The organism is Phenylobacterium sp. SCN 70-31 (genome assembly GCF_001724605.1).
GTDB lineage: Bacteria > Pseudomonadota > Alphaproteobacteria > Caulobacterales > Caulobacteraceae > Phenylobacterium.
The window spans coordinates 113172-166852 of record NZ_MEEX01000006.1 but is presented as its reverse complement, the minus strand read 5'-3'; the positions used below and the strand labels follow the sequence as shown (position 1 = coordinate 166852).

General features: G+C 69.9%; 59 protein-coding genes and 2 pseudogenes (1 of these 61 only partly in view). 24 read left to right on the top strand and 37 right to left on the bottom strand.

The genetic code is table 11. The annotated features are described in order from the left end of the window. Together ABS78_RS06185 and ABS78_RS06180 are read left to right on the top strand one after the other, a co-directional pair. Positions 1-63, top strand: partial view of a DUF3617 family protein gene (locus tag ABS78_RS06185; protein ID WP_293376118.1) — the end only. 546 nt of this gene lie to the left of the window's left edge; only the last 63 of its 609 coding nucleotides appear in the window; its start codon lies beyond the left edge, outside the window; the stop codon is at positions 61-63. Between the two features lie 72 nt (positions 64-135). After that, positions 136-624, top strand: a complete 489-nt coding sequence (locus ABS78_RS06180) for an SRPBCC family protein (RefSeq protein WP_293376116.1) — start codon at positions 136-138, stop codon at positions 622-624. Positions 625-643: 19 nt separating this feature from the next. On the opposite strand, the gene ABS78_RS06175 is transcribed toward ABS78_RS06180, so the two are convergent. The 6 genes from ABS78_RS06175 to ABS78_RS06150 form a co-directional block, all read right to left on the bottom strand. Then, complete coding sequence (locus ABS78_RS06175; protein ID WP_293376114.1) at positions 644-1834, bottom strand: acetyl-CoA C-acyltransferase; 1191 nt, start codon at positions 1832-1834, stop codon at positions 644-646. A 41-nt stretch (positions 1835-1875) separates the two neighbouring features. Next, a complete protein-coding gene (locus tag ABS78_RS06170) occupies positions 1876-2073 on the bottom strand; it encodes a hypothetical protein (RefSeq protein WP_293376112.1) in 198 nt (65 codons plus the stop codon). 42 nt (positions 2074-2115) lie between these two features. Next, on the bottom strand, positions 2116-3219 hold the full coding sequence (gene mnmA / locus ABS78_RS06165) for a tRNA 2-thiouridine(34) synthase MnmA (RefSeq protein WP_293376339.1): 1104 nt from the start codon (positions 3217-3219) through the stop codon (positions 2116-2118). A gap of 148 nt (positions 3220-3367) precedes the next feature. Then, positions 3368-4297 carry a flagellin gene (locus tag ABS78_RS06160; RefSeq protein ID WP_293376110.1) on the bottom strand — a complete coding sequence of 310 codons (930 nt, stop codon included), beginning with the start codon at positions 4295-4297 and terminating at the stop codon, positions 3368-3370. Positions 4298-4307: 10 nt separating this feature from the next. Continuing rightward, the gene (flgK, locus tag ABS78_RS06155; RefSeq protein WP_293376108.1) at positions 4308-6404 is read right to left on the bottom strand and encodes a flagellar hook-associated protein FlgK; all 2097 of its coding nucleotides are present in this window, start codon (positions 6402-6404) and stop codon (positions 4308-4310) included. Between the two features lie 272 nt (positions 6405-6676). Beyond that, positions 6677-7252, bottom strand: a complete 576-nt coding sequence (locus ABS78_RS06150; protein ID WP_293376106.1) for a TIGR00730 family Rossman fold protein — start codon at positions 7250-7252, stop codon at positions 6677-6679. A gap of 184 nt (positions 7253-7436) precedes the next feature. Between ABS78_RS06150 and ABS78_RS06145 the strand changes: the two are divergent. The 3 genes and pseudogenes from ABS78_RS06145 to ABS78_RS06135 form a co-directional block, all read left to right on the top strand. Beyond that, positions 7437-7577: pseudogene (locus ABS78_RS06145) on the top strand (cold-shock protein); the annotation flags it as partial. 246 nt (positions 7578-7823) lie between these two features. Beyond that, positions 7824-8042 carry a cold-shock protein gene (locus ABS78_RS06140; protein ID WP_293376337.1) on the top strand — a complete coding sequence of 73 codons (219 nt, stop codon included), beginning with the start codon at positions 7824-7826 and terminating at the stop codon, positions 8040-8042. A gap of 143 nt (positions 8043-8185) precedes the next feature. Then, positions 8186-8755 carry a hypothetical protein gene (locus tag ABS78_RS06135; RefSeq protein ID WP_293376104.1) on the top strand — a complete coding sequence of 190 codons (570 nt, stop codon included), beginning with the start codon at positions 8186-8188 and terminating at the stop codon, positions 8753-8755. Between the two features lie 3 nt (positions 8756-8758). Here the strand turns inward: ABS78_RS06135 and ABS78_RS06130 are convergent, their stop codons facing one another. Then, positions 8759-9247, bottom strand: coding sequence for an NUDIX domain-containing protein (locus ABS78_RS06130; protein WP_293376102.1), 489 nt, complete (start codon positions 9245-9247; stop codon positions 8759-8761). An 81-nt stretch (positions 9248-9328) separates the two neighbouring features. Here ABS78_RS06130 and ABS78_RS06125 point away from each other — a divergent pair, with 81 nt between their 5' ends. From ABS78_RS06125 to ABS78_RS06115, 3 genes are all read left to right on the top strand, one after another. Next, a complete protein-coding gene (locus ABS78_RS06125; RefSeq protein WP_293376100.1) occupies positions 9329-9589 on the top strand; it encodes a hypothetical protein in 261 nt (86 codons plus the stop codon). 174 nt (positions 9590-9763) lie between these two features. Then, on the top strand, positions 9764-11779 hold the full coding sequence (locus tag ABS78_RS06120) for an elongation factor G (RefSeq protein ID WP_293376098.1): 2016 nt from the start codon (positions 9764-9766) through the stop codon (positions 11777-11779). 39 nt (positions 11780-11818) lie between these two features. Beyond that, complete coding sequence (locus tag ABS78_RS06115) at positions 11819-12199, top strand: VOC family protein (protein WP_293376335.1); 381 nt, start codon at positions 11819-11821, stop codon at positions 12197-12199. On the opposite strand, the gene ABS78_RS06110 is transcribed toward ABS78_RS06115, so the two are convergent. From ABS78_RS06110 to ABS78_RS06100, 3 genes are all read right to left on the bottom strand, one after another. Then, positions 12196-12837: a glutathione S-transferase family protein gene (locus ABS78_RS06110; protein WP_293376096.1), complete on the bottom strand. Its 642-nt coding sequence runs from the start codon at positions 12835-12837 to the stop codon at positions 12196-12198. The genes ABS78_RS06115 and ABS78_RS06110 overlap by 4 nt on opposite strands. 80 nt (positions 12838-12917) lie before the next feature. Continuing rightward, positions 12918-13697: an alpha/beta fold hydrolase gene (locus ABS78_RS06105; RefSeq protein WP_293376094.1), complete on the bottom strand. Its 780-nt coding sequence runs from the start codon at positions 13695-13697 to the stop codon at positions 12918-12920. A 62-nt stretch (positions 13698-13759) separates the two neighbouring features. Continuing rightward, positions 13760-15565 (bottom strand): DUF885 family protein, encoded by a 1806-nt coding sequence (locus tag ABS78_RS06100; RefSeq protein WP_363082756.1) that lies wholly within the window; start codon positions 15563-15565, stop codon positions 13760-13762. 167 nt (positions 15566-15732) lie between these two features. On the opposite strand from ABS78_RS06100, the gene ABS78_RS06095 reads away from it, so the two are divergent. Beyond that, positions 15733-17037, top strand: a complete 1305-nt coding sequence (locus tag ABS78_RS06095) for a M20/M25/M40 family metallo-hydrolase (RefSeq protein WP_293376092.1) — start codon at positions 15733-15735, stop codon at positions 17035-17037. 4 nt (positions 17038-17041) lie between these two features. Continuing rightward, on the top strand, positions 17042-18268 hold the full coding sequence (locus ABS78_RS06090; protein ID WP_293376090.1) for a TIGR03862 family flavoprotein: 1227 nt from the start codon (positions 17042-17044) through the stop codon (positions 18266-18268). Here the strand turns inward: ABS78_RS06090 and ABS78_RS06085 are convergent. The 9 genes from ABS78_RS06085 to fliQ form a co-directional block, all read right to left on the bottom strand. Then, complete coding sequence (locus tag ABS78_RS06085) at positions 18222-19082, bottom strand: TauD/TfdA family dioxygenase (RefSeq protein WP_293376088.1); 861 nt, start codon at positions 19080-19082, stop codon at positions 18222-18224. The two genes, ABS78_RS06090 and ABS78_RS06085, sit on opposite strands and share 47 nt — an antisense overlap. 114 nt (positions 19083-19196) lie before the next feature. Further along, positions 19197-19934 (bottom strand): dienelactone hydrolase family protein, encoded by a 738-nt coding sequence (locus ABS78_RS06080; RefSeq protein ID WP_293376086.1) that lies wholly within the window; start codon positions 19932-19934, stop codon positions 19197-19199. 4 nt (positions 19935-19938) lie between these two features. Beyond that, entirely contained in the window at positions 19939-20751 is an 813-nt protein-coding gene (locus ABS78_RS06075) for an SDR family NAD(P)-dependent oxidoreductase (protein ID WP_293376084.1), read from the bottom strand. Positions 20752-20838: 87 nt separating this feature from the next. Beyond that, positions 20839-21084: a hypothetical protein gene (locus ABS78_RS06070; protein WP_293376082.1), complete on the bottom strand. Its 246-nt coding sequence runs from the start codon at positions 21082-21084 to the stop codon at positions 20839-20841. An 11-nt stretch (positions 21085-21095) separates the two neighbouring features. Continuing rightward, complete coding sequence (locus tag ABS78_RS06065) at positions 21096-22178, bottom strand: tetratricopeptide repeat-containing glycosyltransferase family protein (RefSeq protein WP_293376080.1); 1083 nt, start codon at positions 22176-22178, stop codon at positions 21096-21098. A gap of 95 nt (positions 22179-22273) precedes the next feature. Beyond that, entirely contained in the window at positions 22274-24370 is a 2097-nt protein-coding gene (gene cckA / locus ABS78_RS06060; RefSeq protein ID WP_293376078.1) for a cell cycle histidine kinase CckA, read from the bottom strand. Between the two features lie 56 nt (positions 24371-24426). Continuing rightward, a complete protein-coding gene (gene flhB / locus ABS78_RS06055) occupies positions 24427-25521 on the bottom strand; it encodes a flagellar biosynthesis protein FlhB (RefSeq protein WP_293376076.1) in 1095 nt (364 codons plus the stop codon). Continuing rightward, on the bottom strand, positions 25518-26279 hold the full coding sequence (gene fliR / locus ABS78_RS06050) for a flagellar biosynthetic protein FliR (protein WP_293376074.1): 762 nt from the start codon (positions 26277-26279) through the stop codon (positions 25518-25520). The genes flhB and fliR overlap by 4 nt, the downstream gene beginning before the upstream one ends. A 15-nt stretch (positions 26280-26294) precedes the next feature. Continuing rightward, on the bottom strand, positions 26295-26558 hold the full coding sequence (gene fliQ, locus ABS78_RS06045; RefSeq protein WP_293376072.1) for a flagellar biosynthesis protein FliQ: 264 nt from the start codon (positions 26556-26558) through the stop codon (positions 26295-26297). Between the two features lie 161 nt (positions 26559-26719). Between fliQ and ABS78_RS06040 the strand changes: the two genes are divergently transcribed. Beyond that, a complete protein-coding gene (locus tag ABS78_RS06040) occupies positions 26720-27376 on the top strand; it encodes a hypothetical protein (RefSeq protein ID WP_293376070.1) in 657 nt (218 codons plus the stop codon). A 102-nt stretch (positions 27377-27478) separates the two neighbouring features. Here ABS78_RS06040 and ABS78_RS06035 read toward each other — a convergent pair whose 3' ends face one another. After that, the gene (locus tag ABS78_RS06035) at positions 27479-29029 is read right to left on the bottom strand and encodes an ABC transporter permease/substrate-binding protein (protein ID WP_293376068.1); all 1551 of its coding nucleotides are present in this window, start codon (positions 29027-29029) and stop codon (positions 27479-27481) included. After that, positions 29026-29793, bottom strand: coding sequence for an ATP-binding cassette domain-containing protein (locus ABS78_RS06030; protein ID WP_293376066.1), 768 nt, complete (start codon positions 29791-29793; stop codon positions 29026-29028). Before ABS78_RS06030 ends, ABS78_RS06035 begins: the two co-directional genes overlap by 4 nt. Before the next feature lie 85 nt (positions 29794-29878). Between ABS78_RS06030 and ABS78_RS06025 the strand changes: the two genes are divergently transcribed. Continuing rightward, positions 29879-30370, top strand: coding sequence for a superoxide dismutase family protein (locus ABS78_RS06025; RefSeq protein WP_293376064.1), 492 nt, complete (start codon positions 29879-29881; stop codon positions 30368-30370). A 27-nt stretch (positions 30371-30397) separates the two neighbouring features. On the opposite strand, the gene fliE is transcribed toward ABS78_RS06025, so the two are convergent. The 3 genes from fliE to flgB are packed head-to-tail and all read right to left on the bottom strand — an operon-like array spanning position 30398 to position 31591. Then, a complete protein-coding gene (gene fliE, locus ABS78_RS06020) occupies positions 30398-30718 on the bottom strand; it encodes a flagellar hook-basal body complex protein FliE (RefSeq protein WP_293376062.1) in 321 nt (106 codons plus the stop codon). An 11-nt stretch (positions 30719-30729) separates the two neighbouring features. Beyond that, on the bottom strand, positions 30730-31149 hold the full coding sequence (gene flgC, locus ABS78_RS06015) for a flagellar basal body rod protein FlgC (protein WP_293376060.1): 420 nt from the start codon (positions 31147-31149) through the stop codon (positions 30730-30732). Between the two features lie 13 nt (positions 31150-31162). Then, positions 31163-31591, bottom strand: coding sequence for a flagellar basal body rod protein FlgB (gene flgB, locus ABS78_RS06010; protein WP_293376058.1), 429 nt, complete (start codon positions 31589-31591; stop codon positions 31163-31165). A gap of 85 nt (positions 31592-31676) precedes the next feature. On the opposite strand from flgB, the gene ABS78_RS06005 reads away from it, so the two are divergent. Both ABS78_RS06005 and fliP read left to right on the top strand, forming a co-directional pair. Continuing rightward, positions 31677-31949, top strand: a complete 273-nt coding sequence (locus ABS78_RS06005; RefSeq protein WP_293376056.1) for a flagellar biosynthetic protein FliO — start codon at positions 31677-31679, stop codon at positions 31947-31949. Then, a complete protein-coding gene (gene fliP / locus ABS78_RS06000) occupies positions 31949-32746 on the top strand; it encodes a flagellar type III secretion system pore protein FliP (RefSeq protein ID WP_293376054.1) in 798 nt (265 codons plus the stop codon). The genes ABS78_RS06005 and fliP overlap by 1 nt, the downstream gene beginning before the upstream one ends. Positions 32747-32819: 73 nt before the next feature. Here the strand turns inward: fliP and ABS78_RS05995 are convergent, their stop codons facing one another. The 5 genes and pseudogenes from ABS78_RS05995 to ABS78_RS05975 form a co-directional block, all read right to left on the bottom strand. Beyond that, on the bottom strand, positions 32820-35744 hold the full coding sequence (locus tag ABS78_RS05995; protein ID WP_293376052.1) for an endoglucanase: 2925 nt from the start codon (positions 35742-35744) through the stop codon (positions 32820-32822). 3 nt (positions 35745-35747) lie between these two features. After that, positions 35748-36647, bottom strand: a complete 900-nt coding sequence (locus ABS78_RS05990; RefSeq protein WP_293376050.1) for a hypothetical protein — start codon at positions 36645-36647, stop codon at positions 35748-35750. Then, positions 36644-37216, bottom strand: a complete 573-nt coding sequence (locus ABS78_RS05985) for a DUF6468 domain-containing protein (RefSeq protein ID WP_293376048.1) — start codon at positions 37214-37216, stop codon at positions 36644-36646. The genes ABS78_RS05990 and ABS78_RS05985 overlap by 4 nt, the downstream gene beginning before the upstream one ends. Continuing rightward, positions 37213-38315: pseudogene (fliM, locus tag ABS78_RS05980) on the bottom strand (flagellar motor switch protein FliM). Before fliM ends, ABS78_RS05985 begins: the two are co-directional and overlap by 4 nt. Before the next feature lie 11 nt (positions 38316-38326). Then, positions 38327-38935 (bottom strand): flagellar basal body-associated FliL family protein, encoded by a 609-nt coding sequence (locus ABS78_RS05975; RefSeq protein WP_293376046.1) that lies wholly within the window; start codon positions 38933-38935, stop codon positions 38327-38329. A gap of 236 nt (positions 38936-39171) precedes the next feature. On the opposite strand from ABS78_RS05975, the gene flgF reads away from it, so the two are divergent. The 7 genes from flgF (at position 39172) to ABS78_RS05940 (ending at position 43494) form a co-directional block, all read left to right on the top strand. After that, a complete protein-coding gene (gene flgF / locus ABS78_RS05970; protein WP_293376044.1) occupies positions 39172-39909 on the top strand; it encodes a flagellar basal-body rod protein FlgF in 738 nt (245 codons plus the stop codon). Positions 39910-39923: 14 nt separating this feature from the next. Continuing rightward, on the top strand, positions 39924-40712 hold the full coding sequence (gene flgG, locus ABS78_RS05965) for a flagellar basal-body rod protein FlgG (protein ID WP_293376042.1): 789 nt from the start codon (positions 39924-39926) through the stop codon (positions 40710-40712). Between the two features lie 3 nt (positions 40713-40715). Then, complete coding sequence (gene flgA / locus ABS78_RS05960) at positions 40716-41477, top strand: flagellar basal body P-ring formation chaperone FlgA (RefSeq protein ID WP_293376040.1); 762 nt, start codon at positions 40716-40718, stop codon at positions 41475-41477. 14 nt (positions 41478-41491) lie between these two features. After that, entirely contained in the window at positions 41492-42229 is a 738-nt protein-coding gene (flgH, locus tag ABS78_RS05955) for a flagellar basal body L-ring protein FlgH (RefSeq protein WP_293376038.1), read from the top strand. Positions 42230-42289: 60 nt separating this feature from the next. Next, positions 42290-42754 (top strand): hypothetical protein, encoded by a 465-nt coding sequence (locus tag ABS78_RS05950; protein WP_293376036.1) that lies wholly within the window; start codon positions 42290-42292, stop codon positions 42752-42754. 72 nt (positions 42755-42826) lie between these two features. Further along, positions 42827-43075: a type II toxin-antitoxin system prevent-host-death family antitoxin gene (locus ABS78_RS05945; RefSeq protein ID WP_293376034.1), complete on the top strand. Its 249-nt coding sequence runs from the start codon at positions 42827-42829 to the stop codon at positions 43073-43075. Then, positions 43072-43494 (top strand): type II toxin-antitoxin system VapC family toxin, encoded by a 423-nt coding sequence (locus tag ABS78_RS05940; protein ID WP_293376032.1) that lies wholly within the window; start codon positions 43072-43074, stop codon positions 43492-43494. Before ABS78_RS05945 ends, ABS78_RS05940 begins: the two co-directional genes overlap by 4 nt. 39 nt (positions 43495-43533) lie before the next feature. Here ABS78_RS05940 and ABS78_RS05935 read toward each other — a convergent pair whose 3' ends face one another. The 7 genes from ABS78_RS05935 to ABS78_RS05905 form a co-directional block, all read right to left on the bottom strand. Further along, positions 43534-43920 (bottom strand): cytochrome c, encoded by a 387-nt coding sequence (locus tag ABS78_RS05935; protein ID WP_293376030.1) that lies wholly within the window; start codon positions 43918-43920, stop codon positions 43534-43536. A gap of 2 nt (positions 43921-43922) precedes the next feature. Continuing rightward, positions 43923-45515: a flavin monoamine oxidase family protein gene (locus ABS78_RS05930; RefSeq protein WP_293376028.1), complete on the bottom strand. Its 1593-nt coding sequence runs from the start codon at positions 45513-45515 to the stop codon at positions 43923-43925. A gap of 163 nt (positions 45516-45678) precedes the next feature. Then, positions 45679-47592 (bottom strand): 1-deoxy-D-xylulose-5-phosphate synthase, encoded by a 1914-nt coding sequence (dxs, locus tag ABS78_RS05925; RefSeq protein WP_293376026.1) that lies wholly within the window; start codon positions 47590-47592, stop codon positions 45679-45681. Positions 47593-47680: 88 nt separating this feature from the next. Next, positions 47681-48562: a polyprenyl synthetase family protein gene (locus ABS78_RS05920; protein WP_293376024.1), complete on the bottom strand. Its 882-nt coding sequence runs from the start codon at positions 48560-48562 to the stop codon at positions 47681-47683. After that, the gene (locus ABS78_RS05915) at positions 48559-48801 is read right to left on the bottom strand and encodes an exodeoxyribonuclease VII small subunit (protein ID WP_293376022.1); all 243 of its coding nucleotides are present in this window, start codon (positions 48799-48801) and stop codon (positions 48559-48561) included. Before ABS78_RS05915 ends, ABS78_RS05920 begins: the two co-directional genes overlap by 4 nt. Before the next feature lie 64 nt (positions 48802-48865). Then, positions 48866-49483 carry a histidine phosphatase family protein gene (locus ABS78_RS05910; RefSeq protein ID WP_293376020.1) on the bottom strand — a complete coding sequence of 206 codons (618 nt, stop codon included), beginning with the start codon at positions 49481-49483 and terminating at the stop codon, positions 48866-48868. 31 nt (positions 49484-49514) lie between these two features. Further along, complete coding sequence (locus tag ABS78_RS05905; protein ID WP_293376018.1) at positions 49515-50438, bottom strand: histone deacetylase family protein; 924 nt, start codon at positions 50436-50438, stop codon at positions 49515-49517. Here ABS78_RS05905 and ABS78_RS05900 point away from each other — a divergent pair. Both ABS78_RS05900 and ABS78_RS05895 read left to right on the top strand, forming a co-directional pair. Continuing rightward, positions 50437-51054: a GNAT family N-acetyltransferase gene (locus ABS78_RS05900; RefSeq protein WP_293376016.1), complete on the top strand. Its 618-nt coding sequence runs from the start codon at positions 50437-50439 to the stop codon at positions 51052-51054. The two genes, ABS78_RS05905 and ABS78_RS05900, sit on opposite strands and share 2 nt — an antisense overlap. A 116-nt stretch (positions 51055-51170) precedes the next feature. After that, complete coding sequence (locus tag ABS78_RS05895) at positions 51171-51659, top strand: recombinase family protein (protein WP_293376014.1); 489 nt, start codon at positions 51171-51173, stop codon at positions 51657-51659. A 6-nt stretch (positions 51660-51665) separates the two neighbouring features. On the opposite strand, the gene ABS78_RS05890 is transcribed toward ABS78_RS05895, so the two are convergent. Continuing rightward, positions 51666-52562 (bottom strand): LysR family transcriptional regulator, encoded by an 897-nt coding sequence (locus ABS78_RS05890; protein ID WP_293376012.1) that lies wholly within the window; start codon positions 52560-52562, stop codon positions 51666-51668. Positions 52563-52657: 95 nt separating this feature from the next. On the opposite strand from ABS78_RS05890, the gene ABS78_RS05885 reads away from it, so the two are divergent. Then, positions 52658-53650 carry an aldo/keto reductase gene (locus ABS78_RS05885; RefSeq protein ID WP_293376010.1) on the top strand — a complete coding sequence of 331 codons (993 nt, stop codon included), beginning with the start codon at positions 52658-52660 and terminating at the stop codon, positions 53648-53650. Positions 53651-53681 lie beyond the last annotated feature (31 nt).

Here is a 53681-nt window from a genome sequence, read left to right as displayed (position 1 = left end):
GGCGACATGACCCTGCCCGGCGGCATCACCATGAATCTCAACTCGATCCCGACCGGGAAGTGACGATTCTCCACGCGGGGCTGTCGGAGCCCGACAGCCCCGCGCGTCCTCGGGTCACAGGCAAGGAGACAACAGATGGCCCAGAAGATCGACATCGCCCCGAACAACGATCGCGAACTGGTCCTGGCGCGGATCATGGACGCCACGCCCGAACAACTCTTCAAGGTCTGGACGACGCCCGAGCGGTTTCCCGAATGGTTCTGTCCGCAGCCCTGGCGCGCCGAAGTGACGAAGATGGAGCTGAAGCCCGGCGGCGCCAGCAACAACACCATGTACGGACCGGACGGCGAGGTGTTCGAGAACAAGGGCGTCTATCTCGAGATCGCGCCCAACGAGAAGATCGTCTTCACCGACGCCTTCACCGAAGGCTGGGTGCCGGCCGAGGACGGCGGAATGATGACGTGCGTCCTCACCTTCGAACCCCGGCCCGACGGCAGGACGCTCTATGTCGCGCGCTGCGGCCATCCCACGGTCGAGAAGCTGAAGCAGCACGAGCAGATGGGATTCCACGAAGGGTGGGGTATCGTCGCCGAACAGTGCGAGGCGATCGCCAGAACCCTCTGACGGTTCCGTACGAGCGGGCCTACGCCAGTTCCACCGCCATGGCCGTGGCCTCGCCGCCGCCGATGCACAGGCTGGCCACGCCTCGCCTGCCGCCCCGGGCTTCCAGGGCGCTGAGCAGGGTGGCCAGGATGCGGGCGCCGCTGGCCCCGATAGGGTGGCCGAGCGCGCAGGCGCCGCCGTTGACGTTCAGCTTCGCCCGATCGATCCCCAGTTCGCGCTCGGCGATCATGGCCACGACGGCGAAGGCCTCGTTCACCTCGAACAGGTCGACGTCGTCCACGCTCCAGCCGGCGCGCGCCAGGGCCTTCCGCATGGCCGGGACCGGCGCGGTCGTGAAGAGGCCCGGCTCGTGGGCGTGGGCCGCGTGGCCGGCGACGCGCGCCAAGACCTTGATCCCCAGCCTGCGGGCCACGCTCTCGCGGGTCATCACCAGGGCCGCCGCCCCGTCGCTGATCGAACTGGCGTTGGCCGCCGTGATGGTGCCGTCACGGGCGAAGGCGGGCCTGAGCGTGGGGATCTTGGCCGGGTCGGCCTTCAGCGGCTGCTCGTCGTGTTCGACCACCGTCTGGCCCTTGCGGTCGCTGACGGTCACGGGGACGATCTCGCGGGCGAACGCGCCACTTTCCGTGGCCGCCCTCGCCTTGCTCAGGCTGGCGATGGCGTAGTCGTCCTGGGCCTCGCGGGTGAACTGGTAGGTTCGGGCCGTCTCCTCGGCGAACGACCCCATCAGCCGGCCCGGCTCGTAGGCGTCCTCCAGGCCGTCCAGGTACATGTGGTCGTACAGGGTGTCGTGGCCGATCCGGGCGCCGCCGCGATGGCGGGCCGACAGGTAGGGCGCGCCCGTCATGCTCTCCATGCCGCCGGCGACCACGACGTCGACCGAACCGGCCGCAAGGGCGTCGTGCGCCAGGATCGCAGCCTGCATGCCCGAGCCGCACATCTTGTTCACCGTGGTCGCCTGGACCGACTTGGGCAGGCCCGCGCCCAGCGCCGCCTGCCGCGCCGGCGCCTGACCCAGACCCGCGGGCAATACGCAGCCCATCAGAATCTGCTCCACCGCCTCGGGCGCCGCGCCGGACCGCTCCACGGCGGCCTTCACTGCCGCTGCGCCGAGTTCCGTGGCCTTGACGCTGGAGAGCGCACCCTGGAAGCCGCCCATAGGCGTGCGGGCGTAGGCGGCGATGACCACGGGATCGGAGGTGCTGCTCATGCCCGGAAGATAGGTTCCCGGCCGACGAAAGCCAGCCGCCGCTACGGCGCCCTCGTGGTGATGTCGCAGTACGGGCCGCCGTCGCGGATGGTCTTGTTGCGATAGATCACCGCCCCGACCAGGTTCGGCTGTTGGCCGATCGCCGCACACAGTTCGGGGAACAGTTCGGAGGGAACCCACAGACAAGGCGCGCGCGGATCCTCGTCGATGGCGATGTCCACGAGTTGGCGGATGTCCATGACCTCAGTCTACGACGTTTCCCGCACGCAGAAGAGGGCGGATCAGGCGTTGCGCACAGTGGCCGCGATGAAACCGCCGCCCAGCACGCGGGTGGGAGCCTCGGGCGCGTAGAAGACGCAGGCCTGGCCGGGCGCAACGCCTTCCTCGGGCATGTCGAACACCAGGCCCGGAGCCCCGCCCACCGCCGCCAGCCGCCCCGGAACCGGCTCGCGGGTGGAGCGCACGCGCGCCAGCACGGGCCGTCCCGCCTCGCAGGCGGCTTCGATGGAGGCGCCGTCGCCGATCCAGTTGGTTTCCTTGAGGCCCAGCGCCCGGGTCAGCAGCGCCTCGCGCGGACCCACGACCACCTGCCGCGCATCGGCGTCGATGCGGACGACGAACAGCGGGTCCCCCACCGCCACGTTCAGCCCGCGGCGCTGTCCGATGGTGTAGCGCGTCACGCCTTCGTGCCGGCCCAGCACCCGGCCGTCCATATGCACGATGTCGCCCGGCTCGGCGCCATGCGGGCGCAGGCGATCGATGACCGTGGTGTAGCGGCCCTCGGGTACGAAGCAGATGTCCTGGCTGTCGGGCTTGTCGGCCACCGCCAGCCCCAGTTCGGTCGCCGCCGCGCGCACCGCGGGCTTGGGCAGCCCGCCCAGGGGGAAGCGCAGGTACTCGAGCTGCTCGCGCGTGGTGGCGAACAGGAAGTACGACTGGTCGCGCGCAGGATCGACGGCGCGGTGCAGTTCAGGTCCCGCCGGCCCGATCTCGCGACGTACGTAGTGACCAGTGGCCATCGCCTCGGCCCCCAGATCGCGAGCCACGTCCAGCAGGTCGCGGAACTTCACGGTCTGATTGCAGCGGATGCAGGGGATCGGCGTTTCGCCCCGCAGGTAGGCGTCGGCGAAGTCCTCGATCACCTGTTCGCGGAACCGGCTCTCGTAGTCCAGGACGTAGTGGGGAATCCCGATGGCGTCGGCGGCGGTGCGCGCGTCGTGGATGTCCTGGCCCGCGCAGCAGGCGCCCTTCTTCTGGATCGCCGCGCCGTGGTCGTAGAGCTGGAGCGTCACGCCCACCACGTCGTAGCCCGCCCGCGCGAGCAGGGCGGCGGTCACGGTGGAGTCCACCCCGCCCGACATGGCCGCCACGATCCTGGCGCCCATCGGCAGCCGCACGGCCTCCCGCGCGGCCCGGATCAGGCCGTCGCTCAGGCGGTCGGTCGCCAGGCCCGGGGTCGCCAGGCCCGGGGCGGTCACGGGTGCGCTCATGGCGGCCATATAGTCCTCTCCCCCGCTCATGGGGAGAGCGGGCCTACTTGAGGATGTTCAGCAACGACGACTCCCGCAGGGCCTGGAACACATAGGCCGCCGACTGCACGGAGAGCTGCGCGGTCTGGAGGTCGGCCGCCGCCTGGGCCATGTCGGCGTCGGTGATGTTGCCGATCATGCCCGCCAGGGCGTTCTGGCGGCTGACGAGATCCTCGCCCACGGTCTCGAGGCGCTTCTGGTTGGTGCCGTTCTGCGCCGCCTTGAGGGTGACGTCCGAGCGGACACTGTCCCACGCCGCGAGCTGGCCTTCCAGAAAGGCTTTCTGCGCGTCGGTCATCGCACCCTCGAAGGGGCCGTCTGGGCCGGTATTGAACGTCTGGAACGCCTGGAGGGCGTTCAGCATGTCGGTTCCGATCTCGTTCGAGAGGAAGCCCGTCGTGATCGTCGTCGCCTCGTCGACCTTTGCCTTCACACGGAACTGGTCGTTGCGGAAGAAGTCCGCGACCACCGCGGGCGGGTTGAGGCCGCTCAAGCTCGTCAGCTCCACCGGGCGCGTATCGACCTGTCCACCTGCGAACAGGTACTTGCCGCCGTAGCGGGCGTTCATCGCCTCGACCGCGTTGCGGAGCTGGGCCTCCACGTCCTCCACCAGGGTGTCGACGCGGCCTGAGGCCAGGGCGTCGGTGAACGCCTGCCGGATCGACTGCGCCGCATCGGCCACCCGCACCAGCGCCGTATCCTGGGTGGCGAGCTTGTCGGTCAGCAGCTTGCTCTGCTCCTGGAAGGCGCCCAGCCGGGTCTGGACCGTCCGCATGGCCGCCAGCAGTTCGGCGTCCGGGGCGTATTCCTTCAGATTGCTGCCGTTGCGCTGCGTGGCGACGCGATTGCCGGCCTCCATCTGGCGCTGCTGGGCGGCCAGCAGGTTGGTGAGGACGGCGGAGTAGTTCCCGGGGGTGGTGACGCGCGTGAACATGCTGGGCTCCTCAGACCATGTTGACGAGCACGTCGAACAGCTCGCTCGTGGCCTGGATCATGCGGGCGGAGGCCGCGAAGGCCTGCTGATAGGTGGTGAGATTCACCAGCTCCTCGTCGAGATTCACGCCCTCGACCGATTGGCGCCGGTTGGTGGCCTCGCGCGCGACCGATTCCGCGCTGGCCTTGCGGGTCTCGGCGGCGGCGGCCGCCCGGCCGATCCCGCCGCTGAACTCCGAGGCGTAGCGACTGAGCGTCATCGTCACCTGGCCCAGGCTGCCGGCGGCCTGGAACAGGGTGCCGACCTCGCCCGTCACCGCGATGTCGCGGGCGCCCTGGCCATCGCCCGGGCGCACGGCGATCTGTCCTACCGCGGCCGTGAGGTCGAGCTTGCCCATCGACATCTTGGTGGGGTCGGACTGTAGAGCGGAATTGACGTCGAACCGTCCGGCCCGCGCCGATCGCTCGATGACGCCCAGGCCGAAGAGCTGGCTGATCGAGGGGCCGCCGGCCCCACGCGAGGTGTTGTCGCTGTTGACCGACAGGGTGGCGTTCAGGGGAGACGAGCCCGAGAACGAAAGCACCCCGTTCGCATCCAGGCTGAACGCGCCGTAGAGCCCGACCCCCGTGGACGAATTGTTCAGGGCGTTCAGCAGGTCGTTCATCGTCCCGCCCGCGGGCACGCTGATCGTCACGTCCCGGATCGGCCGCCCGTCAGGGTAGGACAGACGGAAGGAGATCGGGTCGCCGGTAGTGAAGCCGTGCGGGCTCGCGCCGGTCAGTCCCGTCGCGTAGTTGCTGAAGCCATCGGCCTTGATGAGGTCGTTCAGGCCGAAGAAGTGCGAGAAGGCCCGCCCGGCCTTCTGCGACGTGCCCTCGTCGATCGCGAGACCATTCGGAGCCGTGGCGTTGAGTGTGAGGGCGCCGTTTGTGAAGTTGGCCGAGCCTGCGCCGCCCAGGGCGGTGTTGAGGCCGGCCAGGAAGGTCGCCGGCGTGAACGCGGCGCCCGCGCCGCCGTCCACCGATATGGTCCCGGCGGTGAAGTCGATGGCGATCGAACGTTGCAGCACGCCGGTGGCGCTCACTACAGCGAGCGTGGTGGTCCCGGTGAAGCCGCTCACCGCCGTGGGCAGGTCGAGGCCGGTGTTGCGACCGGAGAACGTGCTGAGCGGTGGATAGGCGGCGGCGGCGTTGTGGGCGGCGTTCAGCCGGTCCACCGCCTTGCTCACGAACTCGCCGAGCTGGTCGTACATCTTCGGCAGTTCGACGTCGCGCAACTCCATCAGGCCGCGCAGTTCGCCGCTGACGATCTCGATCGGCTGGTCGTTGGTGCTGCCGCCTGCACGAGCAGTGATGTAGCTGGGCGTGGAGTCGCTGGTCACATAGGTCAGCTTCGCCGGCTGATCCCCCGCCAGCAGCACGCCCTCGGCCGACCGCACGTCCACGCCGCCGCCGTTGCGCTGGGCGATCCGGATGTTCATCAGCCCCGACAGCTCGTCGAGGAGCTGGCTCTGAATGTTCTCCGAGCCCGAGGCGTCGGCGCCCAGCAGGCTGGCGCGCTTGATGTCGGCGTTGAGCACGCTGATCTGGTCGAGAAGCTGGTTGGCCCTTTCGACCGCCGCAGCGGCGCGGGTCTCGACCGTGTCGGTGAGAGCCACGATCTGGCTGTTGATCCGGTCGGCCTCGGTGAGGAAGTCCTCCACGTTGGCCAGCGCCTGGCTGCGCAACAGGGTCGACGACGGATCGTCCGCGGCCGTGGCGAAGGCGGCGAAGATCTTGTCCAGGCGATTGAAGAAGAAGCCGTCGCTGGCGGGATTGCCGAACAGGCTCTGGGCGTTGTCGATGTATTGCGACACCGCCGACCAGCGGCTGGCGTCCGACGCGGCGGTCAGCGAGGCGAGTTGGAGGTACTGGTCGGTGATCCGCTCGACGCCGTTGATCTTCACGCCCATGCCGGCGCCGTTGACCACCAGGGATTCCTGGACAACCGCCTTCCGGACGTACCCGGGCGTGTTCACGTTGGCGATATTGTCCGACACGGTGCGCAGCGCCGCCTGAGCGGCGTTCAGGCCGGACGTGGCCGTGCGGAGGGTGGCGGTCAGCGACATGGATTAAGGCTCCGCCCGGCAAAGGCTGACGCATGACCCGGCGAATTCTGCCGGGACATTGGTGAACGCGCGCGCGTCAGACCGAAAATTCCTCAATAATTTCAGCATGACCCTTCCATGGACCTGTTCAAGTCCGCGTGCAGCGGCGCAAGACCGGCGCCAGTTCGCGGAGCCGCGCCAAACGGCGCAGCACGCCGGCCATCCACAGAGGAGAAAAGGCGCCGGCCGCCTTCAGGCGGCCGCATGGTCACGGAGAGGACAGACGCCAGGCCTCAGGGCTTGGTCGTGCTCCACTTCGGCGGCGGCGGCGCGTATCCGCCGAAGGCCTCCAACGCGGCCTCGGTGCTGTCCGCATAGACCAGCATGTCGACATAGGGCTGTCCGATGAAGCCGTTGTCGGCCATGTGCTGGATCGTCTTCCGCATCGGATCGTAGTAGCCCGCCACATTCACGAAGCCGCAGGGCTTGGCGTGGATGCCCAGCAGGGCCCAGGTCCACTGCTCGAAAATCTCCTCAAACGTTCCCGGGCCGCCCGGCAGGCAGAGGAAGCCGTCCGACAGTTCGGCCATCTTCAGCTTGCGTTCGTGCATCGAGCGCACGACGTGGAGTTCGGTGAGGCCGCGGTGCGCGATCTCCTGGTTCACGAGGTCTTCCGGCATCACGCCCAGGACTTCGCCCCCGGCCGCCAGGGCCGCGTCGGCCACCGCGCCCATGAGACCCACCTTGCCGCCGCCGTACACCAGGGTGAGCCCCGCCTGCGCCAACACGGTCCCGCAACGCACGGCTTCATCGAGAAATCTCGGGTCGGCTCCGGGCGCCGAGCCGCAGAATATGCAGATGCTTTTCAAAGGTCTGTCCCCGGAGGGCCGCCGGCTGAGAGGGGCGCTCCCTTATTCCGATTGAGGTGGCTTGTCACGACCGCTGGCCTAAGGCCAAATCCACAGCTACAAATCGAACACGGCTCGTCAACGCGATTGGCCGGGCGCGCGCATATGCGCGGCGTGGGACTTCTATCTCGGTAGGTTGCGACGAATGGCGAGCGGTACGGTTAAGTGGTTCAATACGGCTAAGGGTTTCGGTTTCGTTCAGCCCGACGATGGCGGCGCGGACGTCTTCGTTCACATCTCTGCCCTGAACCAGGCGGGCCTCGACAGCCTCAATGAAGGCGACAAGGTCGACTATGAACTCGAACAGGACCGTCGGTCCGGCAAGCTGGCGGCCACGAGCATCGTGGTGACCGAGCAGGGCGCTCCCGCGCCTCGCCGCAGCGGCGGCTTCGACCGCGGCGATCGCGGCGGCTATGGCGGCGGCGGTGGCTACGGTGGTGGCGGCGGCTATGGCGGCGGTGGCGGCTACGGTGGCGGTGGCGGCGGTCGCTTCGGCGGCGGCGGCGGCGGCGATCGTCCTCGCGGCGCGGTGATGGGCTCCGGCTCCGGCGAAGTGAAGTGGTTCAACCCCACCAAGGGTTTCGGCTTCATCAAGCCCGAAGGCGGCGGCCAGGACATCTTCGTCCACATCTCGGCGGTCGAGCAGGCGGGCCTGTCCGGCCTCAACGAGGGCCAGCGGGTCAACTTCGACCTCGAGCAGGATCGCCGCAGCGGGAAGACCTCGGCGACCAACCTCAAGGTCACCGGCTAATATTTCAGGGCCCGCCTCGCGCGGGCCCTTTTTCACAGGCTGCGGCCGCGACGCGACGGACGGGTTTCCCGACCGAACGCTGAACTGCGCCCTGTTACATGCGTTGCATTCGCTCGATCGGGAATGGATCTCGTGGAGCCTTCATGCACGCTCTTCTATGTATGACCGCCTGCGTCGCCGCTGCCTCCGGCGGGTTCCTGGCGCAGGGCGATCCACCGGCGGAGGGCACGTCTGACGTCCCGGAGGTCGCCGCCACGCCCACGACGCCGCCGGTAACCATTCCGGGCTCTGTGGCGGAAGCTGTCGGCCCGCCGGTCCTCGCCCTGACACCGGCCCCCGCGGTCGAGCCGGTCTCGCCCGTCCATCCCGCCGCCGTGGCCATGCCGCCGCCCGCCCCGGTCGAAGCCGGGATTGCGCCTCTCATGCCCGATACGCCCGCCGACCGCCCGCCGGTTCTGATCGAGAAGGAGAACGAGGGCGGCGGATTGGTGGACGCCCTTGGCGGCGCCGCAGGCGGTCTTGCGGGCGGGGCCGCTGGGGCCGCGGTCGCCGGCCCTGTCGGCAAGTTCGCTGGCGGCTATCTCGGCCGCCGCCTGTTCAAGGGCTTGTTCGGCAAGGATGACGCCCCGCAGGTCACCGCCGTGCCGCAACCGCCAGCCGCAACCGATGCGGGACGAGCCGCCGTCGATGTGGTTCACGACGCGGAACGATGAATCTCACCAGGGAATCGACTCCGGTTCAGTTGGAAGTCGCCCCGAGAGCACACCCGGAAGGCGGTCGGCGAGACCCGGCGGAAAGACGCGCTCGCCCGTCCGCGCCAAGTCTCCATGGCTCCACCACCGGATGTCGTCGACCAGGTCGCGCTCCAGCGCCGTCCATCCGCCGCGATCCGGCTCGCCGCCGCCGCAGCGGGCGACGATGTATTGCTCCTTCAACAGCGTCACCTGGGGCAATCGCAGGACGCCCTGCCGGAGCCAGACCACGGGCCCCAGTTCGAAGTCGGTGATCCCCGTCTCCTCGCGGATTTCGCGCGCCGCGGCTTCCGCATAGGTCTCTCCCGGCTCGACCCCGCCGCCGATCGTGAACCAGGCTCCTCCGGCCGCGCCCGGCAGTCGGCCGTTCATCAGCAGAATCCGGTCGCGGCGATCCAGCAGCACCCGTGCGGTGGGGCGCACAACCATAGGCTCCGAGGTCTGATCCGACATGTGACGCGCCGCTAGCGAAGGCTTAAGGGCTGCCGGCCGATCATCCGGCGCAGTGTCCCGCGTACGGGGGAGAGCCCTCGAATGACCGACGAAGTCTCGACCAGCAAGCGCGATCTGATCGCGCGTGTCGCAACACTGGAGCTCCTCGTCTCGGACCTGGTCCACATCCTGTGGCGGCTCGACCCCGCGGGAATGGAGAAGCTCGCCGCCGACGCGGCCCACGACGTGGAGATCGGCCATACGCGGATCGCCCTGCCAGTGGGCGACCATCAACGCGAGCGGCTTCATACCGTACTGACCCGCCGCCGCCGGACGCTCGGCCGGCGGCCGGCGGCCGGTTGAGCCTCACGCCTTCGTGACGCCGTCCGCCCGCGGTTCCGGGCGTAGGGTTTTGCGTAGTGGGCGGCGTCGTCTGGCCCCTCGCCGGTCGCCGACCGCCTGAACCTGAGCGCAGGGCGCTTCGACATCCCGCATGACGGGCGCCCTCGGCGCCATCGGTGATGGGAGAACGCGACCATGGCAATCCGAGACACGGGGTCGGTTCGGGCGCTTGCGCTCGTCGGCCCCACCAGTTCGGGCAAGACCGCCCTCATGGAGGCCCTGCTTCAGGCGGCCACCGGCCAGGCGATCCGGCCCGGCGAAGTCGGCGACTCCAGCCCCGAAGCCAAGGCCCGGGGGCATTCCGTGGAGTTGAACCTCGCCGGCTTCGACTTCATGGGCGACCGCTACGTGGTCGTCGACTGCCCCGGCTCGCTGGAGTTCTGCGCCGAGATCGATCCCGCGCTGCCCGCCGTGGACCTGGCCATCGTCGTCGCCGATCCCGACCCGGGCAAGGTCCCCCTCCTCCAGCCCACCCTCCGCGAACTGGAGCATCTGGGCGTCCCTCACGCCCTCTTCATCAACAAGATGGACCAGGCCCGCGGCGCGCTCAGCGAGCTTCTGGAGGCGTTGGCGCCCGTATCGTCCGCGCCGCTGGTGGCGCGCCAGATCCCGACCTGGAGCGGCGACAAGGTCTCGGGCTACATCGACCTCGCCCTCGAACGATGCTTCGTCTATCGCCCCGGCAAGCCGTCCGAGCAGATCGACATCCCGGGCGACCTCCGACAGGAGGAAGCCGACGCCCGCTTCCACATGCTGGAGCAGATGGCCGACTTCGACGACGAGCTGATGGAACAGCTCCTGTCCGACGTCACGCCCAGCCGCGACACCGTCTTCGGCGACCTGGTCCGGGAGATGAACGAGGGCCTGATCGTTCCGGTCTTCTTCGGCTCGGCCCAGAACGGCTTCGGCGTCCGCCGGCTGTTGAAGGCGCTGCGCCACGAAACGCCGCCGCCCGCCCGGGCCGCGGACCGCATCGGGATCACGACCGGCGCCTATGTCATGAAGACGGCCTACGCCGGCCAGTCCGGCAAGCTGGCGTACGCGCGAATCTTCGGACAGAGCCTCACCGACGGCGCCGACCTGGTCCTGCCCGACGGCGCGCACAGCCGCGCGGGTGGCGTATCGCAGATCCAGGGCTCGGCCCTGCGCAAGATCGGCGAGGCCGCGATCGGAGAGATCTGCGCCATCGGCAAGGTGGAACAGGCCGGCGCGGGACAGATCCTTTCGACCTCGGGCCGGCCGCAGGCCGTGCGCGCCGCCGTGCGTGCGCGGCGGCCGCTGTTCGCCGTGGCCCTTGCGGCGAAGAACCGAAACGACGACGTCCGCCTCTCGGGCGCGCTCGGCAAGCTGGTCGAGGAAGACCCCGGGCTATGCCTCACCCACGACGCCGAGCAGCGGCAGGTGCTGCTGTCGGGCCAGGGCGAGGGTCACGTGCGGCTGTCGCTGGAGCGGCTGAAGCGGCGTTTCGGCGTCGATATCGACACCCTCCAGCCCCGGACACCCTACCGCGAGACCATCGCCCGAGGCGTCCAGCAGCGCTCGCGCCACAAGAAGCAGTCGGGCGGCCATGGACAGTTCGCCGACATCACCATCGAGGTCCGGCCCCTGCCCCGCGGTTCTGGCTTCGTCTTCAACTCGAAGGTCGTCGGCGGGGCGGTGCCGAAGCAATGGATTCCGGCGGTCGAGACCGGTGTGCGCGACGGCCTGGCGAAAGGCCCCAAGGGCTTCCCGGTGACCGATCTCGAAGTCACCCTTCTGGACGGTCAGACGCACAGCGTGGACTCGTCCGAAATGGCCTTCCGGACTGTGGGGCGCCTCGCCATCGAAGAGGCGTTGGCGTCGACCGGTTCGGTCCTGCTGGAACCGATCGAGAAGCTGACGGTCTATTCGCCCTCGCCCAGCGCCTCGAACGTCACGTCGGCGCTGACCGCCCGACGCGGCCAGATCCTGGGCCTGGGGCCGCGCGAGGACTGGCGCGGCTGGGAGCGCATCGAAGCCTACCTGCCCCAAAGTGAGCGACAGGGCCTGATCGCAGAACTCCGCGGCCTCACCCAGGGACTGGGCGCCTTCGAAGCCGACTTCGACCACATGAGCGAATTGCACGGCCGGCTGGCGGACGAAGCGGCGGAAGGCGCCAGACCCGGCGCCTGAGGCCTCCCACCCACAGGCGAGAGGCGCTAACTCGTGCGGATGCAGCGCCTCTCCCTCACCGCCCTTCTGGTCCGCGACTACGACGAGGCTATCGGATTCTATGTCGGCAAAGCCGGGTTCGACCTCGCGGAAGACGCCGACCTGGGTGGCGGCAAGCGCTGGGTCGTGGTTCGACCACCCGGCTCCGACGCCGGCCTTCTGCTGGCCCGCGCCATGGGCGAGCAGGCGGACATGGTGGGCCGCCAGGGCGGTGGGCGGGTGTTCCTGTTCCTTCAGACGGACGACTTCGACCGCGACCAGGGGAGGATGGTCGCGGCCGGCGTCAGGTTCCTGGAGGCTCCGCGCCACGAGGCCTATGGGACCGTGGCGGTGTTCGAGGACCTCTATGGGAACAAGTGGGATCTGATTGAGCCGGCCTAAGCCGGCTGCGCCTGGGCCGCCGCGATGAGTCCGTCGTCGATCTCGCTCGCGCGCTTCTCGGCCGGGCGGGCCATCAGGCGGGCGACATAGGCCTCGTAGACGGGGCGCTTCTCGATCGTGCCGAAGTCCATGCCCCACGACAGGTGAGCGCCGATGTAGAGGTCGGCCGCGGTGAAGCTGTCGCCGACCAGGTACTCCCGGCCCTCCAGCGCGCCTTCCAGGGTGTTCAGCACGTCGGCCATGCTGCCGAAACCGACCATCGCCCGTCGCTCTTCCGGGACATCGATCTGCAGCGCCCCGAACGCGACCGCCTGTTCGATCGGGCCTGCGCCGAAGAACAGCCAGCGATAGTAGGGGCCACGCAGCCTGCTGCCATGAGGCGGCGCCAGCTTCGTCTCGGGGAAGACATCGGCCAGATAGGCGCAGATGGCGGCGCACTCGGTGACGACGGTGTCGCCGTGGACGATCGCCGGCACCTTGCCCATGGGATTGACCGCCAGATACTCGGGCGACTTGTTCGCATTCGTGGCCCAGTCCAGCACCACCGTGCGGTAGGGCCGCCCCACCTCCTCCAGCATCCAGCGGATGATGCGGCCCCGCGACATGGGGTTGGTGTAGAAGACGATCTCGTCGGACATGGGTGGCTCCTTCTCCTGCCCCCAGTAGACGCGCAGCCTGCTGACAGGGGCATGTCAGCAGTGTGGCGCACTGCGGTCGTTCAGCGGCCGAGACCGCCCAGGAAATCCAGGATCGCAGCGTTGAAGGCTTCGGGCCGGTCGATGTTGACCGCATGGCCGGCCCCGTCGATGACCGCCATCTTCGCGCCGGGGATCTTCGAGGCCATGTAGTCGCTCGCCGCCAGGAACGGGGCGTCCTCGGCTCCGACCACGACCAGCGACGGCGCCCGGATGTGCGGCAGGGAGGTGATCACGCCCGCGTCGCGCTGGGTCAGCATCCCCCGGGCGGCCAGGGCGAGGCCCTGGGCGCTGCGGTGCCGAGCCTGCCGGCGTTCAGGGCTGCCGCTCGCCAGGACGCCGAGGCCCTCGGTCTCGTAGCGTTCGGCGGTCTTCAGCGAAGTGCGGTTCCACCCCGCACGCGCCTCGTCGTTCTTGTAGCCGGGGCCGGTGTCGATGATGAGCAAGGCCTTCACACGCGCTGGATGGACGCGGTGGAAGGCCAGCGACATGTAGCCGCCCAGCGACAGTCCGCCGACGATCGCCGTTTCCGCGCCGACGTGATCCAGGAGCGCCGCCATGTCGGCCACGGTCGCCGGCTCGGAATAGAGCGCCGGATCGTCCGGGCTGTCGGACCGGCCGTGCCCGCGCATGTCCCAGATCACCAGGCGATGGGCCTTCGACAGCGGTTCGACCTGGCCTCGCCACATGTGCGACGTGGCCGAATAGCCGTGGGTGAGGAGAAGGGTCGGCGCAGCCTCGCTCTCGGGGCCGTGGACCTCGAAGTAGAGTTCCACCCCGTCGTCCCGCTTGAGCGTCGCCATGCCGTCCTCCCGTCGATCCTTTTCGGCATGGGACGCCGTTTGGCCAGAGCTGTCGAGGCGGCTCAGGCCCTGCTGGCCTGGATGTAGAGATCGACCACCGCCTCCAGCGCCGTCAGCGGCATCGAGCCCGAGAGCAGGATCGCGTCGTGGAACCTGCGCGGATCGTATCGCGGCCCCAGCGCCGCCTTCGCCTTCTCGCGCAGGCGCAGGATGACGACCTTGCCCACCATGTAGCTGCACGCCTGGCCCGGCCAGACCGAGTAGCGCTCGATCTCCTGGGCGGCCAGCGGCTCGGGATCGCCCTCGATCGCGCGCATCTCGGCGATGGCCTTCTCGCGGCTCCAGCGCAGATGGTGGAGGCCCGAGTCCGTGACCAGGCGCGCGGAGCGAAGCAGAGCGTCGTGGATGTAGCCCACCTCGGCCAGCGGATCGCCCTTGTAGAGCCCCATCTCCTGGACGACTTGTTCGGCGTAGAGCGCCCAGCCCTCGGCGTAGGCGCCGAAGCCCATCACCCGGCGGATCATCGGCAGGTCGGCCTCGAGCTGGAGCGCGATCTGCATGTGATGGCCGGGGTTGGCCTCGTGGTAGGTGGTGGTGGGCAGGAACCACCATGGGCTTTCGGCCGTGTCGCGCAGGTTCAGCCAATAGATCCCCGGCCGGCTCCCATCCAGACTGGGCGCCTCGTAGTGGGTGGACGAGCCGCCCTCGGTGGCCGGCGGGATGCGACGGATCTCGACGCCGGCCTTGGGCAGGGTCCCGAACTGTTCGGGCAGGCGCGCCTGCATCGCCTCCACCAGCTTCGTCAGGTCGGCCAGGATGCGGGCCTTGCCGTCGTCGGTGTTGGGATAGACGCCTCTCTGGCTGTCGTAGAGTGCGATGTAGCGCTCGCCCACCTTGCCCTTGGTGAAGCCCAGCTCCCTGAACAGCACCTCGGCCCGCGCCGAGAGTTCGCGCGTCACCTCCCAGCCCAGCTTGTGGACCGCGTCGGGGGAGATGTCGGTGGTGGTCTGGCGACGAAGGGCATGGTCGTAGTAGGCGGCCCCGTCGGGCAACCGCCAGCAGCCCGCATCGTGTGAAGACTTCGGCTTCAGGTCCTCCATCAGCGCCATCTGGCGATCCAGGGCGGGGACGATCTCGCCGTCGTAGATCTTCGTCGCGGCGGCGGCCCAGTCGCCGTCGATTCCCTTGGCCTTCGCGCGGGTGGCGATCGACGTGACCAGGGTGGCCCGATCGGCGGGCGTCCTCAGCACCTGCATGCCGCGGAGAGCGCCCGCCAGGGCGAAGTCGGGCGGAACCACGCCCAGGCCCGCGTCGCGGCGGACGCGTTCGGCCTCGGCGTCCATCATCGCGGCGAACGCCTGCATACGGGCGAGGTAGGCTTCGCAGTCGGCGCGGGTGTCGATGGTGTGCTGGGTGTCGAGGAAGTCCGGGACCTCCTGCCAGGCCCCTCCGATCTGGCTCAGCACATAGGGACCGCCGGCGCCGGGCGCGCCGTACTGGAAGCGCCGGTTGGCGGCGTCCGAGGTCTCCAACTCGAAGGCCAGGGTGTCGTAATTGACCGCCGCCATGCCCGTCAGGCCCGAACGGTCGATGGCCTTCAGGCGGCGGAGCTGGTCGGCCGTGCGGGCCGCGGCCTTGGCGACACCCGCAAGGGATGCGTCGTGCAGCCGGGACTTGGCGGCGGCGTACTCGCCCTTGTCGAGCCCAAGGGAGGTGACCAGTTCGGGACTGTCCTCCAGGGTCTCCTTGAACATCTGGTCGAGAAAGCCTGCGAGTTGGGCCTCCGCCGGCGTAACCGCCGCGGCGCGACTGCCGGCGAGAGCCGCGGCGGCGGCGGCGGCGAGCATGAGCTGGCGACGGTTGTGCACCCGGCGTCTCCTGTGGCGATCACATGCGCAGGTTTGAAGCCCTGGGCCGGGCGCCGCAAGCGCACGCAGCGGGTTGGCCCATGAAATCGGCGTCATGCCGCCCGACCCTGGAGCCGCGGCGACGGATCGGCTCTTATGGCCCTCCTCTCCGCAAGGATTCCCGTCCGATGCTCGCCGCCACACGGCCGATCGCCGCCGTCGTCGTCTCGATCGCCACCCTGACCTGCACGCCGGTCCTGGCCGAGGGCCTGAGCCCGGGCGAAGCCGACCGCGCCGTGAAGGCCGTGCGGTCGACCGCGGGGTTCGAGGCGGCGGTGGCGCACCTCGACCGCGACCACGACCGGATCGTCGCCGAGATCGTCACCCTGACAGAGATCCCGGCGCCGCCGTTCAAGGAGGAGGCGCGCGCCCGAGCCTACATGGCCATGCTGAGCGAAGCCGGCCTCGCGGACGTGGAGATGGACGCCGAGGGTAACGTCATGGGCCTACGCCGGGGGACCGATCCCGCCGGCGGCCCGGTGGTGGTGATCGCCGCACATCTCGACACGGTCTTTCCCGAGGACACTAACGTGAAGGTCCGGCGCGAGGGAACGAAGCTCCATGCCCCGGGAGTCGGCGACGACACCCGGTCTCTGGCCGTCCTGCTGGGCTATGTCCGAGCGCTGGACGCCGCGGGCGTGCGCACCCGGCGCGATATCCTGTTCGTCGGCAACGTCGGCGAGGAAGGTCCGGGCGACCTGCGCGGCGTCCGCCACCTCTTCACCCAGGGCCGCTACAAGGACCGCATCGCCGCCTTCTTCTCGATGGACGGGACCTCGGCGGCGCGCATCACCTCGGGCGCGGTGGGGTCGCGGCGCTACCGCGTGACCTTCAAGGGACCGGGGGGCCACAGCTACGGGGCCTACGGCCTGGTCAATCCCATGGCCGCCATGGGGACGACGGTGGTCGAGATGAACCGCATCAAGACGCCGCTCCAGCCCCGCACCACCTACGCCACCAGCGTGGTCGGCGGCGGCGTGAGCGTGAACTCGATCCCCGACGCCATCTGGCTCGAGGTGGATATGCGCTCGGAGAGCCGCGACGAGCTGGCCCGGCTGGACGCCCGGTTTCTGGAGATCGTGAACGCGGCTGTCGTGCAGGAGAACGCCGCCCGTTCCACCGCCGCCGGCGCGGTGAGCGCCGAGGTCAAGCTGATCGGCGACCGGCCCACCGGCGCCACCCGCGACGATGCGCCCATCGTCCAGATCACCGCCGCCGCCGTCCGCGCGGCCGGGTACGCCCCGATCCTCGGCTCCGGCTCGACGGACTCCAACATGCCGATCAGCCTCGGGATCCCCGCCGTGACCATCGGCTCGGGCGGGACCGGCGGCCGGGCGCACGCCCTGGACGAATGGATCGACGTGGCGAAGCCCGAGAGCCTGAAGGGCATGGCGGTGGGGCTCGCCGCTCTGCTGGCGATGGCGGAACGCTAGGATCATGCCCGAGATCGCCGTGATCGGCGGCGGCCCGGCGGGGCTGTTCGCGGCGGAACACCTGGCCAGGGCCGGACTGAACGTCACGGTCTACGAGCGGATGCCCTCGGTCGGGCGCAAGCTGCTGATGGCCGGGCGCGGCGGGCTGAACCTGACCCATTCGGAGGATTTCGAGGCCTTCGCAGCGCGTTACGGAGAAGCGGCGCGTTGGCTCCGGCCGCACCTGGAGGCGTTTCCGCCCGAGGCGCTCAGGGCCTGGGCCGAAGGGCTGGGACAGCCGACCTTCACCGGATCGTCGGGCCGGGTGTTCCCCACGGCGCTGAAGGCGTCGCCGCTCCTGCGGGCGTGGCTCGCACGGCTCGCCGACCTGGGCGTGACGATCCGCACCCGCTGGCGGTGGACGGGCTGGGACGGCGAGGCGCTGCGTTTCGAGACTCCGGAGGGGGGCGTCACGGTCCGAGCCGACGCGGTGATCCTGGCGCTGGGCGGCGCAAGCTGGCCCCGCCTGGGCTCGGACGGCGCCTGGGCGGGCTGGACGTCGCATGTGGCGCCGTTCCGGCCGGCCAACATGGGGTTCGACGTGGCCTGGAGCCCCGTCATGCAGGGCTTCGCCGGCCAGCCGCTCAAGGGGATCGCGCTGACGTTCGAAGGCCGCGCCGTCCGGGGCGAGGCGATGGTCACGCGCTACGGCCTGGAGGGCGGCGTGCTCTACGCGCTCTCGGCGCCGCTCCGAGACGCCATCGTGGCGCGCGCTTCGGCCACGGTGAGCTTCGACCTGCGCCCCGACATGGGAGCCGACGACGTGGCCCGGCGGCTTGACCGGCCGCGCAGCGGCCAGTCGCTGTCGAACCACCTCCGCAAGACGCTGAAGCTCTCGCCGTTGGAGACCAACCTGCTGCGCGAAGCCCACGGCAAGGATCTGCCAGCAGAACCCGCGGCGCTGGCGGCGACGATCAAGGCCGCGCCGCTGCGCCTGACCGGCGTCCAGGGCTTGGCGCGCGCCATCTCCAGCGCCGGAGGCCTGCGGCTGGAGGCGCTGGACGAGACCCTGATGCTGAAGGACCGGCCGGACGTCTTCGCCGCCGGGGAGATGCTGGACTGGGAGGCCCCGACCGGCGGCTACCTGCTCCAGACGACCTTCGCGACCGGGCTGGCGGCGGCGAAGGGCGCGCTGGCCCGTCTGGCTACTCCGCCGCCACCGCCTGCGCCGCCGGCCACGGATCGACCGTGACGCGGCGCATGTGGCGGCGCTGGCCGGGATAGTCGTTGAGGGCGAAGTGCCAGACCGAGCGGTTGTCCCAGAAGGCCACCGCCCCCTTCGTCCACGAGAACCGGCAGGTGAAGGCCTCGTAGCGGCAGTGGTTGAAGAGATAGTCCAGCAGCGCCTTGGATTCGCTGGTCTTCCAGCCGTCGATCCGCAGGGTGAAGGCCGGGTTCACGTACAGCGCCTTGCGGCCCGTCTCGGGATGGACCAGCACCATCGGGTGGACGTACTCGCCCACATAGCCGTCGGCCTCGGCCACCTGCATCGCGCCGCGCTTCTGCGCCGAATGGCCCTGGGCCGAGTATTCGCGGCTCGCGGAGTGGACGGCGCTCAGGCCCTCCAGCGTGGCCTTCAGGCCCGGCGACAGGGCGTCGTAGGCGGCCGCCTGGCTGGCGAACAGGGTGTCGCCGCCCCACTCGGGCAGATCGACCGCGTGGAGGATCGAGCCGATGGCCGGGGTCTTCAGGAAGCTCATGTCCGAGTGCCAGCCGCCACCGAAGTTGATGCGGTCGGAGGGCTCCTTGATGATCTCCATGACCTCGGGATGGCCCTCCATCCCCTGGACGTAGGGATGGATGTTCAGCGGGCCGAACCGGCGGCCGAACGCCGTCTGCCGGGCCGGCGTCAGATCCTGGTCGCGGAAGAAGACCACCTGGTGCTCGACCAGCGCGCCCCGGATCGCCGCGATGGTCTCGTCGGGCAGGTCCCGGGAGAGATCGACCCCTGAGATCTCCGCGCCCAGCGCGCCGGCCACGCGGCGGATCGAAAGGCTCTGCGACATCGGACGGCTCCTCGGCGGGCGGCGTGGTGGTCTCAAGACAATAGGGAGACGCCGCCAGATGGACAATTCCACGGCCCGCTTGGACGCCGACGCCCACTCGATCCGCGCCGGAGCCTATCCCAGGTTCCTGCGGAACAGCGCGAACAGACGTTCCCAGTGCCGTTCAGCGGCCGGCTTGTCGTAGACCGCGCGCTGGGGGAAGGCGAAGCCGTGGTGGACACCGGGATAGATCTCGACCTCGGCGTTGGCGCCCGCCGACTTCAAGGAGACGTCCAACGCCTCCACCATCTCGAGCGGCGCGTAGGCGTCGTGCTCGGCGCAGGCGAAGTACAGCTCGGCCGGGGTCTTCTGCGCGGCGAGGTGCGGACTGTCGGGCCGGTCCGTGACCAGTTGCACGCCGTACAGCGAGGCGCCGCACGCGATCCGCTCGGGATGCCGGGCGGCGGCGTTGATGGCGTACTGGCCGCTCATGCAGTACCCGATGGCGCCGGCCGGCCCCGGACTGGCGGCCGGGTCGCGGTCGGCGAAGTCCAGCAGGGCGTCGGCGTCGTCCATCACCATCGGGATGCTGATCGAGCCCATCAGGTCGAACATCCGCGCCCGCGCCTCGGCCTCGGGCAGTGGCGGCAGATCGGCCAGCTCCATCACGCCGCGGCGGTAATAGAGGTTGGGCAGCATCACATAGTGGCCGGCGGCGGCGATCCGGCGGGCCATGTCGCGCAGTTCCTCGCGGATCGCCGGGGCGTCCATGAAGAACAGCACGATCGGGTGCGGCCCATCGCGCTCGGGGTGGACGATGAAGGTGGTGGTCTTCCCGTCCTTCGTGGGGATGTCGACGGTCTGTTCGATCATGGATCTACACCAGGGCGCCCGGCGCGATCCCCAGCTCCTTCAAGAACGGCTCGGCGTAGTCGATGCGGCCGGTCATGGTCTTCGGATCGCCGCTGGCCAGGCGATAGACCGCCTCGGCGATGTACTCGATCGGCTGCACGCGATCCTTGGTCTGCTCGTTGATGAGGCCGTGGACGGCCACCCCGGGGGTGTCCACAAGACCCGGCGAGACGACGTTGACCGCCACGTTGTCGTCGTAGACCTCGGACGCCAGGCCGGTGGTGAAGCGCTCCAGCGCAGCCTTGCACATGCCGTAGACGGCGCCGCCGCCGCGGCGGTTGTAGGGTTGCTGCGGATGGATGCCCGCGCCGGACGAGATGTTGACGATCCAGCCCTGCTTGCGCTCGCGCATCGAGGGCAGGACCAGTTGCGAGAGATGGAACGGCGCCCAGACCTGGACCTCCATCATCAGGTCGAAGCGCTTCTTCGGGAACTGCTCCACCGGGATGAAGAACGTCACCGCGGCATCGTTCACGAGAATGTCGACCGGGCCGTAGGCGGCCACGGCTTCGGCCACCAGACGCTCGCGCTCGGCCTCGCTGGAAAGGTCGGCCTTGATCGCCGTCGCCTCGCCGCCGGCGTCGCGGATGCGGGCGACCGTGCCCGCGAGCGTTCCCGGAAGCTTGCTCTCGCCATCCTCGGCGGTCCGGGCCGAGACCACGACACGGGCCCCCTCCATGGCGAGACGTACGGCGATGGCTTCGCCGATCCCGCGGCTCGCGCCCGTCACCAGGGCCGTGCGCCCCTTCAGTGGGCCATTCGGACTCACCGTCGCCATCGTTGTCCTCCCTGACAGGCTGTCGGCCATGACGCCGTTTCTGATTGACCGACACCGTCGCGCGGGATGCTCCGCAGCGCAACGTCCCTAGCGGGGATCGCCCTCGCGGAGCGTCAGGCGGCCCACGGTCAGGTCGTCCACCTCGAGCCTGCCGATCCGCACGCGCTTCACGTCCAGGCGGCCGATCACCAGGGCGCCGATGGCCAGCGCCCCGACGGCGAGCGCGCCGGCGGCCAAGGCCGTCAGGATCACGCCGCCCGTCGCGGTCGCACCAACGGCGGTGGCCCCGATCGCCTGAGCCCTGGTCTTCCGCGGCGGAGCAGGCGCGATCATGGCGTTCTCCTTCAGCGGCGGGCGTCGAGCGCCCGACGCACTTCGCCCACGACGCTCGACCAGTCGCCCGGCGCGGGCTGGCGGAACAGGCGCATCGAAGCATACCAGGGACTGTCGTCGCGGTCGCGCATCCAGCGCCAGTCGGGATGGAACGGCAGCAGCAGGAAGCAGGGCTTGCCCATCGCCCCGGCCAGGTGAGCGACCGCCGTGTCGACCGAGATCACCACGTCGAGGTTCGCGACGATCCGGCGGGTGTCCTCGAAATCGGCGGCGCCTGTCGCCGAGGGCGCCAGGCTGCGGACACCGGGCCAGGCCAGCATCTCGGCAGCGACGTCCGCCGGCAGAGAGCGCCGCGCGTCGTTGACGTGACCCGGATTGCCCGCGGCGACGAGACCGATGCCCCCGCCCCCGCCCCCGCCCCCGCCCGGCAGATAGGACTCGCCCGACAGCGTGTGGGCCGTCACGCCCAGGCGCCAGGGGAGCGAAGCGGCCAGCACCCAGGCGTCGTGCCGCGGGATCGACACAGCCCCGTCCGCCAGCAGCGTTTCGTCGGCGAGCGGTTGCAACAGGCGCGCCAGCGGCGGGCGGCTGCCCAGGGTGACCCGGACACCGCGCTTCCGCAGGTCGGCCACGAAGCGCGCAAACATGATGTGGTCGCCCAACCCCTGCTCCGGCAGAACCAGGAGCGAGCCCACCTCCTCGCCCGCCCATTCGGGAAAGCTGAGCTGCGGCTTGCGGGCGCCGGTCGGGATGCGGTGCTCGTACAGGGGCCAGCCCTCGGCAAAATCGCCGTTGCGGAGAAGGAGATAGGCCAGCCGGCGGCCGAAATCCGGATCGTCCGGCCGCGTGGCCAGGACGTCGCGATAGAGCGCCTCGGCCTCGGCGTACTTGCCCTGCTCCTCCAGCGCGAGCCCAAGGTTCAGGACCACGGGCGCCTGCGGCGGCGGCGCGCCGGCCATCAGGGCGCGGTAGATGGTCTCGGCCTGCGCGAACCGTCCCTGGGCGGCGGCGTCGAACGCCAGCTGGTAGGCCTGGGCGAAGGTGACGCGCTGCGGCGCAGGGGATTGGGGCTCGGGCGGAGTCGGATGGGACATGCGCCGTGATCCATGTGCCTGTCCGGCCGTCGTGACAAGAACGCCCTTCTTATGCGGACCACACGCGCGAGACGCCTGGCCTGGCAAACCCGGCGTCAAGCCGCCTTCTGAAGCTCCTGCTTCACCCGCTCGGCAAGGGTCTTGATGTCGATGGGCTTCGGTAGGAACGAGACGTTGCGTTCACCCTCCAGCAGATCCGAGAACTCGCTCTCGGCGTAGCCCGAGATGAACATCACCGGCGCCGAACCCAGGTAGCCGCGGGCCTGCTTGAGCAGTTCCGGCCCCTGCATTCCGGGCATCACCACGTCCGAGATCATCAGGTCGATCTCACCGGCGTGAGCCTCGGCGATCTCCAGGGCCTCCTCTCCGCTGGCCGCCTCGATCACCTCGTAGCCGCGGGCGCGAAGCAGCTTGGCGGCCACGCCGCGGACGGCGTCCTCGTCCTCGACGAACAGGATGCGGCCGGCGCCCGAAAGATCCCGCGCCGCGGGGCGTTTCGGCGCCGCGGGCGCAGCGACCTCGGCCTCGAGCACCGGCGCCTCCGCCGCCACGTGCACCGGCAGGAAGATCCGGAACGCCGCTCCCTCCCCGGGCCGGGAGTCGACCGCGATCCACCCGTCCGACTGCTTCACGATGCCATAGACCGTGGCCAGCCCAAGCCCGGTCCCCTCGCCCACCGCCTTGGTGGTGAAGAAGGGCTCGAAGATCTTCTCCTTCACGTCGGACGGAATACCGGGACCGTCGTCGCTCACCTCGATCATCGCGTGGTCGCCCAGCGCGCCCGGATACCCGAGCCCGCGGGCCTCGTCCTGGCTGACCCGCGCGGTCCGGATGCGGATCACGCCGCCCCCGTTCGGCCCACCGGCATGGCTGCGGATCGCGTCGCGGGCGTTGACGACGAGGTTCATCACCGCCGTATCGAGCTGGCTGCGGTCGGCGCGCACGTGGGGAAGGTTGCGACCGTAGTCGGTGACCAGCCGGATGTCCTCGTGCAGCAGGCGCCGCAGCAGCACCTCGGACTCCGAGATCATCTCGCCGACGTCCAGGATCTCGCGCTGAACCGTCTGCTTGCGCGAGAAGGCGAGCAACTTGCGCACCAGGTCGGCGGCGCGCATCGACGTCTGCTTGATCTCGTTGAGCCCCTCGTACGAAGGGTCTCCGACGGGGTGACGCGTCGACAGCACGTCGAGCTGCATCAGAATCGCGGTCAGCAGGTTGTTGAAGTCGTGGGCCACGCCGCCGGCGAGTTGCCCGATGGCCTGCATCTTCTGGCTCTGCGAAAGCTGAAGCTCCACCTGCTTCTGCTCCGAGACGTCCACCAGATACGCGACCCAGCGCCCGCCGCTCTGCGAAAGGTAGAGGTGGGCGATGCGGGCAGGGTCGTGGGCGAGGCGCACCTCCATCGGAGCGTGGCTGTCGCGATCCGCGGACGAGAGACGCATGGCGGCGTCCACGCGGCTGGCCGGTTCGATCAGAGCGCCGAAGATCTGTCCGGCCTCGCCGCCCGTGGCCAGGGCCCCCAACGCCGGGTTGGCCTCGATGATGCGCGCGGCGAAGGGATCCTCGCCCTCCAGCAGCGCCGCGCCGAACGGCGAGGCGGCGGCGAAGGCGTCGAGCACCTTGGGCGGCGGGGCCTTGGCCGAGGCCACCGCGTTCAGCACCTCCATCGCCGACGACGGCAGGGCCAGAGGGCCGCTCCGGCCCGCCAACCGGATCAGAAACCGACGCGGTCCCAGGCGCGACACCAAGGCCTCGCGTTCGACGCCGCCCACCTTGACCGGCGCCCGACCAAGGTCCCCGCGGCGCGCTGCAGCCAGGGCGCCGAACAGCCCCGAAGCGGCGGCGCCGCTCTTCGGCAGCCGCGGATGCGGGCCCATCGCCTCACGCCACGCCGGGTTGCTCGCGACGACGCGCCCGTCGGGCGCGGCCACCGCCGATGGTTCGTCGAGCGCTGAAAGGAACGCCTCGGCCCCCGCCTCTTCCTCGACGGGCTCCTCGGGCGCGCCGCGCAGCACGAGGAGGCCGATGCAGCAGACGCCGGCCAGGCCGACAAGCAGCAGCACGCCGGCCAACCGCTCGGCGCCCGCGCCCAGGGCCGGCGCCAGGGCCAGGGCGACGGCGACAAGAAAGAACACGACCGCCAGCGCGATCAGGGGATCGCTCTTACGGGTCCTGGCGGAGGGGTCGGCCATGACGGGGGCGGACTCCGGCGAATCGATGGTCAGCATTGTGTCACAAGCCCAACGGCTTAGAGAGGCCGCGCAACCGGGCGGCGACGCCGGTTCTGGGCGGCGTTCAGGATGAACCCGATGATCTTGGCGATGGCCTCGTAGTGCGCCGGGGGGATCATGTCGTCGATCTCCACGGCGGCGTACAGGGCGCGGGCCAGAGGCGGATCCTCGATCACCGGCACGCCAGCCTCTTCGGCCACTGCGCGGATCTTGAGCGCGAGCGAATCCAGGCCCTTGGCCACGCACACCGGCGCCGCGTCCTCGCCCTGCTCGTAGCGCAGCGCCACCGCGTAGTGGGTCGGGTTCATGATCACCAGGGTGGCCTCAGGGACCGCCTGCATCATCCGCCGGCGCGAGCGCTCGTTGCGAAGCTGCTTCTGACGGGCTTTGACGTGCGGATCGCCTTCCGAGTTCTTGTAGTCCTGCTTGACCTCTTCCTTGGTCATCCGCTGGCGGACGAAGAAACGCTGTCGCTGCCAGAGATAGTCGGCGCCCGCCACGGCCAGGGTCAGGCCCGCCACGGCGAAGACCAGCCGCTTCAGCACGTCCAGCATGAAGGGCAGCATCGCCGCCGGATCGAGGGCCGAGAGCGTTGGGAAGACGGGAAGGAACGGCTTCAGGATCCACCAAACCAGCCAGCCGATGACGACGACCTTCACCGTCGACTTCACGAACTGCATCAGGCCTTCCGGGCCGAACAGGCGCTCGAAGCCCTTGCGAGGCGAGACCTTCTTGAAGTCGGGCTTGACCTTGTCGGGGACGAAGCGGACGCCCGACTGGAAGATGTTGGCCGCCGCGCCCGCGATCATGCAGGCGCCCAGGACCGCGGCGAGGATCGGCGCGGCCGCGATCACGGCGTAGCGCATGACGTCCAGGCTTCCGCCCCCCTCCAGCGTCATGGTCTCCGGCGCGGCCACGAACGGCTTGAGCTGGACGGCGAGGTTCCGGGACAGCCAGCCGCCCGCCATCAGAACCACGGCCGAAGCCGCCGCCAGCGTGGCGGCCTGGGCCAGGTCCATGGTCTTGGGGACGTCGCCCTTTTCCTTGGCCTTCTCCAGTTTCTGGGGGGTGGCCTCTTCTGTTTTTGATTCCTTTTCGGGCGCTTCGCTCATGGCGGGGCGAAACTCCCGACGAGGTCACGGTAGCGCTCGACCCAGATCATGCCGATCACCCCCAGGCTGAGGGCGAAGATCGACAGGCCCAACAGCACGATCAGGGGGGTCGCGGCGAAGAAGACCTGGAACTGCGGCATGACCCGCCCCACCAGCCCCACCGCGATGTTGAAGATGAGCGAGAAGACGATCACCGGCGCCGCGAGCTGAACGCCGAGCGCGAACGACCGGCCCAGCGTCTGGATCGCCAGGGCGCCGGCGTCCGCCACCGGAACGGCGCCCCCGAAGGGAAACAGGTCGAAGCTGCGCACGATGGCGGCCACGAACAGGTGGTCCAGGTTCGTGGTGAAGATCAGCACGATGCCGATGAGGCCCAGGAATGTGCCCACCGTGGTGGACGGCTGAGCCTGCATCGGGTTGGCCGTCTGGGAAAAGGACAGCGTCGTCTGCAGCGACACGATCTCGCCGGCCGTCGCCAGCGAAGTCATGAACAGCCGCAGGATCGCGCCGATCATCAGGCCGATCATCACCTCGCGGATGACGGCGAACGCCAGGTCGCCCGCATTGCCCGGCAGCGGAGGCGCCCCCACGGCCACGACGGGAAACAGCATCAGGCTGAGAGCCAGCGCGAACGACAGCCGGATACGCGGCGGGATGAAGGTCTCGCCCAGGCCCGGCAGCAGCATGACGACAGCGCCCAGTCGCGCGAAGACCAGGCCGGCGGCGAAGACCTGCTGGGCTGTGGCGTAGGACTCCATGTCCCGGCCGCCCGCCTACATGCCCGCGATGCGGGCCGCGATGTTGCGCATGAACCCGCTCATCAGCGCGCCCATGAGCGGCATGAAGATGAGCAGCGAGACGAAGATGGCCACGATCTTCGGCGCATAGACGAGGGTCTGTTCCTGGATCTGCGTCAGCGCCTGGAGCAAACCGATGCCCACGCCCACCACCAGGCCCACCAGCAGCACCGGCGCGCAGAGCTGGATGGTCAGCCAGATGGCGTCGCGACCGACGTCCAGAACCTCGGCGCCGCTCATCGAAAACCTCGTCGGAAATCAGGAACCGCCGGCCCATCGGCCGACGGCTCAATCTGGCGCGTCATGGTTAACGAAAGGCTAGAGTCGTTCCGGTCTTCCCGTGGCGGCTGACCGAGCCGCGCGATCTGGGACATCAAGCCCAGTTGGATTAGCGTTGACGGATGCCAGACGTCTTTTTCGCCGACCAATGGACCCGCGCACATGCCGAGCTTGGCATACCGTCAGACGCGAAGGTCCTTAGCGACTTGCTCGCTCTGTGGGGCGGCGATGGACGTCATTACCACTCGTTGGCGCATCTCAAGTACGGCCTCGTGGCTCTCGACCGGTACGGTGAAGGCGTCGGCTTAGTTCGGCTGGCGTGGTTCTTCCACGATGCGATCTACGTGATCGGGCGTGGCGACAATGAGCAACTCAGCGCTGACTGGTTCACGGCATACGCTCGCCGCCAGAACCTCAAGACAGAATTGGTCGACCGGGGCGAACGTCTGATCCTGATGACGAAGGACCATCAGGGTGCTGTGTCCGACGATCCGCTCTGGCCGATCATGAATGACGTTGACCTCGCCGTGTTCGCCACGCCGCCAGATGTCTACGAGGTCTACGCCGCGAATGTCTGGCGAGAGTATGAGGCCATCGCCACACGCCAGCAGTTCGTCCTTGGTCGTGCGGCCTTCATGAGCGCGTTCAAGTCACGGCCCGTTTTTCAAACCGAGGCGATGAGGAACTGCGAGCAAGCTGCGCACCGCAACATCGACGCGGAAGTGGCTCGTCTTATGGATGAAGCAAGGCAAGCTGGTTGGCTTCCGGAAGGCTGCTAAGCGTCCGACGCTGCGTAAAAACGCGAAGCCAGCGTGGTTTCGCGTTTTTACACAGCCTCGGTCGATTGGAGCCATTGCGGCTCCTCCCGAACACTCCCAGTCTCAGTTCGTTAGAACGAGCTTCAGCGCCCGCGCCGCCTGGGCCGGGGTCGCCTTGTCGCGGTCGCGGTCGACGCTGAGGTTGGCCTCGCGCATCGCCTCGACGGTGATGGCGCCGATCAGCGGCCGCAGGGCGCCGGTCAGGCGCGCGTCGTCGGCCCGGCGCGGCGAGATCAGGACGACGGCGTCGTAGGGCGGGATGGCGCCCCTGGGATCGTCCAGCACCACGAGACCGCCCGCCGCGATGCGCCCGTCCGACGAGAACGCGCTGATCACATCGGCGTCGCCCGACGCCAGGGCCCGGTACATGAAGGTGGGCTGATACGAACGACGGCTGCGGAAGGCGAAGCGGTAGGCGCCGTCCACCGCCCGCCACTCGGGTCGCGACAGGAACTCCAGATCCGAGCCCAGGGCCAGTCGCGGCGAGGCGCGCGCCAGGCCGTCCAGGTCCGTGATCCCCAGCGCGCGGGCCCGCTCGCCGCGCATGGCGAAGGCGTAGGCGTTCTCGAACCCCAGCGACCCCAGAACCGTCACGCCGTCGCGCCGCCGGAGTTCGGTCGTCAGCGCCGACAGCACGGCCTCTCGGCCGGGATTGTCCGAACGGCCGAGGACGTTGGTCCACAGCGTGCCCGAGTAGTCGACGTAGACGTCGATCTCGCCCGCCGCGAGCGCGCGGTAGGCCACCGCCGAGCCCAGGTCCTCCCGACGGGTGACGCGTGCGCCGGTCGCTTCCAGCCGCTCGGCCATCAGCTCGGCCAGGATGTACTGTTCCGAGAAGTTCTTGGCGCCGACCACGTAGACCGCCCCCTGCCCCCGCACCGCGAAGGGCGACAGCGAAAGCGCGACGCCCAGGGCCAGCCCGCCCAGGCCCGCCGCGACGAGGATCGGCCGCCGCCGCCGCGCGCCCGTCTCGGCCAGACCCAGGAGCTGGTCCGCCGCCAGCGCCACGGTGGCCGAGGCCGCGCAGCCGAACAGGACGAAGACCCAATTCTCGGTCTGGAGACCCGCGAAGATGTAGTTGCCCAGGCTGGTCTGGCCGACCGGAGTGGAGAGCGTCGCCGCGCCCACCGTCCAGACGGCCGCGGTGCGGACGCCCGCCATGATCACCGGCGCGGCCAGGGGCAGCTCCACCCGCCAGAGCCGCTGGGCCCGGGTCATCCCCACCCCGTCGGCCGCCTCGATGATCGCCGGGTCGATACCCGTCAGGCCCGCCACGCCGTTCCGCAGGATCGGCAGCATCGAATAGAGCGTGAGCGCCAGCAGCGAAGGCAGGAAGCCCAACGCCGAGAAGCCCCGGCCCAGGGTGGCCTCGGACAGCGCCGAAATCGCCAGCAGCACCGGATAGAACAGGGCCAGCAGCGCCAGGGCGGGGACCGTCTGGATCAGGCTGGCGCCCGCCAGGGCGGGCCAGCGCACGCGCGGGCTGCGCGCCGCCGCCACGGCCAGGGGCACGCTGATCGCCACGCCCAGCACCAGGGCGGAGGCGCTGAGCAACACGTGCCAACCCAGGTAGTCGGGCAGCAGCCGGAAGGCCTCCGCCAGTTGCGGGCTCATACGCCGAACCTCCCGCGGAGGCGCTCGGCCTGGCGGCGCGGCGCGTCGAGAAGCTCGCGCACCTCTTCGGTCGGCGCTTCGGCCAGAAGCGCGGCCGGCGCGCCCGAGGCCACGACCCGCCCCGACGCCAGGACGACGAGGCGGTCGGCCAGCAGCACGGCCTCGCCCATGTCATGGGTGACCATCACGGTGGTCAGGCCCAGCCGGTCGTGCAGGGCGCGGTAGTCGTCGCCCAGCGCATCGCGCGTCAGAGGATCGAGCGCGCCGAACGGCTCGTCCATCAGCATGAGGGCCGGCTCGGCCGCCAGGGCGCGCGCCACGCCCACCCGCTGACGCTGGCCGCCCGACAGCTCGGCCGGCGCGCGCCCCGCCATCTCGGCCGGCAGGGCGACCAGCTCCAGCAGTTCGGAAACCCGGGCGGCGATGCGACCGGCGTCCCACCCCAGCAGACGCGGCGTCACCGCGATATTGCCTGCCACCGTCAGATGCGGAAACAGGCCGACATCCTGGAAGACATAGCCGATCCCGCGTCGCAGATCGGGCCCGTCGACCTCGGCGACCGGCCGACCGGCCACCCTGACGATCCCGGCGTCAGGCCGGATCAGACCGTTGATCGTCTTCAGGAGCGTGGTCTTGCCCGAACCCGACCCTCCCACGAGCGCCACGAATTCCCCGCGGCGCACCGAGAGATCGACGTCGTCGAGCGCCGGGCGGGCGCCGTAGCGCCGCGTCACCCCCGCCAGCTCGATCAGCGTTTCGGCCATACCTCCGCCTAACATTTCGCGGCGGCTTGGGGGAGCCGCCGCGCCCGGCTAAACGTTGAAGCGTCAGCTTCCATGGAGTTCCCGAATGATCCGCCGCGCCTTCGCCCTCTCCGCCGCCGTCGCCCTCGCCGCCTGTCAGGCCACCGCCGGAACCTACGACCTCAAGAACAACGCCGGAGCCGCGGCCGGAACGGTCACCCTCACCGAAGCGCCGAAGGGTGTCCTGATCAAGGTCGAGGCCACGGGCCTGACCCCGGGCTGGCACGGGCTGCACCTGCATGAGAAGGCCGACTGCTCGAAGTCCGACTTCACCTCGGCCGGCGGCCACACCCACGGAGGCGGCGACCGCATCCATGGCCTCCTGAATCCCGACGCCAACGAGACGGGCGACCTCCCCAACCTGTGGGCCGGCGCCGACGGGACGGCCAAGGCCGAGGTGTTCACCACCCTGGTCACGCTGAAGACGCTCAAGGACTCCGACGGCTCGTCGGTTCTGATCCACGCCGCCGCCGACGACCACAAGAGCCAGCCCATCGGCGGCGCCGGCGCCCGTGTGGCCTGCGCGGAAGTGAAGTGACCCTCATCTCCCAGGGGAGAGGGACGGTCAGATCGGCATCCGCAGGATTTCCTGATAGGCGCTGATCACCTGGTCGCGGACCGCCATCACGGTCTCCAGGCTGGCCTCGGCGGCCGAGATGGCGGTGACCACGTCGACCAGTTCGGCCTTGCCGGCGACCTGGGCCGCCATCCGGGTTTCGGCCGTCTTGGACGCCGTCACGGCGTCGGTCATCGCGGACTTCAGGATGTCGCCGAAGCCGAGCTGGCCCGAAGCGGCGTTGTTGGGCGTCAGGCCGGGCGTGTCGCCGATGCCGACGCCCTTCTGGGTCGCGGCGTACGCCTTGGCGGCGGCGAAGGGCGTGATCATCGCTCAGGACCCTACTTCTTGAGGAGATCCAACGTCCGCATCTCGATGGTGCGGGCGGTCTCGATGACGTTGAGGTTGGCCTCGTAGGCCCGCTGGGCCTGGCGCATGTCCAGCGACTCGACCAGCGAATTGACGTTCGGCAGCTTCACGTAGCCCTGCGGGTCGGCCGAGGGATGCCCCGGCGCGTACTCCTGGCGGAACTGGGTCCGATCGGGGTCGACCCTGCTCATGCGCACGCCCTGCGCGCCGCCGACGCGTGTGGGCTCGAACACCGGCGCCTGGCGGCGATACGGGTCCCCGCCTGGCGTCCGGGACGTGGAGTCGGCGTTGGCGATGTTCTCGGCGATGATCCGCATCCGCGCCTGCTGGGCGCGCAGCGCCGAGGCGGCCACGGCCTGGGCCGCATTGGCGGGAGACTTGATCTCGGCCATCTAGGCTCTCCCCTTATCCACGGCCGGGCGGCCGGGCGGCCATGCGGAGCAGGCCCATGGACTTCTGGTAGAAGCTGATGGCGGCGTCGTAGCTCATCCGCGCGTCGCTCAGCTTGAGCATCTCCTCCTCCAGCACCACGGCGTTGCCGTTCAGCGTGGTCTCGGAACTGCCGGTCTTCACCGACTTGAAGGTCCCGCCTCCGGCCCGCCGGTCGGAACGGGGCGACATGTGGCCCGCCTGGGTCGCCGTCATCGTCCCCGCCGCCGACGCCTGTTGCTGCGCCTGGAGCCGGGCGTTGAAGCTGAACGGCTTCAGATCCTCGGACACGTAGCGGGGCGTGTCCGAGTTGGCGACGTTCTGCGCGATGATCTTCTGGCGCTCGCTGAGATAGCCCAGCCGGCCCTTGAGCATCGAGAAGAGCGGTATGTCGGCCAGGTTCATGTCCACGATCCTGGCGAAACAGGGTTAATCCGCGCTTAAGGGATTCAGTCGCGAATGGGCCCACGACACCGCGCCCACGGCCGACATGGAACTTTCCGACTTCCTCCGCGCGATCTTCGCCCTGGCCCTGACGCTGGGACTCGTAGGGCTGGCCGCCGTAGCGCTGCGACGCTACGGCCCCGACGCCATGGCCCGGCTGGCGGCCCAGAAGAAGGATCGCCGCCTGCGGGTGGTCGAGAGCCTGGTTCTCGACCCGTCGCGCCGGCTGATCATCGTGGAGTGCGACGGCCGCGAACGTCTCGTGCTCCTGGGCGAAGGGCGCGTGCTCGACGACCTCAAGACGCCGGACGCCGGCTGATGCGCGCCATCCTCGCCGCCCTCCGCACGCTTCCGGCCGAAGACTGGCGCCGCGCCGCCCTCATCGCGGGGATCACCACCTGCGCCGCGCTGATCGTGCCGGCCGCCGCGGTGGCCCAGACCCTGAACGTCGATCTCGGCACCGGGGCCGGCCTGACCGAGCGCGTCGTACAGCTCGTCGGCCTGCTGACGGTCCTGTCGCTCGCGCCCTCCATCGTGATCATGACCACGTCCTTCGTTCGGATCGTGGTGGTGCTGTCGCTGCTGCGCACCGCGCTCGGGCTTCAGCAGAGCCCGCCCAACGCGGTGCTGATCTCGCTGGCCATGTTCCTTACGGCCATCGTCATGGGGCCAACCTTCGAGCGGTCCTACAACGAGGGCGTCCGTCCCCTGCTCGAACAGCAGATGGAGCTGCCCCAGGCCTTCGACGCCGCTGGCGGGCCCGTGAAGCAGTTCATGCTGTCGCAGGTGGACGAGGAGGACCTGGCCCTCTTCATCCGCCTCTCGCGCATCGAACGCCCCGCCACGATCCAGGACACGCCGATCCGGGTGGTCACGCCCGCCTTCATGATCTCGGAGCTGAAGCGCGCCTTCGAGATCGGCTTCCTGCTCTTCGTGCCCTTCCTGGTGATCGACCTGGTGGTCGCCAGCGTGCTGATGAGCATGGGCATGATGATGCTGCCGCCTGTCATCATCAGCCTGCCGTTCAAGCTGATCTTCTTCGTTCTGGTGGACGGGTGGCGGCTGGTGGCCGGCAGTCTGGTCGAGAGCTTCCAGCGGGGCGCGGGCGGAGGATAGGCGGCCTCCCGTCCCGCTCCATCGTCTCTTCTGGTCAGCCGGCCCTGGTGGTCAGAGGACGCCGACGCCGTCCCTACCCCACCGCGGCAGGTCTCGGCGCCGGCTCGGCGGCGGCCTGTCGCGCCGGCGTCGCCGGGGCCTTGGCGTCGCCCGTCGGAGCCGCGCGGGTCTTGAAGCGACCCTTCATCTTCTCGACCCAGCCCGCGAACATCTCGCCATCGGCCGAGACGCGACCGAAGTCGGCCACACTGAGACGGCCGGTGGGCAGGCCGGACAGGGCGATGCGCAGGGCTTCGGGATTGTTGGCCTTCTCGTAGAAGCCCTGGTAGCGCTGCTGCAGGCGGGCCAGCGCGGCGTCGTCGCCGGCGAGGCTATAGGCGACGCCGGCCCTCAGAAGACGACCTTCCTCGTCACTGCTGAGCTGGGTGTCGATCTTCCAGCGCTCGCCCAGGCTCTTCTCGTAGAGCGGGCCGGCGGCGGCCCAGTCCTTCTGCTTCCACAGGATCTCGGCGCGGAGGTCGGCTGCCTCCTTGCCCGTGTCGCGTTCGATGATCTCCAGCGCGTTCTCGTACCGGCCCAGCGACGTCCAGGCACGGGCCTCCACCAGTCGCCGCTCGGTGTTGAGCGCCGTGGGCAGGATCGTGGTGCGCGAGCCGTTGATGGCCGCCAGCGCCTGCTCGGGCTTTCGATCCATGAGGTAGATAACCGCCAGATCGGTGGCCACCTGGGCGCGCGGCACGCCGTCGAGGCGGTTCTCGGCCTGGTACTTCAGCAGGTCGGCGGCCTGGGGCAGCAGATCCACGTCCACCAGCCGGCGCACGATCCGGCGCACCATCATGTCGCCGTCCGCGCCCAGGGGCGCCAGTTCGCGGAAGTCGAAGAACAGCGCCAGCGCCTGGGTCGGCTCCAGCCCGTCGGCGAGACCGTCCAGGAACAACGCCCGGAAGGCGGTGTTGAGATCGGCCTGAAGCTGGATCGCCTCGGGCAGGTCCGGCAACCGGACGCCCGCCGAGCGCAGGGCCTCGAGGGCTTCGCGATAACGGCCCTGGGCGAGGTAGAGCTGTCCCAGCGCGCGGATCGTCTCCAGTTCGGTGGCGTCGCCACGCCAGCGGTAGCGCAGGCTGTCGAACACCCCCACGGCCTGAACCGGCGTGACCTGGCCGAGTTCCAGCCGGATCTGGGTCGCCCGCAGCAGGGCCGGCGCGGCGATCGACTCCAGGGGAGCGGTGGCGATGGCGTTGTAGACCCTGAGCGCGCGGTCCTTGTAGCCGTTCATCTCGATGATGCGGGCGTGGACGAGGCGGGTTCGCAGCCGCTCCTCGGGATCGACCCTCTCCTCGAGGGCCAGCCGGATTCGCGATTCGGCCCCGGCCAGATCGCCCTGGGCGAGGGCGGCCTGCGCGTCGGCGCGGGCGAAGCGGCTCTTCCAGATCGGGCTGAAGAGACCGAAGGCCTCGGCGCCCTTTGTGAACTGGGTCCGCGCCTCGGCGTACTGGGCGAGCTGGGTGTCCAAATAGGCGCGCCACAGGGAGGTCGACGGGTCGTCGGCCAGCGCGGGGGCCGAGAAGTCCGTGTCGGCCTCGGCGTAGCGCCGCGACATGGTGCGGGCGATGCCCCGCAACCCCCGGAACTCGGGGTCGTCCAGCATCTCCGGGTGGGCGCGCGCCAGGGCGTTCAACACCCCGATCGCCTCGAAGCTCAACTCCGAACCCACCAGGAAGCGCGCCAGCGCCATGCGCGCCGCCACCGGCCCCCCGCGCTCGTTGCTGGCGCCTTCCGCCGCCGCAGCCGCAAGGAGGCTCTCATAGCGCGGGACGAAGCCGTCCTCGCCGGTCTTCGACCAGTCGGCCGACACGAGCGCCGGCATGGCGGCGGCCTGCGGCGCGCCGAGTTGGGCCCGCTCACGGTCGCGGCCGGCCCAGGCGGGTGAAAGGTTCAGCCCACGCGCACGGCCGATGCGGACGATCTCGCCGTCGCGCCGGACGCTCAGGTCGTCGACCGTCGCCTCGACGGCCAGCCCCTGGATCGACGGAAGCAGCGCCGCGCCCACGAAATCCCGGCGGCTGGGCACGCCCTTGGGCGGGCCGAGCGCGGTGACCACCGTCAGGGTGTCGCCCACCACAGGGTCGGGCAGGTTGACGATCCGGGTCGCCCCCGCCACCGGCGCACGCAGGGTCGCCGGACCGCCCGCGGAATCGCGGCTGACCCGCACGATCGCCGGCGCGGCCTGGGGGCCGGGTCCCAGCGCCACCGTCCACACATCGCCTTGAACGCTGGCGAACACCGGCGTGTCCGAGTCGGCCTCGATCCGGAGCGCGGCGTGATCGGCGCCGCGGAACGACTGCAGGCCGCGCAGGAACTTTGTAGGCGGCGCCCCCGAAACGTCGAGGTTCGCGGGCGCGTCGAAGACCACCCAGACCGCATCGCCCCGGCGAAACACCGCGGCGCCCGCAGGATTGGCGAAGGCGAACGAGAGTTGGGTCTGGCCGCCGGCGACCTTGGCGTCCATCTTCACCACGCCGCCAGGGGGCAAGGGGTCGGGACGGGGCGGCTCGGCCTCGGCGACCGCGACGGGCTCGGCGTCCGCTTCCGGCGACGTCTCGACCTTCTCGAAGACGTTCACATAGAGCGCACCGTCCGCTCTTCCGATCCGCGCATCCGCGTCATCCGCCAGGGTCAGCACCAGTTCCGGCCGTCCGCCTGCGACGCGGCGGTCGGCGGCCTTCACCCAACGGGGCGGAGCGGTGCGCAGGCGCGCCACGTCGGGGTCGGCGCCCGGGGCGAAAGTCAGGACGACCGTCTGCCCCTCCCGTCGGGCGGACGCCTCGCCACGGACTTCAATGCGCGAGAAGGACTCCGTCGCGGCCACACGGAGGTTCGGCCCGCCCCGCGCCTGCGCGGCCGCCGGAGTCGCATGCACGACGATCCCGGCAGGCGCTGCGACGCTGGCGATGCAGGCCGCGGCGACCCCGGAGCGGAGGGCCCTCCTCAGGACCATGGCTTACCCGGCCTTGGCTGGCGGCGCAGCCGCCGGAGCGGGTTCGGCCGGCGCGGGGCTCGTCGCCTGCTGTTCGGCGGGCGCCGCCTTGCGGGGCGGCGTGTTCGGACGCTTGGCCGGAGGCGTCGCAGCCCGCGGCGCCGCCGCCTGCTGCGCGGCCGGCTGAGCACCCTCGGCCACGGCCCGCGCCCGCTCGGCGGCGGCCTGGGCGTCGGAGAAGCGGCGCGCCAGCGCTTCGGTCAGCTTCTTCGCCTCGCTGGGCGGCATCTGGGCGACGATCGCCGCCAGCGACCGCTCCTTCATCTTGGCGGCGATCGGGATCCGCACGCTGTCGTCCAGGGCCGTCATGCGCGGCGCGGCGTCCTTGGCCTTCATGTTCTCGAACACCTTCACCAGACGGTCGATTTCGGCCTCCTGCTTGGTGTCGGTCTGGGCCAGAAGGCCGTTCACTTCGGCCTTCAGTCCGTTCAGGGCCTTGATCTTGGCGTCCAGTTTCGCCTCGGCCGCGGCCATCAGGGCGAGTTGGGTGCTCAGGTCGTTCTCGCGGGCGTCCAACACGCCACGGCGCGCGCCCAGGCTTTGCAGGACCTGGAGCTCGGCCGGCGACAGGCCCGCCTGCTTGGCCAGTTCGGCGGCCGTCGGCGCGCATACCGCCTTCGGCGCGATCGTCGGCGTCGGCAGACCGGCGACCGCGTCCTGAGCATCGCCGGTCGGCGCGGTCTCGCCCGCCTTCACCGTGGGCGCCTTGGCGGCCGGCGCGGCGCCCTTCGTCGCTTCCTGGGCGAACGCCTGGGCGCCCGAGAGCAGGCCGGGAAGGTCCCGGGCGCCCGAGACGGCGTTCACCACCAGGACGCCGCCGACGGCGACGCCCAGCAGCGGCAGGATCCGCGGGACGGACTTCAACGGACGACTCCGGCGAAACGGTCGAACGCCGGAGCGTCCTCGAACAGATCCTCGTCGGCGGCGTGGGCCGCACGGCGGGGCATGGGTGTGACGCGCGCCGGCGTGGCGGCCGCGGCCGGGCGCGCACGCTCGGCTTCGGCCGCGCCTTCCACCTGGAGGCGGCTGCGGGCCATCGCCAGCAATGCGCCCAACCGCTGTTCCGCCGTGTCTTCGACGCGTGGCGCAGGCGTGACGGGCGGCAGGCCGCGCGCGACGGCGCGCTCGGCCGAGAAGGGCCGCGGGGCTTCCGGGGCGGACGAGACCAGCTTCTCCAGCCGCGTAGCCAAGGCCCGGCCCTTTTCGATGCGGTCGGACAGCATGTCCACGGCTTCGTCCGTGGCGGCGCGCAGGTCGGCGAGGCCCTGTTCCGCCCGGGCGGCGGCATGGTTCAGCTCGCGCACGGCCGCCTCGAAGCCCTCGTGGCTGTCGCGCAGCGCCTTCAGGCGACGGTTGAGGCGGACGCCGACCGCCATCGCGGCGATCAGCAGCGCGGCGAGCAGCACGTTCAGGCCGATGGCGATCAGGCTCATGTCATCCTCTGCACGGCTTTGCGGGCCTGCGCGGAGAGCGGAGCCTCCACGCGGACGGCGATGTGGGCGTTGCGGCGGCCCATGCGGCCGCGCGTCAGGGGGATCGCCCCCGCCCGCAACTCGATCAGGCTGTCGGGCGTAGCGTTCAGCATCAGGGTGTCGCCGACCTTGAGGTCGAGGACCCTGCGCAGGCTGATCTGCTGTTCGTCCAGCACGGCGCGGACGTCCATGTTGGTCGTCCACAGCTCGGTGGCGAGGTGGCTTTCCCAGATGTTGTCGCGCCCGAACTTCTCGCCCATGAACTGCTGCAACAGCATCTTCCGGATGGGTTCGAGCGTGGCGTAGGGCAGCAGCAACTCGATGCGGCCGCCGCGATCTTCCATGTCGATCCGCAGCTTCACCAGGATGGCCGCGTTGGCCGGGCGCGCGATGGCCGCGAAGCGCGGATTGGTCTCCAGGCGATCCAGGGTGAAGTGGACCGGCGTCAGCGGCTCGAACGCCTCCTTGGCGTCGGCCAGGACCACCTCGACCATCCGCTGCACCAGCACGCGCTCGATGGTGGTGTAGGGCCGTCCCTCGATCCGCATGGCGGCCGTCCCCCGCCGACCGCCCAGGAGGACGTCCACGATCGAATAGATCAGGTTGGAATCGACCGTCAGCAGACCGTAGTTGTTCAGCTCCTCGGCCCGGAACACCCCCAGGATGGCCGGTAGCGGGATCGAGTTCAGATAGTCGCCGAAGCGGATCGAGCTGATGTTGTCGAGGCTGACCTCGACGTTGTCCGACGTGAAGTTGCGCAGAGAGGTGGTCATCAGCCGCACGAGGCGGTCGAAGACGATCTCCAGCATCGGCAGGCGCTCGTAGCTGACGAGCGCAGAGTTGATGATCGCACGGATGCCGGTGCGTTCGGCGATCTCGTCCTCAGACAGATCGAAGCCCAGCAGGCTGTCGATCTCGTCCTGGTTCAGGATCCGCTCGGCCGAGTTCGCCTCGGCTGCGGCGGTCGCGGCCCAGTCGGTCTCGCCGCCGCCGTCTTCGCCGACGGGCGCTTCGATCTCGGGTGTGTTGTCGGGATCTTCGGACATGGCGTGGAAGCCAACTGCGCGAGCGCTAGTTGATCAGCATCTCCTCGATCAGGACGGCGTTGGCCTTGCTCGGCTGGATGACGAGGTTGACCCGGCGAAGGATCTCCATCCGGAGCTGGTAGCTGCCCTGGCTACCCGCGAGGTCCTCGGGCCGGAGTTCGCGCAGGAAGCTCTGGAACATGTCCTGGAGCCTCGGCATGTTGGGGTCCAGTTCGTCCACCGCGCCCTCGTCGGGCAGTTCCAGGGTGAGCTTCAGCTTCAGGAACGTGGCGCGGCCGTCGGCCGTCTGCATGTTCACCACCACGTCGGGCATGGTGTAGAAGACCACCCCGTCGGGTCCCTCGCGGACCACGGCGGCCCCCTTCTCGCCTTCCTTGCCCTTCTCGGCCTTCTTTTCCTTCTTCTTCTCTTTCTTCTCTCCGCCTTTCTCGGCGGCGGCGTCCGGCTTGGGCGCCAGGAACATGAAGGCCGCCGTCCCGCCTCCGCCCAGCACGACCAGCGCCGCCGCGCCCGCGATGATCAGCATCTTGAGCGGAAGCTTCTTCTTCCCGGACGCTTCGCCCTCCGCGCCCTCGGCGCCTTCAGGAGCCTCGCCCGCGGGCGCCTCCTTGGGCTTCTTTTCCTTCTTCGCCACGCGCGTGGGTCCTTCGAGAAACAGCGGCCTGGGAAACTTGCTGCCTCAACGAATGCGGGTCTTTGGTTAAGAAGCGGTTTTTAACGGTTCTTAACGGGCTCGATTCCTGCCCGGCAATTTTCGCCGCCGGGCAGGCGTTAACCTTCTTATTTACTGATTTTATTGAATTCTTCGGTTGGCCCGAAGCTTGCAACCAGGATGGGCGGAACGTCGCACCACCACCTGGGTCCCCGTTAATGGACAACGCCGTCTTCGTAGGCCTTTCGCACCAGATGATCCTCCGTCGCGAGATGGACATCATCGCGAACAACATCGCGAACATGGACACCACCGGCTTCAAGGTGGAGTCCATGATGCAGCGCACCGAGCCCGGGGCTCCCGCCATGACGCTGGGCGGCCCACGGCCGGTCAAGTTCGTGGCCCCCGACGGCGTGGCCCGCGACTTCGGTCAGGGCGTGCTGACCAAGACCGGCGCCACGTTCGACATGGCCATCGAGGGCAAGGGCTTCTTCCAGATCCAGAGCCCGGACGGCCCCCGCTTCACTCGCGACGGCCGTTTCACGGTCGATCCGACCGGCCGCCTGACGACCCAGGCCGGCCTGCCCGTCCTCGACGAGGGCGGCGGCGAAATCCAGATCGACATGGAGCGCGGCGAGGTCGCGATCGGTCCCGACGGGACCATGAGCCAGGGGAACGAGCGCGTCGGCAAGGTGGGCGTGTTCGAGTTCGCCAACCCCGGAGCCCTTGAGAAAGCCGGCGACAACCTCTTCCGCAACACCTCCAACCTGGCCGCCAATCCCTCGCTAGAGGCCCGGGTCCGTCAGGGCCACATCGAAGGCTCCAACGTCCGCCCGGTGCTCGAAATCACCCGGATGGTCGAGGTGTCCCGCGCCTACGAACGGACCGCCAGGATGATGGACTCCGAATCCGAGCTCTCGCGCCGCGCCGTCGAGCGCCTGGGCAAAGTGCAATAGGAAGGTAACGACCGATGCAAGCGCTCCGCACCGCCGCCACCGGCATGGCGGCCCAGCAGTTGAACGTCGAGGTCATCTCGAACAACATCGCCAACATGAACACGGTGGCGTTCAAGCGCCAGCGCGCCGAGTTCCAGGATCTCCTCTATCAGACGCTCGCCGCCGCCGGGACGCAGTCATCCGACCAGGGCACCATCGTGCCCACCGGCGTCCAGGTGGGCGCGGGCGTCAAGGCCGGAGCCGTGTACCGCGTCGGCATGCAGGGCTCTCTGACCCGCACCGACAACCCCTACGACCTGGCCATCGACGGCCGCGGCTTCTTCCAGGTGCTGACGCCCTCGGGCGAGATCGCCTTCACGCGCGCCGGCAACTTCTCGGTCAACGACCAGGGCCAGCTTGTCACCCAGGACGGCTACCAGATCGAGCCGGCGATCACGATCCCAGCCGACGCGATCCAGGTCTCGGTCTCCAAGAACGGTCAGGTCGAGGTGATCCAGGCCGGGCAGACCGCGCCGAACGTGGTCGGGGTGATCGAACTGGCCACCTTCGTCAACGAGGGGGGGCTCGCCGCCATGGGCGGCAATCTCTTCCGCGAGACCGCCGCGTCGGGCGCGCCCACCAACGGCACGCCCGGTTCGGTCGGCATCGGCACCCTGACCCAGGGCTACACCGAGGCTTCCAACGTCGACGCCGTGGCCGAGATCACCGCCCTGATCGTCGCCCAGCGCGCCTACGAGATGAACTCCAAGGTCATCTCCACAGCCGACGACATGCTGGCCACCGCCAACCAGGTGAAGAGCTGAGCCATGAAGTTCGCCGCTTTCCTCGCCGCCCTCCTCACCACCACGCTGGGCGCCCCCGCGCTCGCCGCGACGCCGGTCACCCTCAAGGCCGACATCGTGGACGCCGACGGCGTCGTCACCCTGGGCGAGATCTTCGACGGCGCCGGCGCCGCGGGCTCGATCCCCATCGCCTCGCGCCCGATGGCCACGGTGATGCTCAGCGCCCAGGCGGTCCGTCTGGCCGCCGCGCGCGCGGGACTGGACTGGGCGAACGCCCAGGGCCTGCGCCAGATCGTCGTGCGCGGCCCCGCGGCCGGCGCCGCCTCCGGACCGACGGCCGGCGCCGTGGCCGCCCGCGGGAACGTGGACGTCCTCACCTGGGCGCGGAGTCTCTCGGCCGGCGAGGTCGTTCAGCCCGCCGACCTCGTCTGGGGCAAGTCCGCCATCGCCCCCGCCGACAGCCCCGGCGAGCCGGAGGCGGTGATCGGTCTGGCCGCCCGGCGTCCCCTGCGGGCCGGAGCCGTCGTGACCGCCCGCGACGTCTCGGCGCCCCAGGTGGTCAAGGCCAACGAGATCGTAACCCTGACCTACGACAACGGCGGCGTCTCCCTCGCTCTCCAGGCCAAGGCCCTGGCCGGCGGCGGCGTCGGCGAGACCATCAACGTGCAGAACGTCACGTCGAAGAAGACTGTCCAGGCCGTGGTCACCGGACCCGGTCAGGCCGCGGTCGGCCCCCAGGCGGATGAGCTGAAGCTCGCCCGCTCTTCCCGTTACGCGCTCCGTTGAAGGAAGCCCTCGCCATGCGTCTGCGTCTTCTCACCCTCGTCGCCCTCGCCCCGCTCGCCGCCTGCTCGACGGTCTCGGAAGCCGTGAAGGGGCCGGAACTCGCGCCCGTCGGCTATCCCGCCGCCCTGGTCCCGCGCGACCAGAACGTGCTGCCGCTGGCCTCGGCCCGCGAGCCCCTGCCCCAGGCCGCCGGCGCCAATTCGCTGTGGCGCGTCGGCGCCCGCGCCTTCTTCAACGACCAGCGCGCCAGCCGGGTGGGCGACATCCTGACCGTCCAGATCGACATCGACGACAGCGCCAAGACCACCAACGCCACCTCCAGTTCCCGCTCCTCGGGCATGAACGCCGGCGTGCCGCACCTGCTGGGCCTGGAATCCAGCCTGGGCCGCCTGCTGCCCGGCGAGTTCGACCCGGCCAACGCCATCGAGACCCGCTCGAACACCTCGAACGCCGGCGCGGGTGCCGTCAGTCGCTCGGAAAAGATCAGCCTCACGATCGCCGCGGTGGTCACGGGCATCCTCCCCAACGGCAACATGGTGATCCAGGGCACCCAGGAGGTGCGCACCAACACCGATCTGCGCCAGCTCACCGTCGCCGGCATCGTGCGGCCTACGGACATCTCCTCGGCCAACACCATCCGCCACACCCAGATCGCCGAGGCCCGCATCAGCTACGGCGGCCGTGGCGACATCAGCCGCGTCCAGAAGACCCCCGCCGGCCAGTCGCTGCTGGAACGCTTCTCGCCGTTCTGAGCCGGGATCGCACGGGCGACCATGGCGTTCTCTGCTTCCGGCCCCTTCGGGAGAGACCTCATGCGCCGCCCGGCCGCCCTTTGCCTGATCGTCCCCCTGGCCCTGGCCGCCTGCGCGCACCCGGCGGCCCTCGGGAGTCCGGAAGTCGACGGCATGACCTGGATCCTGAACGAGGCCGACCGTCCCGCCCTTGTCTACGGGGTGCGCGAGAGCGACCATCTCGCCGTCGCTCTGGAATGCCGACGGGGCTCGGGGCAGGTGGACCTCCTCGTCTTCGGGGCCGCCGAACGCCCGCCCCGGCGGCTGGTCCTGGCGTCCGGCCCGGCGCGGGTGGACCTCCCCGTGCGGACCGAGGCCGATGACCTGTTCGGCGAGGTCCACCGCGCCGAGACGCCCGCAGCCTCCGACGTCTTGGCCCGCTTCGGGCGCACCGGAGCCGTCTCGATCGGGCTGGACCGCCCCGAGCGCTTCCCAGCCGCGCCCCACCGCCTCAGCGCCCGCTTCCTGGCGCTCTGCGGCGGTTGAGTTCCCGGCTGCGCCGACCCGGCAAGTCCGACAACATGGACAGAATGGCCATCTGATAGCTATATTTCGCCCATGAGTCATCACAGCGTCGCGGAAGCCAAGAACAAGCTGTCGGACCTGATCGCCCGTGCGGCGAAGGGCGAAGACGTGGTGATCACGCGCCACGGCGTGCCGGTGGCCGAGATAAGGCCCGTTCGGCCGACGCGCGGGAAGGTCACCCAGGCCGACCTCGACTGGCTGGATGCGCATCGGGTTGAGCCCGGAAAGGACTATCCGGGCGCGGTCGAGCTGGTCCGGCAGATGCGCGACGAGAGCTATTGACTGCCTATTTCGACGCCAGCGCGCTCGTTTCGCTGTTCGTTCGTGACGAATTCTCCGATCGCGCCCGAATGTTCGTCGGCACGGGGTCGGAGGCCTCCGTTCTCAGCGACTGGACGATCGCCGAGGCGGTTTCGGCGATTTCGCGGGGCGTTCGCATGCGGGTGCTGTCCAGGGAGGACGCAAGGACGGCGCTGGCGGGCATCGATGGCTGGGCCGCAAGCGCCGCCGAGCGGATCGAGGTCGCCTCGGCCGACATCCGCGCCGCAGAACGCATGCTGCGATCTCTCGACACAACCCTGAGGACGCCCGATGCGCTGCATGTCGTGATCGCGCAGCGGATCGGCGCGCCGCTGCTCACGTTCGATCAGGTCATGGCGCGGGAGGCGCGGAAGCTGGGCTTGACCGTCATCGAGATCTAGCCCGTCGCGCGGACCGCCTCGCGGCAGGTAGAAGCAGGATCAGGGCGGCACGTCGGTCGCCGTCACCGGCTCGGCGTAGCTGTTGCCGAAATGGGTTCGCAGATAGGCCACCACCGCCGCCGTCTGATCCCGCGACAGCATGGCCTTGAAGGGCGGCATCCCTCCCTTCCCTTCCTGGATCACATAGATGGCGTAGGCCGTGGTCCCCATACGGGGATTGTCCGCCAGCGGCGGAAAGGCTGCGGCGCCGACCGCGCCCTTGGCGTCGGCCATGTGGCAGGCCTGACAGTACATCCGGTAGACGTCGGCCCCGGTCTTGGCCACGGGCGGGCGGGAGCCCCCCGGTCCGGGCTCGTCGGCGCCCACCGGCGCGGCGGCCAGCATCGAGAGCACGGCGGCGTACGCCGCGAGATGTAGCGTCTTCATGGTCAGGCCTCCTGCGCACGCTTGTGGAGACGGGTGATGGCGTCGATGGCCGAGAGGAGCGAACCCTCCATCCAGCACCCGACGTACGACGCGTGCTCGCCCGCCAGCACGACGCGGTCCTCCAGGGAGACGAGGCTCTGATAGTGCTCGCGTCGGGTGTCCTCGTTCCAGCGGGCGCAGCATCCCATCGCCCACGGCACGCGGCTCCAGGAGACGGACGCTCCGCTCAGGAACTCCTTGCGATAGCTGTCGGGATGGAAGACCGAGCCCTGCTCCAGCGCCGCCTCGATCCGCTCATCCGGGGTCATCCCGCCCAGGTGCAATCCGCCCGGGCCGTTCGCAAAGGCGCCCAGCAGCACCGCCGGGCCGTCGCTCAGCAGACGGTCGTTGGGATATGAGACCAGTCCGATCTCCTGGTTGGTGAACGAGTGGCCGCCGTAGATGGCGTAGTCCTCCTCCCAGAAGCGCCGCCGCATCTCCAGCGCGACCTTAACCCCCGGGCTGTAGGGGACCGCCTGGATCGCCGCCTGCTTCTTCTCCGACAGGTTCGTCTCGATCTGACTGAGCACGGTCAGGGGAATGGTGCAGACGCAGAAGTCCGCCTCGGCCGTACCGACCTTGCCGCTCTTTGCGTCGGCGTAGGTCACCGTCACGCCGCCCGCGCCCTGCATCAGGCGGGTGACCTTGGCGTTATAGGTGATCAGGCGTCCAACCTGCCGGGCGAACCCCTTGCCGATCATGTCCATGCCGCCCACCGGCTGGAACATGGTGGTCTGGAACTCGTCGTTCATGAAGAACGCCATGTTGGCCCAGACCCGCGACTTCAGGACCTCGTCGAAAGCGAACAGGTCCGAGGGTTTCGGCGTCCCGTTCACCCCGCCGCCGGGAGGCAGAAGAAAGCCGCGATGGCTGGAGGACCGGTCGCCCTTCACGTAGCGCATGTCCCGGTCGAGCATCCCCCAGCCGCGCAGCGCCTCCCTGAGCAGATCCAGGTCCTCGGGCGTCAGCCGGGTGTCCAGCGCCTTCTGGTCGATGGCCTTGCCCAGGAGTTCGGCGACATTGCCCTCGAAGTCCGCCGCCAGCGCACGGAACCGCTGGGGGGCGCCGCCGAAGGCGTCGGTCGAATGGACGTAGGCGTTGTGGTTGAACTGGATGAACGGCTCCAGCGCCACGCCGAATTTCTTGCAGTAGTACAGGAGCGTCCGGTGATGGTGCGGGATGCGCCAGGGGCCCGGATTGAAATAGTTGCCCTTGGCGAAGGCCACGTTCTGGGTCGGCCCGCCCAGTTCGGTGTAGCGGTCTCCGCCACGCAGCGACCAGTTGCGTCCGCCTGCGCGATCCTGGAACTCCAGGATGCGGACCCTGTAGCCGGCCTTGTCGAGTTCATAGGCCGCCAGCATGCCGGCGAGACCGGCGCCCAGAACGATCACCGACTGTCCCTTGCGCGAGCCCGACAGATCGGGCGGCCCCGGAAAGCGGGTCTCGGCCGCGTGGCCGAAGGTGGTCATGAGCTGGTAGACGGCGGCCGTACCGCCCATCAGTCCGATGGCGTTCAGCAACTGGCGGCGCGTGGGAGCCTGACGGCCCGGATCCATGGGAAACCTCGAGCGACTCGTGTTCGCTCGATCGGTACGCCGGCCGTTTCCCGAGAGAAGGTCCCGCCGCGCTACGGCGTGAGAATACCGGCGCCGTGCGCGGAACACGGGCTCGGCTGTCCAGAGACCGCGCAGATCCGGGAATGGTCCGGCTCGGCCGGGATCAGGCCCGCCGCCCCTTGGCCGAGAGGTTATCGACCCCCAGGGCCGACAGCGCCCCACGCACGATCCCCTCGGCGTCCAGGCCCGCCTGGGCGTACATGACGTCGGGCTTGTCGTGGTCCTGGAAGATGTCGGGCAGGGTCAGGGTCCGGACCCGCAGGCCGCGGTCCAGCGCCCCGTGCTCGGCCAGGGCGTGCAGGACGAAGGCGCCGAAGCCACCCACCGCGCCCTCCTCCACCGTGACCAGCGCCTCGTGTTCGCGCGCCAGCCGCAGGATCAGGTCGATGTCGAGCGGCTTGGCGAAGCGGGCGTCGGCGACCGTGGCCGAGAGCCCGCGCGCGGCCAGCATGTCGGCGGCCTTCAGCGACTCGGCCAGCCGGGTCCCGAACGACAGGATGGCCACCGCCGTCCCCTCGCGCACGATACGACCCTTGCCGACTTCGAACGGCGCGGCCAGCGTCGGGATCTGCACGCCGACGCCCTCGCCGCGCGGATAGCGGAACGCCGAGGGGCGGTCGTCGAGGGCCACGGCCGTGGCGACCGCCTGGGCCAGCTCGGCCTCGTCGGACGGCGCCATCACCACCATGCCCGGCAGGGCGCCCAGGTATCCGACGTCGAACGACCCCGCGTGGGTGGCGCCGTCCGCGCCCACCAGCCCCGCGCGGTCGACGGCGAAGCGGACCGGCAGCCCCTGGATCGCCACGTCGTGGACCACCTGGTCGTAGCCCCGCTGGAGGAAGGTGGAATAGAGCGCGCAGAACGGCTTCATCCCATCGGCGGCCAGGCCGGCGGCGAACGTCACCGCATGCTGCTCGGCGATGCCGACGTCGAAGGTGCGCTCGGGAAACCGCTCGCCGAACAGGTCCAGCCCCGTGCCCGAGGGCATGGCCGCGGTGATCGCCACGATCTTCGGATCGAGCTCCGCGTGCTTGATGAGCTCCTGGGCGAAGACCTTCGTATACTGCGGCGCGCCGCCCTGGCTCTTGGCCTGCTGGCCCGTCACCACGTCGAACTTGACCACGCCGTGGTACTTGTCGGCCGCGTTCTCGGCCGGCGCATAGCCCTTGCCCTTGTGGGTCACCACATGGACCAGCACCGGCTTGTCGTCGATCCGGCGGGCGTTCTGCAGCACGTGCACCAGGGCGTCCATGTCGTGCCCGTCGATGGGGCCGACGTAGTAGAAGCCCAGCTCCTCGAAGAACGTCCCGCCCGTGACCATGCCGCGGGCGTACTCCTCGGCCTTGCGGGCGGCCTCGCGCATCGGGCGCGGGAAGGCCTTGGCCACCGACTTGCCCAGGTTGCGCAGGCTCTGGTACCCGCCGCCCGAGACCAGCCGGGCGAAATAGGCGCTCATCCCGCCCACCGGCGGGGCGATCGACATGTCGTTGTCGTTCAGGATGACGGTGAGCTGCTTCGTGGACCCGGCGTTGTTCATGGCCTCGTAGGCCATGCCGGCGCTCATCGAGCCGTCGCCGATGACGGCCACCACCTTGTTGTCCCGGCCTTCCGCGTCGCGGGCGGCCGCAAAGCCCAGCGCGGCGCTGATCGAGGTGGCGGCGTGGGCCGCGCCGAAGGGGTCGTAGTCGCTCTCGGACCGCTTGGTGAAGCCCGACAGACCGCCGCCCTGGCGCAGGGTGCGGATGCGGTCGCGCCGCCCGGTCAGGATCTTGTGCGGATAGGCCTGGTGGCCCACGTCCCAGATCAGGATGTCCCTGGGCGTCTCGTAGACGTGATGCAGCGCCACCGTCAGCTCGACAACGCCCAGGCCGGCGCCCAGGTGGCCGCCCGTCTGCGACACAGCGTCGATCGTCTCGGCCCGCAGTTCGTCGGCGAGTTGCCGGAGTTGGGGGATCGTGAAGTCGCGGGTGTCGGCGGGCGACGCAACGGTGTCGAGCAGGGGCGTGACGGGCGGCAACGCGGCGGAATCCTTGGACTGGCGCGCTTCGGGCGGTTGCGCTGCGGGCGGGATCGACGCCGGCTCGCCGCGGGAAGGCGCGAACGATCTAGTGTCGGCGCTCTAGCACGAAATCGACGCTGTCCCGCAGGAATTCGGCCCGGGGTCCGAACGGATCCAGGTGAGATTTCGTCTGGGTCTTGAGCAGGCCCAGCCGCTCGCGGGCCGCTTCGACGCCCAGCAGCGTCACGAACGTGGTCTTCCCCGCCGCAGCGTCCTTGCCGGCCGCCTTGCCCATCGCGGCGGCGTCGCCCTCGGCGTCGAGCAGGTCGTCCACGATCTGGTACGCCAGCCCCAGGTCGTGGGCGAAGGCCAGCAGCGCGTGGCGCTCAGCGTCCTGAGCGTGGGCCATCACAAGCGGCAATTCGAAGGCGCAGGCGATCAGGGCTCCGGTCTTGAGCCGCTGCATCCGGGCGACGCCGCCCAGGTCCTCGCGCACGCCCAGCATGTCGATCATCTGGCCGCCCACCATGCCCCGCGCGCCGGCGGCCCCGGCCAGGCGCGCCACCAGTTCGGCGCGGACCGCGCCGTCGGGATGGGTGTCGGGATGCGCCAGGATCTCGAATGCCGCCGATTGAAGGGCGTCGCCCGCCAGCACGGCCGTCATTTCGTCATAGGCCACATGAACGGTGGGATGGCCCCGGCGCATGTCGTCGTCGTCCATGCACGGCAGATCGTCGTGCACCAGGCTGTAGGCGTGGATGCACTCCAGAGCGCAGGCGGCGCGAAGCACATAGGTTTCGTCCACCCCCAACATCCGGCCCGTCTCCAGGGCGAAATAGGTGCGCAGGCGCTTGCCCGGCCCCAAGGCCGCGTAGCGCATGGCCTCGGTCAGCCGGCTCTCCGGCCCGTCGGCGCGGGGCAGCAGCTCGTCCAGCGCGACCGTGACGAGGTCGGCCGCCTCGTCGACGCGGCGCGGAAGGTCCGTCATCCGAACTCCGCGGGTTCGGCCGCGATAGCCCCGCCGGCGCGCTGCACGATCTGCTCGACGCGCAGCCGCGCGGCCTCCAGTCGGCCCTCGCAATGGGCTTTCAGCGCCGCGCCCCGCTCGTACATGCGGATGGAATCCTCCAGCGGCGCCTGACCCGATTCCAGGCGCGCCACGATCTGCTCCAGCTCGGAGAGCGCCTGCTCGAAGGACATGGCGGCGATGTCGGCGGGCTCGGACATGCCGTCTCTCTAGCCGTCCGCCGGAACGGAATCCACCGGCATGTCCACGACTGTATTCCCGGGATCAGCCCCGCTCGAAGCGGCGCATGGACCAGTATTTGTAGCCTTCGCTCTCGGCCAGCCGCCAGCCGCGGCGCTTCAGCGCGCGCCCGACCAGGTGGTTGAAGAAGCCGTGCGCCAGGACCACCACGTTTCCGCCCCCCGACGCCAGTCCGATGAGCAACGCCGCCGCCCGGTCGGCGCGGGCTTCGGCCTCGGCGCGGGTCTCCTGTCCTTCGTGGTGGTCGAAATACCACCACCACAGCCGCGCGACGAATCCCCAGATCCGCGGCGACAGCTTGATCCACGACGGGAAATTCGGCGGCGGCAGCGGCGCCTCGATCAGGACGTCGTGGTGGTCGAACACCTGCTCGCCGACCAGGGTCCTCGCGCTCTCGATGGCGCGCAGGCGCGTGGACGACACGATCACCCCGCATTCCGCCACGAACCGGCGCAGTCGGTCGGGCGGCGCCTGGCCCGGCACGATCCCGCCCACTTCGTATCGGGCCCAGAACTCACGATAGCCGGCGGCCGTCAGCCGCACCTTGCGCGACAGCGCAGGCTCGCCATGCCGGGCGAGGATGATCGCGCCAGGGCTCGCGTCGGCGTCGCCGTGGGGCCGCGTCGTCAGACCGCTGTCCATCGCTTCCGAGAACGCACCCGCGCTTCGTCCTTCAACCTTCACCCAGCGCCCGGACGTGGGCCAGGGCCGAACGACCCAGAGCTTCGAGGTCGTATCCGCCCTCGAGCGACGACACAACCCGGCCCTTGGCGTGGCGATCGGCCACCGAGGCGATGGCGCGGGTGGCCCAGGCGAAATCCTCGGCCTCCAGGCTCTGCCCGCCGCCGCCCACGGGGTCGAGACGATGGGCGTCGAAACCCGCCGACACCAGAATCAGGTCGGGCGCGAACGCGTCCACCCGATCCATCAGGCGCTCGAAGGCCGCGCGCCACACCCCGACCGGCGCGCCCTCGAGCGAGACGGCGTTGGCGATGTTGTCCGGAGCCGCCTCGGACGGATGCCCCGTGCCCGGCCACATGGGCCAGGACTGGATCGAAGCGAAGAACATCCCCGGCCGTCCGCCCAGCGCCGACTGGGTGCCGTTGCCGTGGTGGATGTCGAAATCGACCACAGCGACGCGCTCGAATCCCTCGGCGCGGGCCACGTGGGCCGCAACGGCCACGTTGGAATAGATGCAGAAGCCCATGGAAGCCCCCGGCTCGGCATGATGCCCCGGCGGCCGCACGGCGCAGAACGCCCGCCCGACCCGCCCGGCGGCCACGTCGCGCACGGCCTGGGCCACCGCGCCCGCGGCTCGCCGGGCCGCCGTCAGACTACCTGGCGACATACTGGTGTCGGGGTCGAGATGCGCTCGCCCCTCCCGTGGGGCCAGCCGGGCGATCTCGGCCAGGTAGGCCGCATCGTGCACGCGCAGGAGGTCGGCGCCGTCGACCAGGGGCGCCTGATGCGGCGCGAGGTCCAGACCCGCGTCCTCCAGGCTGTCCAGCACGGCCGCCAGTCGTTCGGGCCGCTCGGGATGACGCTCCCCGGGACGGTGGTCGAACATGTCGGCTTGGGTGTAGAGCGCAACAGCCATGGCGCATCCTAACCCAAATCCCGCGCCCGCCGCACGCCCCGCGGCGAGCGGCGCCGTGATCCGCCGGGCGGGCGAAACCGACGCCCCCCTCCTGGCCACGCTCGGCGCACGCACCTTTCGCGAAACCTTCGCCCACCTCTATCCCCCCGAGGACCTCGCCGCCTTCCTGGCCCAGGCCTACGATCCGGGGCGCACCCGTCTCGATCTGATTGATCCCGCCCAGGCCGCCTGGATCATGGAGCAGGGTGGTGAGGCGATAGGCTACGCCCAGGCCGGGCCCTGCGGCCTGCCCCACCCCGAGGTCACATCCGCCTGCGGCGAGCTGAAGCGAATCTACTTCCTGAAGGGCGCTCAGGGGAGCGGCCTGGGGGGCCGCCTCTTCGCCGAGGTGATGGAATGGCTTCAGTCGGCGGGGCCCCGGACCGTGTGGATCGGGGTCTGGTCCGAGAACTTCGGCGCCCGGCGGTTCTACGAACGCCAGGGCTTCCACAAGGTCGGCGAGTACGGCTTCCACGTCGGCGCGACGGTGGACCTGGAGTTCATCCTGAGGCGACCCGCGGAGAGTTTTGCCCGACCCGGCGCGCAGACCGAGCGAGACCGACACAATCCCGCCTGAATCGGCGCGACGAACGGTCGATCATTGCCGAGATTTAACGCGGGCGCGTCTTGGCGAAGGCCCGACCATTTGGGACCCTCATGTCATTCGGCGTACGGACTCGAACGGACGGGGGAATGTTGCGGATCGGCTACGTTCGGCTTCGGGACCCGACGGCCCAAGAGGACACGGCGCTTCTCAAGGCGGCCGGCTGCCAGGTGGTCCGCGCCGAGGAGCCGGGCGCTGCGGGGCAGACGCTCAACACCATCCTCGACTTCATCGGTGCGGGCGACCAACTCGTGGTGCGCCGCCTGGATCGTCTGGGCTTGACCGGTCGCGGGCTGCTCGAGGCTATCGAACGGCTCGACGCCCGTGCGGCCAGCCTGTTCGTCGTCGAGCCGGAACTGTCGAGCGTCGGCGCATCGGGAACGGCCCTGAGAGCGGTCGTCGCGGCCGTGGCCGACCTGGAACCGGCGACGCGCCGGCGACGCCCCGCCGCGGCGACCCACGAGATCTTCGCCCTCCAGCGGGCCGGTGTCGGCCCTGTCGAGATCGCCCGGCGCCTGGGCGTCTCGCGGATGACCGTCTGGCGCAAGCTCAAGGCGGTCGAGTCCGCAGGCGCCTGACATCCTTCACCGCCTCCGGCGCGCCTGCACGAAGTCCACAAAGGCCCGCAGGGGCGAGGGCATGGTCCGTCGACTGGGGTAATACAGGTAGGGGCCGGGAAAGGTCTCCGACCAGTCGGCCAGCACCTCCACCAACGCCCCGGACTCCAGGTGCGGTCGGGCGTAGCCGTCGAAGGTGGGGACAAAGCCGGTCCCGTCGATCGCCGCCCTTAGCAGCATGTGGACATTGCCGCTCACCAGTCGGGCCGCCGGCGTGATCTGCACCGCCTCGCCATCGCGCTCGAACTCCCAGGCCGGTTCGGCGCCGCTGGGAAAGCGAACGCGAAGGCATGGACGGTCCATGAGGTCGCGAGGATGCTGCGGGGCGCCGACGCGGGCGATCAGCGAAGGCGCCGCGGCGACCACGAACCGCTGCGGCGGGCCGAGCGGGACGGCGATCATGTCCTGCGCGAGGCTTTCACCCCAGCGCACGCCGGCGTCGTATCCGCCGGCCACGATATCGACGAAACGGGTCTCGCTGGTTACCTCCAGGCGGACGGCCGGATAAGTGGCGAGGAAGTCGGCCACCAGCGGCGCCAGCACCAGTTCGACGGCCGGCTCGGGCGCATTGATGCGCAGGGCGCCCTGCGGCTCCGCCTGGGCCGCGCGGGCCGCGGCGACGGCCTCGCCGATCTCGAACAAGGCGGGCTGCAAGCGCGCCAGCAGGGCTGCGCCGGCGTCGGTCAGCGCCACACTGCGGGTGGTGCGATTCAGCAGGCGGACGCCCATGCGGGACTCCAGTTCCCGGACGGCCTGGCTCAGCGTCGACGCCGAAACGCCCCGCTCGATGGCGGCGCGGCGGAAGTTGCGATGTCGGGCGACGGCGGCGAAGCTGTCGAGCGCGTAGAGGTCCGGCCGGTCCATTGTTCGTTTTTCCGCACAGTGCGCGCGAGACAATGCCGATTATCTCGGAGAATGTGCAGCCCCAGATTGGGGTCATCCAACGAAGGAGACCCACCATGCAGACCCGCAGGCTTGGAAACACCGGCCCCATCGTCTCGGCCGTCGGTCTGGGCGCCATGGGCATGTCCGACATGTACGGCGACGCCGACCGGGCCGAGAGCCTGGCCACCCTCGATGCAGCCGTCGAAGCCGGGATCACCCTGATCGACACCGGCGACTTCTACGGGATGGGCCACAACGAGATGCTGATCGGCGAGGCCCTGAAGCGCCACGACCGCGACCGGCTGGTCCTCAGCGTCAAGTTCGGCGCCCAGCGCGGGCCCGACGGCGGCTGGCTGGGCTACGACGCGCGACCCGCGGCGGTGAAGACCGCTCTGTCCTACACTCTGCGCCGCCTGGGCGTGGACCATATCGACATCTACCGCCCGTCCCGTCTCGACCCGACCGTGCCCATCGAGGACACTATCGGCGCCATCGCCGACATGGTCCGGGCGGGCTACGTCCGCCACATCGGGCTGTCGGAAGTGGGCTCCGAAACGATCCGGCGCGCGGCGGCCGTGCATCCCATCGCCGACCTCCAGATCGAATACTCGCTGATCTCGCGCGGGATCGAGGACGGGATCCTGGCCACCTTGCGCGAACTGGGCATCGGGGTGACGGCCTATGGCGTGCTCGCCCGCGGGCTCATCGGCGGCCACATGACGGCGCCAGACGGCGGTCGCGACATCCGCGCCTTCAGCCCGCGGTTCCAGGGCGACGCCCTGGCGACGAATCTGGCCCTCACCGAAGCCCTCCGGACGGCGGCGGCTCAGATGGGCCTGACGCCGGCGCAGGCGGCCATCGCCTGGGTGGCGGCCCAGGGCGACGACATCGTCCCGCTGGTCGGCGCGCGTCGCCGCGACCGGCTGACCGAAGCGCTGGGCGCGATGGAACGGCCTCTGTCGGCGGACGCGCTGAGCGCCCTGGAGCGTGCGGTTCCGAAGGGAGCGGCTGCGGGGGACCGGTATCCGAGCGCCCTGATGGGGTCCCTGGACAGCGAACGCGGCTGACCCGACACACTGGACATCGGGGATCGCAACC

Coding starts and splice junctions, on each gene's coding strand:
- ABS78_RS06090 (WP_293376090.1), top strand. CDS start 17,042: ATGCCCGAGATCGCCGTGATCGGCGGCGGCCCGGCGGGGCTGTTCGCG.
- ABS78_RS05920 (WP_293376024.1), bottom strand. CDS start 48,562: ATGACGGACCTTCCGCGCCGCGTCGACGAGGCGGCCGACCTCGTCACG.
- mnmA (WP_293376339.1), bottom strand. CDS start 3,219: ATGGGCGCCAGGATCGTGGCGGCCATGTCGGGCGGGGTGGACTCCACC.
- ABS78_RS06085 (WP_293376088.1), bottom strand. CDS start 19,082: ATGTCGCAGAGCCTTTCGATCCGCCGCGTGGCCGGCGCGCTGGGCGCG.
- ABS78_RS06130 (WP_293376102.1), bottom strand. CDS start 9,247: ATGTCGGATCAGACCTCGGAGCCTATGGTTGTGCGCCCCACCGCACGG.
- fliQ (WP_293376072.1), bottom strand. CDS start 26,558: ATGAGCGGCGCCGAGGTTCTGGACGTCGGTCGCGACGCCATCTGGCTG.
- ABS78_RS05890 (WP_293376012.1), bottom strand. CDS start 52,562: ATGGACCGGCCGGACCTCTACGCGCTCGACAGCTTCGCCGCCGTCGCC.
- ABS78_RS06180 (WP_293376116.1), top strand. CDS start 136: ATGGCCCAGAAGATCGACATCGCCCCGAACAACGATCGCGAACTGGTC.
- ABS78_RS05930 (WP_293376028.1), bottom strand. CDS start 45,515: ATGGATCCGGGCCGTCAGGCTCCCACGCGCCGCCAGTTGCTGAACGCC.
- flgC (WP_293376060.1), bottom strand. CDS start 31,149: ATGGCCGAGATCAAGTCTCCCGCCAATGCGGCCCAGGCCGTGGCCGCC.
- ABS78_RS05910 (WP_293376020.1), bottom strand. CDS start 49,483: ATGGACAGCGGTCTGACGACGCGGCCCCACGGCGACGCCGACGCGAGC.
- ABS78_RS05915 (WP_293376022.1), bottom strand. CDS start 48,801: ATGTCCGAGCCCGCCGACATCGCCGCCATGTCCTTCGAGCAGGCGCTC.
- ABS78_RS05885 (WP_293376010.1), top strand. CDS start 52,658: ATGCAGACCCGCAGGCTTGGAAACACCGGCCCCATCGTCTCGGCCGTC.
- ABS78_RS05985 (WP_293376048.1), bottom strand. CDS start 37,216: ATGAGCCTGATCGCCATCGGCCTGAACGTGCTGCTCGCCGCGCTGCTG.
- ABS78_RS06140 (WP_293376337.1), top strand. CDS start 7,824: ATGGGCTCCGGCTCCGGCGAAGTGAAGTGGTTCAACCCCACCAAGGGT.
- fliR (WP_293376074.1), bottom strand. CDS start 26,279: ATGGAGTCCTACGCCACAGCCCAGCAGGTCTTCGCCGCCGGCCTGGTC.
- ABS78_RS06030 (WP_293376066.1), bottom strand. CDS start 29,793: ATGGCCGAAACGCTGATCGAGCTGGCGGGGGTGACGCGGCGCTACGGC.
- ABS78_RS06115 (WP_293376335.1), top strand. CDS start 11,819: ATGCAGCGCCTCTCCCTCACCGCCCTTCTGGTCCGCGACTACGACGAG.
- fliE (WP_293376062.1), bottom strand. CDS start 30,718: ATGATCACGCCCTTCGCCGCCGCCAAGGCGTACGCCGCGACCCAGAAG.
- ABS78_RS06105 (WP_293376094.1), bottom strand. CDS start 13,697: ATGGCGACGCTCAAGCGGGACGACGGGGTGGAACTCTACTTCGAGGTC.
- flgA (WP_293376040.1), top strand. CDS start 40,716: ATGAAGTTCGCCGCTTTCCTCGCCGCCCTCCTCACCACCACGCTGGGC.
- ABS78_RS06125 (WP_293376100.1), top strand. CDS start 9,329: ATGACCGACGAAGTCTCGACCAGCAAGCGCGATCTGATCGCGCGTGTC.
- ABS78_RS06075 (WP_293376084.1), bottom strand. CDS start 20,751: ATGGCGACGGTGAGTCCGAATGGCCCACTGAAGGGGCGCACGGCCCTG.
- ABS78_RS05905 (WP_293376018.1), bottom strand. CDS start 50,438: ATGGCTGTTGCGCTCTACACCCAAGCCGACATGTTCGACCACCGTCCC.
- ABS78_RS06175 (WP_293376114.1), bottom strand. CDS start 1,834: ATGAGCAGCACCTCCGATCCCGTGGTCATCGCCGCCTACGCCCGCACG.
- ABS78_RS05895 (WP_293376014.1), top strand. CDS start 51,171: ATGTTGCGGATCGGCTACGTTCGGCTTCGGGACCCGACGGCCCAAGAG.
- ABS78_RS06080 (WP_293376086.1), bottom strand. CDS start 19,934: ATGATCGAACAGACCGTCGACATCCCCACGAAGGACGGGAAGACCACC.
- flgB (WP_293376058.1), bottom strand. CDS start 31,591: ATGAACCTGGCCGACATACCGCTCTTCTCGATGCTCAAGGGCCGGCTG.
- ABS78_RS06120 (WP_293376098.1), top strand. CDS start 9,764: ATGGCAATCCGAGACACGGGGTCGGTTCGGGCGCTTGCGCTCGTCGGC.
- ABS78_RS06135 (WP_293376104.1), top strand. CDS start 8,186: ATGCACGCTCTTCTATGTATGACCGCCTGCGTCGCCGCTGCCTCCGGC.
- ABS78_RS06035 (WP_293376068.1), bottom strand. CDS start 29,029: ATGAGCCCGCAACTGGCGGAGGCCTTCCGGCTGCTGCCCGACTACCTG.
- ABS78_RS06110 (WP_293376096.1), bottom strand. CDS start 12,837: ATGTCCGACGAGATCGTCTTCTACACCAACCCCATGTCGCGGGGCCGC.
- ABS78_RS06025 (WP_293376064.1), top strand. CDS start 29,879: ATGATCCGCCGCGCCTTCGCCCTCTCCGCCGCCGTCGCCCTCGCCGCC.
- flgK (WP_293376108.1), bottom strand. CDS start 6,404: ATGTCGCTGACCGCCACCCTCCGCACGGCCACGTCCGGCCTGAACGCC.
- flgF (WP_293376044.1), top strand. CDS start 39,172: ATGGACAACGCCGTCTTCGTAGGCCTTTCGCACCAGATGATCCTCCGT.
- ABS78_RS05900 (WP_293376016.1), top strand. CDS start 50,437: ATGGCGCATCCTAACCCAAATCCCGCGCCCGCCGCACGCCCCGCGGCG.
- ABS78_RS06160 (WP_293376110.1), bottom strand. CDS start 4,297: ATGTTCACGCGCGTCACCACCCCCGGGAACTACTCCGCCGTCCTCACC.
- ABS78_RS06065 (WP_293376080.1), bottom strand. CDS start 22,178: ATGTCCCATCCGACTCCGCCCGAGCCCCAATCCCCTGCGCCGCAGCGC.
- ABS78_RS06040 (WP_293376070.1), top strand. CDS start 26,720: ATGCCAGACGTCTTTTTCGCCGACCAATGGACCCGCGCACATGCCGAG.
- flhB (WP_293376076.1), bottom strand. CDS start 25,521: ATGAGCGAAGCGCCCGAAAAGGAATCAAAAACAGAAGAGGCCACCCCC.
- flgH (WP_293376038.1), top strand. CDS start 41,492: ATGCGTCTGCGTCTTCTCACCCTCGTCGCCCTCGCCCCGCTCGCCGCC.
- ABS78_RS06005 (WP_293376056.1), top strand. CDS start 31,677: ATGGAACTTTCCGACTTCCTCCGCGCGATCTTCGCCCTGGCCCTGACG.
- flgG (WP_293376042.1), top strand. CDS start 39,924: ATGCAAGCGCTCCGCACCGCCGCCACCGGCATGGCGGCCCAGCAGTTG.
- ABS78_RS06070 (WP_293376082.1), bottom strand. CDS start 21,084: ATGATCGCGCCTGCTCCGCCGCGGAAGACCAGGGCTCAGGCGATCGGG.
- ABS78_RS05945 (WP_293376034.1), top strand. CDS start 42,827: ATGAGTCATCACAGCGTCGCGGAAGCCAAGAACAAGCTGTCGGACCTG.
- ABS78_RS06170 (WP_293376112.1), bottom strand. CDS start 2,073: ATGGACATCCGCCAACTCGTGGACATCGCCATCGACGAGGATCCGCGC.
- cckA (WP_293376078.1), bottom strand. CDS start 24,370: ATGGCCGACCCCTCCGCCAGGACCCGTAAGAGCGATCCCCTGATCGCG.
- ABS78_RS06095 (WP_293376092.1), top strand. CDS start 15,733: ATGCTCGCCGCCACACGGCCGATCGCCGCCGTCGTCGTCTCGATCGCC.
- fliP (WP_293376054.1), top strand. CDS start 31,949: ATGCGCGCCATCCTCGCCGCCCTCCGCACGCTTCCGGCCGAAGACTGG.
- ABS78_RS05935 (WP_293376030.1), bottom strand. CDS start 43,920: ATGAAGACGCTACATCTCGCGGCGTACGCCGCCGTGCTCTCGATGCTG.
- ABS78_RS05950 (WP_293376036.1), top strand. CDS start 42,290: ATGCGCCGCCCGGCCGCCCTTTGCCTGATCGTCCCCCTGGCCCTGGCC.
- ABS78_RS05995 (WP_293376052.1), bottom strand. CDS start 35,744: ATGGTCCTGAGGAGGGCCCTCCGCTCCGGGGTCGCCGCGGCCTGCATC.